Raw genomic sequence first — 54,970 nt, 5'->3', positions numbered from 1 at the left:
CGCACGGACAGGGGGCCGCGCAGCAGGCGCGCCTCCAGCGTCTCCCCCTCCACCCAGGGCGTGACGAGGTAGAGCAGGTCGTCGAAGGTGCCCAGGTGGCGCACGGGCACGAGCGCCTGGCCGTGCAGCCGCGCCAGCACCTCCGCCTCGTGCTCCAGGCGGTGGCGGGCGGTGGGCACGAAGGCGGACAGGGACGTCACCTTCACCAGCACCTGCTCCTGGGTGAGCAGGTCCAGGCCCTGCCAGGTGGAGATGCCCCGGCCCGTCTTCAGGCGCTGGCGCAGTTCATAGCGATTGCCCAGCCGCCGGCCCGGGTGTGGCTCCCCCGAGGTGTTGCCGGCCTGTTGGAAGCCTCCCGCCATTCAGTACCCTCGCGCGCCCCTACCTCGTCGCCCCGGTGTCGTGGTCGGCCGGACAGCCCTCCCCACAACCTGGGTTGCCGCCCGGGTCCCTGCCAGGGGGCAGCGCCACACGGGGGGCGTGCGACGCTCGGGTCTTGAACAGTCGACACGTCCGCGCTTCCCGGCTCCATCCCCTGCGTCCCCCCGCCCGTCCGCGGGCCAGCCGGCCGGGCAGCCCCCCGCCGCCTCGGGGGTTTCCACGAGGCCCCGGCGTGGCGGTCCCCGGAGGCAGCAGCGAGCGTGCTACCGGCCAGCAGTGTTGCTGGAGGGGAAACGGAATGCCGCGCCGCGTTCAACAGGCGTGCTTGACTCCCCTGATGCCCCGGCGGAAAAGCCGTGCAGTTCAGGCGGTCCGTCTTCCTCCCCTCCGGCCGCCCAGGGAGCCCGGAATTGAAGCTCGCGACGCTCAAGGACGGAACCCGCGATGGGCGGCTCATCGTCGTCAAGCGGGACAACTCCGCCTATGCCCTGGCCACCAACGTGGCCTTGACGCTGCAGGCGGCACTGGATGACTGGGACGCGCGCGAGCCGCAGCTGCGCGCCCTGGCCCAGCAACTGGAAGCGGACGCGGTGCAGAGCCGCCCGCTGGACGTGAAGGCGCTGCACGCGCCGCTGCCCCGCGCCTATGAATGGGTGGACGGCAGCGCGTACATCAACCACGTCCTGCTGGTGCGCAAGGCGCGCAACGCGGAGCCGCCCGCCACGCTGCGCTCGGATCCGCTGGTGTACCAGGGTGGCTCCGGCGACTTCCTGGCGCCCACGCAGGACATCCCCCTGCGCGACGAGGCCTGGGGCCTGGACTTCGAGAGCGAGGTCTGCGTCGTGCTGGGTGACACGCCCATGGGCACGCTGGCCCAGGACGCGGGCAAGTACATCAAGCTGGTGATGATCGCCAACGACGTGTCCCTGCGGAACCTCATCCCGGAGGAGCTGGCCAAGGGCTTCGGCTTCTTCCAGAGCAAGCCCGCCACCGCGTTCGGCCCCTTCGCGCTGACGCCGGACGAGCTGGGCTCCGCGTGGCGGGACGGCCGGGTGCACCTGCGCATGCGCAGTCTGCTCAACGGCGAGCTGGTGGGCGACACCGACGCGGGCCCGGAGATGCACTTCTCCTTCCTGGACCTCATCCAGCACCTGACGCGCACGCGCGCCTTCACGGCGGGCACGGTGCTGGGCAGCGGCACGGTGTCCAACGAGGACCGCGCGCGGGGCATCTCCTGCCTCGCCGAGCGCCGGATGATCGAGACCATCGACGAGGGCAAGCCGAAGACGTCCTTCATGAAGCCGGGGGACACCATCGAAATCGAGATGCTGGACGGCGAGGGCCACAGCCCCTTCGGCCGCATCGCCCAGACGGTGGTGAAGGTCCCATGATGCAGGTGCGCCTCCACGGCTACTGGCGCTCGTCCGCGTCCTGGCGCGTGCGGATCGCGCTGAACCTCAAGGGCATCCCCTTCGAGTACCTGCCGGTGCACCTGGTGAAGGACGGCGGCCAGCAGCACCAGCCCGCCTACCGGGCCGTCAACCCGATGGGGCGCGTGCCCACGCTGGAGTGGACGGACGACGGCGGCCAGGAGCGCCGGCTGTCGGAGTCCATGGCCATCCTGGAGTACCTGGAGGAGCGCGGGGGCTCGCCTGCCCTGCTGCCCTCGGAGGCGTACCTCCGGGCGCGGACGCGGATGCTGGCGGAGATGGTGAATGCCGGCATCCAGCCCTTGCAGAACACGTCGGTGGTGCTGCGCGTCAGGGACGTGTTGAAGGGGGACGAGAAGGCCTGGGGCGCGCACTGGAACGCGCACGGGCTGACGGCCCTGGAGACAGCGGTGCAGGCCACGGTGGGGCGTTATTGTGTGGGGGACGCGGTGTCGTTCGCGGACATCCTGCTCGTGCCCCAGCTCTACGGGGCCCGCCGCTTGGGTGTAGACCTGACGCCGTACCCCACGCTGCTGCGCATTGAAGCGGCGTGCAACGAACTTCCCGCCTTCCAGGCGGCGCAGCCGGACCGGCAGCCCGACGCGCAGCCGGCGTAGTCCCCACATCTTTCTCATCACGAGGAGTCAGCGACATGGCCAAGCAGGAATCGCTGGGCATCAAGACCCTGGAGAGCATCCACTGGTACGTGCATGACCTGGAGCGCAGCCGCCAGTTCTACACGAAGGGGTTGGACTTCGCGGAAGTGGCGGTCTCCGGGCCGGAGCTGGACGCGCACGGCAAGCAGAAGTCGGCGCTGTTCCAGGCGGGGGACGTGGCGCTGGTGGTGAGCCAGCCTGTCGGGGAAGGGGGCCGGGCGTGGCGCTACCTGCGCAAGCACCCGGACGGGGTGGGGACGCTGAACTTCGAGGTGGAGGACGTGGAGAAGGCGTTCAAGCTGCTGGAGTCGCGCGGCGCCACGTTCATCACGGACATCCAGCGCTTCACGGACGACGCGGGCGGCAAGCTGTCGTTCTTCTCCATCACCACCCCGTTCGGTGACACGACGTTCCGCTTCCTGCAGCGGGACAACTACAAGTCCATCTACCCGGGCTTCCAGGTGCACGCGCAGCCCCAGGGCGGCCAGAACAAGTATGGCTTCGACCGGGTGGACCACGTCACGTCGAACTTCCAGACGATGAAGCCCATGCTCCTGTGGATGGAGCACGTGATGGGCTTCGAGAAGTTCTGGCACATCGAGTTCCACACCGACGACGTGGCGTCGCAGCAGAAGCGCGACCACGGCAGCGGCCTGAAGTCGGAAGTGATGTGGGACCCGAAGAGCGGCGTGAAGTTCGCGAACAACGAGCCCAAGTTCCCGTTCTTCAAGGCCAGCCAGATCAACATCTTCAACGAGGACCACCGCGGTGATGGCGTGCAGCACCTGGCCATCACGGTGAAGGACATCCTGACGTCCGTGAAGGACATGCGGCAGAACGCGGGCATCCAGTTCATGCCCACGCCGGGCTCGTACTACGACGCGCTTCCGGAGCGCATCCAGCGCATGGGCATCAAGAAGATCGACGAGGACATCAACGTCCTGCGCGACCTGGAGGTGCTCATCGACGGTGACAAGGAGCGCAGCTACATGCTCCAGATCTTCATGAAGGACGCGGCGAGCCTCTACAAGCAGCCGGACGCGGGCCCGTTCTTCTACGAAATCATCCAGCGCAAGGGAGACCAGGGCTTCGGCGGCGGTAACTTCCGCGCCCTGTTCGAGAGCATCGAGCGTGCGCAGAAGGCCGAAGGGCGCATCTAAGGCCCGGGGCCGGGACAGGCGTGGCCAGGGATTCGGTTCCTGGCCACCCTGGCGCTTCCTGTTGCTGCTGTGTTTGGTGGGCCTGGGCTGCCCAGGCCGCTCGTGACCCCGTGACATGAACCTCATTGAACCCATCATCCTTGCGGGCGCGGTGCTGGGGAGCGTGGCGGGCGGGGTGGTGGGCTTCATGTCGGGAATCGGGTGGGGCGTGGCCGGCTTGCTGGCGGGCGCCGTGCTGGGCGCACTCGCCTTACCTGCCCTGCTGCTTGCCCTGGCGCTGCTGTTCGGCCTGGTGACGCGGGGGGCCCGTCAGCTGCTGAGCCTGTTTCGTGGGACCCCCGGGCCGAAACGTTAGGGGCCTACCCGAGACGCCACCCCCCGAAGGCTTCCCATCCTTCGGGAGGAGCGGTCGCCCGAGCGGCATGGGGAGGTGTCCGTCTTCGTCTCAGCGCCTAGCTTGAGTTGGCTGCCTATGGCCGGACAGCGCCAACCCATGGAGCGGACGAGATGACCGGGCATCCCTGTGGAATCAGGCTCAGCGTCCTGCGCGCGCTCGCCGTCGAACGGCGACGCGGGGGCGCGAAGGTCTCCAACCTCGAATTCCCCATGGCCCCCTTCCGGTGAAGCGTGAGCGCTCCCCCTCGCATGAAAGGGATTCAGCATGGAAGCCAGGATTGTCTGGGGAATACTCGGCGGATTGGTGTTGGGGATTGCGTTCGGCCAGGTGGTCGGCAGCGCGGGGATTGTGACTGCGATCTGCATGGCGGCTGGAGCCCTGGCGGCTGGGCTCTGGCACCACCTGGAGACACGCGGCAGACGGGGCTGACGCGCTCCTCGGTGGAGGCCATGCGGACGTCTGGCTTCATTGCCGGGTCAGCACGGCGGTGCACTCGGGCTGCGGCGCCTGGGGGTTCGTGTCCACGATGTCCCGGCAGAGGAGCTTCCGCCCCGGCGGGGCACTGTCCGTGAAGTTGCAGTTCCGACTGAGGTAGGGACGCACCTCTCCTCCATCTGAGTCGAAGCGGCTGTAGATCAGACCCCAGAGCTCGCGGGCCAGGTGGCTCTCCCCGGAGGAGAGGCGGCTGCTGGGCATGCGGGGATTGACGTCGGTGGGAAGGCCCAGGCCCTCGTCCATCTCCGCGAAGGCCTCACAGGAGTCCTCTTCGGAGAACACCCGCAGCGTGCCCGTGGCGGAAGGTCCGCACGTGTTCTCCGTGACCGCGTAGGTGACGGAGTCGTAGTCGTGGTTGCAGACGTCGGGATCCGAGCACGCGACGCCCAGCAGGGACATCCCCACGAGCGCCAGGACACGACCCATTGCTCCATTCCGCATGATGGACTCCCCCGGTGCCACGCCATGGCCAGCGCGGCCGGGGGCCATCCTACCCGGCGGTGAAGGGCAGGGCAGCCACCGTGACGGTGCCAGCCCCGTCCGCGAGCGTCAGCTCCGTGCCCGGCTCCAGCGACTCACGGTGCACGTAGCCCAGCGCCACGCGCTGGCCCTTCACCGGCGAGCGCACCACGCTCGTGACCCAGCCCACCTTCTTCTCACCCCGGCGCAGCTCCGTGCCGGGCGCCACGTCCGTCTCCCCCAGGAGGAGGCCCGCGAGCTGGCGGTTCATCCGGCCGCGGAAGGTGGCCCGGGCGATGACCTCCTGCCCGATGTAGCAACCCTTGTTGTAGGAGATGGCGTGCGTGAGGTTCGCCTCCAGGGGAATGGTGGTGTCCACCATGTCCTGCCCGTAGCGCGGCACCCCCGCCTCCACCCGCAGCAGCTCCAGCGCGTCGAACCCCAGCGGCTTCAGCCCGTGCGCCGCCCCCGCCTGTGCGAGCGCTGTCCACACCGCCTCCAGCCCCGCGCGCGGCACCAGCACGTCCACGCCGGACACCCCGCCCGGCAGCGCCGTCCCCAGGAGCCACACGTCCTGGCCGGCCAGCACCGCCGGCTGGCTGGCCTGCGCCGCCAGGCCCTCGAAGGGGCGGCCCAGGACAGCCGCCAGCACCTGGGCCGTCCGGGGGCCGAGCAGCCGCAGCCAGCCGGACTCCGAGGTGCCGTCGTGCAGCTCCGCGTCCTCGGAGATGAGGTACTTGTCCAGGAACTCCCGCACCTTGGCGCCCAGGCCGGGCTCCATGTCCAGGAGCAGGTCGCCCTCCCGCTTGAGGATGCGCGCGTCGCCCACCATGGCGCCCTTCACCGTGATGAAGGCGGCATAGGCGGCCGAGCCCACCGGGAGGTTCTTCACCTCCTGGGTGACCATGCCGTGGAGGAAGGAGGCGCGATCCTCCCCCGTTATCCGGAGGATTTCGCGGTAGGACGCATCGTGGAGTGCCACGGCGTCACGGGCCGCGCCATACTCCGTGCCCACGTCTCCATACCCGGCCACCACTTCACGGCCGCCCACCGAAATGAAGCGGGCACCCACTTGCTCGTGAACAAAATGCAGCGACAGCGGTTCCATGCCCGTCGCTATATAGAGGCGAAGGAGCGATTGCCACGATGGATGTGAAGCAGCTTGCGGCCTTCCAGGGGTTCTCCCTGGAGAAGCTCCAGAAGCACACCGTCTTCCAGTCCGGTCGCTTCTTCCTCGACGTCTACTGTCTGGCCCCGGGCCAGGCGCAGAAGCCCCACCGGCATGCCACGTCCGACAAGGTGTACGTCGTGTTGGACGGAAGCTGCCGCTTCCGCATCGGCGATGAGGAAGCGACGCACGGCCCCGGTTCCACCCTTTTCGCCCCCGCGGGCTCCGAACACGGCGTCGTCAACGACGGCCCGGACAACGCCCGCCTCCTCGTCCTGATGACCCCGCCTCCGGAGCACGCATGAGCAAGAAGGCCTCGACCCCGGCCGCCCCCGTCCCCACCCGTGGCGCCCTGGCGCTGCTGGTCCTGGGCATCCTCACCAGCGGGCTCGCCATCTACCAGTGGATGGAGCTGCTCACGCTGCGCGCGGGCGGATCCACCAGCTGCGGCATCAGCGAACAGGTCAACTGCGAGACCGTCTGGAACTCGGACTTCGCCAGCGCCGTGCACGACACGCTCGGCATCCCCATCGCCGGCCTGGGGCTCGTGTGGGGGCTCGCCGCGGTGGGCCTCTGCGCGCTGTACCTCGCGTGGGCGAAGGCGAAGCGCTCCGTGCGCCCGGCCACCAACGGCCTGCGCCTGCTGGCCGTCGCGGGCATCGTCTCCGTCATCGTCTTCGCGGCCGTCAGCGCCCAGGTGGGCGTGATGTGCCCCACGTGCATGGGCACCTATGCGCTGGTGCTCGCCTTCGCGGGCGTCGCCTGGCGAGGCCTCCCCGGTCCCCTGATGCCCCAGGCGGGCGAGTGGGGCGATGCGCTCAAGTGGACGGTGGGCATCTCCGCCGTCGCCTTCGTCGCCATGCAGATGCCCGGCCGCGCCACCCCGCATGCGCAGAAGGCCGGCGCCTTCGTGCCGGGCTCGGCGGCCCCGGAGAAGGTCACCTACGGGGACGAGGTGGAGCCCCCGCCCGTGACGCCGCCGACGCTGGAGGCCTACCTGGCGAGCCTGCCCCAGGAGCAGAAGCAGTCCCTGTCCAACGCGCTCGCGGTGTACCGGGCCGGAACGCCGCAGCCCGCCGCCTACCCCGCGCGCCACATCTACGGTCCGGAGGACGCGCCCGTGAAGGTGGTGGAGTGGACCGACAGCAAGTGCCCCCACTGCAAGACGCTGGTGGAGGAGCTGGCGTACATCAAGCGCGCCTCGCCCGAGGGCAAGCTGTCCGTGGAGGCCCGCCACTTCCCGCTGGATGGCGCGTGCAACCCGGCCATCCCGCGCCGGGGCCCGGACGCGCCCAGCGTGCGGTGTGAGGCCGCCAAGGCGCAGGTGTGCCTGGAGGGCGCGAAGGACTTCTGGAAGCTGCGCGAGCGGCTGTTCGCCGCCCAGGCCTTCCTGAGCACGGACAAGGTGATGGAGATCGCCACGTCCGGCTCCGTGGCGCGCCCGCAGCTGGAGGCGTGCATGAGCGACCCCCAGACGCTGGGCAAGCTGCGCCAGGACGTCGAGTACGCCATGAAGTTCGACATCCGGGGCACGCCGCTGGTGCTGTTGAACGGCCGGATGGTGCCGCCGTCCGCGCCGCTCATCTATTCGCTGGTGCTGGCCAATGGGGACGCCAACGCCGCCCCCTTCATCACGCTGCCGCCCCCGCGCGCGCCGTCCGCGCAGAGCGGTCACGAGGGCCACGCCCACCCGTAGGAGTCACCGCACGCCATGGGCAAGCGCGACAAGAAGGACGAGGCCCCGGCGTCCCCGGGGCCCTTCAACAACCCCTTCGCCGCCCTGTCCGCGCAGCGGGAGGCGCTCCCCGTGGGGCCGCCTCCGCCCGCGCCGAAGGCGAAGCCCGAACCCAGGGGCCCCGCGCGCGCCGTCGTGCGCATGGAGCGCAAGGGCCGGGGGGGCAAGGAGGTCACCGTGGTGGAGCAGCTGGGGCTGCCCGCGGCCCAGCTCGACACCTGGCTCAAGGCGCTCAAGGGCGGCCTGGGCTGCGGCGGCGTGGTGGAGGAGGACGCGCTGGTGTTGCAGGGCGACCAGCGCGAACGGCTCCCCGCGCTCCTGGAAGCGCGGGGCGTCCGCAAGGTCATCATCGGGTGAAGTGCCAGACAGGGGTGGAGGGCTGCTCCACCCCGGGACCGCCGCGCTGACTACAGCGCGGCGATGATGGCGTCGGTGAACTCGCGCGTGGTGGCGCTGCCGCCCAGGTCGCCGGTGCGCACCTTCGCGTCGCCGCCGTAGACCTTCTGGATGGCGCCCTGCATGCGGCGGGCTTCGTCCTTCAGCTCCAGCCACTCCAGCATCATCACCGCGGACATCATCAGCGCGGTGGGGTTCGCGATGCCCTTGCCCGCGATGTCCGGGGCGGTGCCGTGCACGGCCTCGAAGACGGCGGTGCGCTCACCGATGTTGGCGCCCGGCACCATGCCCAGGCCGCCGACGAGCCCCGCGCACAGGTCGCTGACGATGTCGCCGTACAGGTTCTCCGTCACCATCACGTCGAACCGGGTCGGGTCCTTCACCAACTGCATGCAGAGGTTGTCGACGATGACCTCGTCGTACGTGATTTCGGGGAACTCGCGGCCGACCTTGCGGCAGCAGTCCAGGAAGAGGCCGTCCGACAGCTTCATGATGTTCGCCTTGTGGATGGCGGACACCCGCTTGCGGCCGTTCTTCCGGGCGTAGTCGAAGGCGAAGCGCGCGATGCGCGTGGACGCCTTCTCCGTGATGATCTTCAGCGCCTCCACGACGCCCGGCACGACGATGTGCTCCAGGCCGGCGTACAGGTCCTCGGTGTTCTCACGCACGACGACGAGGTCGACGTTCTCGTAGCGCGTCTTGACGTTGGGGACGCTCTTCACCGGGCGCAGGGACGAGTACAGGTCCAGCCGCTTGCGCAGGCCGACGTTCGCGGACGGCAGGCCGCCGCCGACGACGGTGCCGGTGGGGCCCTTGAGGGCGACGCCGCTCTTGAGGACCGCTTCCACTGTTTCGTGCGGCAGGTTGGTGCCGAACTTGGCCACGACCTCCGCGCCGGCGTCCTTGAACTCGAACTCCAGGGGGACCTTGAGCGCTTCGAGGACGCGAATGGTGGCCGCCGAGACCTCGGGACCGATGCCGTCGCCGTTGATGACCGTCACAGTGCGCGTATTCGCCATGGGGCGGTTCACACCACAATTCCGGGGGGGCCGGAAGGACGAAAACAGCCACGTTTCACCCAGGGACATGGCCCCCATCAGCCGCAGGGTGTCCCAGGCCCTGCCCGTCCGGGGTGTGGGGGAAGGGCCGCCCGTGGCAGGCTGGCGCCCTGGCTCTCGCGGCGGGGTGTGAAGAAGATGAGCGGCAAGCGGTTTCCGGTCGGCCTGATGCTGGCGGGCATGTGGCTTTCGGCCTTCGTGCTCGTGGGAGGCTTCTTCCTGTTGCGCCCCATCCTCAACCCGCCGGAGCCGCCGGGTGACATCCCCAGCCCGACGCTGGCGGACCTGCTCAACGCGAGCGTGGACGAAGAGCTGCGGCAGATGAATCCCATGTGGTCTCCCGGACTGATTCCGGAGGCGGCCGCGAACGCCCGGACGTTCCTGGGCGAGCTGCGCGAGGTGGTGGTGCGTTGCGAGAAGGGGTCCTGGTCCTACGGCGACAAGTACAACGCCGTGAAGTACGACCTGCTGTTCGTGGATGGCCGGAAGCTGGAGGGCGCCGCGTCGGGCTCGCGGTGTGGCTCCAACCCGCTCATCCTCCGCGCCACCTTCCAGGACGGCCGGGTCGTCCAGGTCACGACGGATGGGCGTGAGCGCGCCTGGCCCGTGGAGCGGGCCCGGGGCCGCGTGGCGGAGTTCGGGGAGCGGGTGCTCCGCGTGGACTGGAGCCTCCACCGGGCGCGCTACTTCCCTCCCACGCCGCCAGAGCCGACGCAGGAAGACATCGCGAAGCAGTGGAAGTGAGCCGCGGTGGGCCGGCCCTCAGTGGTCGAAAGGCGACGAGGGGCGGGACTGCGTGGGGCGGCTGGTCGCCGCGCGACGCGGGCGCTTGCGCCGCTGGATGGCGTAGGGCCGGTAGAAGGTCTCCCACATCGCGGCGCGGCGGCCCCGGGGGCGCGTGCGCAGCTCGCCCAGGGGCGCCCGGATGAAGAAGGACGCGATGAAGAAGTAGGCCGCCGCCAACGTAATCAACAACAGGATCCCCATCACCATGGGCCCGGGGATCCAGGCCACGTGGGCCCGCTCCGTGAAGTCGTCGAAGTCGCGGGGCGGCCGCGGGTGGCTGTAGACCTTGAAGAACCACGTCACCAACAGGACGATGAGGATGGGGCCATACGCGCGGTTGAGCCGCGTGGCGATGGCCGACCCCAGCGACAGTTGGATCTGCGGCCGGGACATCTCCACCGCCAGCTCCCGCAGGGCGTCTGGATCCACCGGCTCGCGCCGCAGCATCGGCGCCCACCAGCCGTCCTCCAGCAGGCGCACCCGGCGGTTCCACAGGTCGTAGTAGCGGTAGCGGCGCGCCTCGATGAGCAGGAAGGACACCACCATCCAGATGCCCACCAGGAAGGTGACGTGTGAGCTCTCCGGCGTCGCGAAGCCGAAGGAGATGACGGCCGCCGTCGTGGTGAGCGCCCAGTTGGTGGTGGTGTCCAGGCGCGTGCGCCACGTGTCGGAGCGGCTCAGCTCCCCACGGAAGAGCTGTGCCATGGCCTGCTGGGAGACCACGGGCTGCTCCAGATCATTCTGCCTGCGCTCTTTCACGCTCATCCGTGCCTGGGAAGGTGGGGATGACCGGCCCCATCAGCCAGGGCTGCCCGGCAGGCTGGCCCTCGGGACCCGCCGCGGGCCCCGCCGGGTGTGTGCGAGCGGACATTCGCGTGGGGCCCCTCCGGGGGGGCCGGGTGGCTGGACGCCTGGAGCGTGCGCATCGTCCGCCCTTGAGCGTGCCTTCCGATACCGCCATCAGCGCCCTGTCCGGCCTGCTCTCCGACGAGGGCGAGCGCATCACGCGCCTGTGGGCCAAGCGCGTGCGCGCGGAGACCTACGAGGTGGAGGTCCCGGGCCGGGATCTGCGAGCGCCCCTGCACCACCTGCTGGACGAGCTTGCCCGCCTGCTCCGCGACCGGGGTGAGGACGCCATCCGGCTGTGGCCGGAGGTGGTGCGCTCGCACGGGGCCTTCCGGTACGACCAGAACTTCGAACCCGAGGACCTGACGCGCGAGTTCAAGTCGCTCCAGGAGGTGCTGCTCTACGTCTACGCGCGCCGCAACGGGGGCGTCATCGACGCGGACGTCGCGGAGCTGGTGTCGGAGCTGGTGTGGGAGGCGGACGCCTCCGCGCAGGCGTCCTACGCGCGGGTGCTCAAGACGGAGGAGGTCCGCTTCCGCGAGGCCGCGGTGATGGAGTCGGTGCTCAACCACGTGGAGGTGGGCATCCTGCTGGCGGAGACGGACGGCATGGTGTCCTTCGCCTCGCCGCCGGTGAGCCGGCTGATGGGCGTGCCCATGCGCGCGGTGGTGGGGGCGCGGGCCGCCACCTCCCTGGCGCCCGTGCTGACGCAGGTCAACGCCCGCCACCCCACGGGAGAGCCCTTCCGCGTGCAGGACATGCCGTTCCTGCGCGCGCTGCGCGAGAAGGGGCCGGTGCGCGGCGTGATGATGGTGGTGGAGCGCCCCGGCGGCAGCGACGCCACGCTGGAGATGAGCGCCACGCCGGTGTGGGAGGAGGACCAGGTCCTGGCCGGCGTCATCCAGACCTTCAGTGACCGGACCGAAGCGGCGGTGAAGACCAAGGCGCTGGAGAGCGCCCACGGCGAGGTGCGCAGGCTCCAGGGGCAGCTGCTGCGGCGCACGCGGCAGCAGGCGCTGGGACAACTGGCGAGCGGCGCCGCGCACGCGCTCAATAACTTCCTCAACGTGCTGCGGCTGCGCATCACGCTGCTGCAGCGCGAGTACAAGCCGGAGCACGTGGAGGCGCTGGACAAGACGGTGGGCCAGATTGGCGAGCTGGTGTCGCGGCTGCAGGAGTTCAGCGTGCAGCGCACCGAGGAGCGCCTGGCCAACGTGCCGGTGGACCAGACGGTGCGCGAGGCGCTGGAGCTGGCGCGGGGCGAGCTGGAGCAGCGCGAGCACCCCGTGCACACGGAGCTGGACCTGGGCTTCCCGTGGGGCGTGAAGGCGGACGCGGGCTTCTTCCGCGAGCTCATCGTCAACCTGCTGCTGTCGGCGAGGGACCGCATGGACGGCGGCGGCACGCTCCAGGTCCGCACCCGGCCGGAGGGGGAGGGGTGGCTGGCGCTGCACCTGGAGGACGGCGGGCCGCCCTACGCGGTGGAGGAGCTGGCGCGGCTGTTCGACCCGCTGCGCAGGGATCCAGGCGCGCCGCAGTTCTCGTTGTTCCTGGCGGTGGCGCGCACGCAGGTGCAGCGCTGGGGGGGCGAGCTGACGGTGGAGAACCGGCGGGACGGCTCGGGCGCGAGCTTCGTCGTGCGGCTGCCGCGCTTCAGTGACACCTCGCAGGGCGCGGCGGCGCCGCCCCCGCTGCCCCCGTCCCTGGCCCCGGGAGGCGTGCCGCGCCTGACCCGGCCCGCGCGCCGCGTGCTGGTGGTGGATGACGACCTGGACAACGCGCGGATGATGGCCGAGGTGCTGGGCGAGGAGGGCTACGACGTGCAGGTGGCGCACAGCCCGGACGTGGCGCTGCGCATCTGGGAGAAGCAGCCCTTCGACGCGGCGCTGCTGGACGCGGTGATGCCGGAGATGACCGGCTGGGAGCTGGCGCGGGAGCTGCGGCAGCGCTCGCCCCAGACGCTGCTGGCCATCGTCACCGGCGCCGACGTGCGCGGGCAGAACCGCGCGAGCCTGGCGTTGGTGGACGCGGTGTTCCGCAAGCCCATCGACGTGGGGGCCCTGGACGAGTTCCTCACGCAGACCCGGAGCGAGGAGGAGCCCGCCGAAGGGCTGGGCGCTCCGGACGCGGGCCACTAACCCCCTTCAGGGAAGTCGGGTAAGGGGCTACCGGTTACGTCATGGAGAGGTGGCGTCCATGGCGTGGCAGCCAAAGCACTGGACGGCGCAGCAGCTTGAGGAGCGGCGGCTTGCAGCCGGACAACTCCTGCGACGGGGGCACCTGTCGCAGGCGGAGGTGGCGCGCCGTGTGGGTGTCAGCGAGGCCTCCGTCAGTCGTTGGGCGCGGCGACTGCACGAGGCAGGCGGCAGTCCACGCGGGTTGAAGGCGAGGCCGCGCACGGGCCGGCCGTCGAAGTTGAGTTCGGGGGAATGGCGGCAGGTGGCGGAGCTGGTAGGGGCAGGGGCGCGCACCTGCGGTTTCCCTACCGAGCGCTGGACGCTGACGCGAGTGGCGCACCTCATCCACCGCACGTTCGCAGTGCGCTACCACCCCAACTACCTGGCCGAGCGCCTTCACCGGCTGGGTTTGAGTCCGCAGCAGCCCCGCACGCGAGCCAAGGAGCGTAACGATGCGTTGGTGGAGGCATGGCTGAAGCGCGACTGGCCCCGCATCAAAAGGGGGCTCGAAGAAGCGGGCGGGCCATTGCCTTCGTGGACGAGACAGGTAGTTCGTTTCGGGCCCGCGTAGCGTCTACCTGGGCGCCCGTCGGGCATCCGCCCACCTTGCGCCGTCGTGACAAGCGGCGCGAAGTCTCCAGCATCGTCGCCCTCGTTGCTCCGTACGGCCGCAGGCCGGCGCGCCTGTATTCGCGCCACCGAGAGGGCAGCTTCACCAGCCAGGACATCATCGCGGCCCTGCGCTACTTCCGCGGGAAGGTGGGCCGTCCTCTCACCATCGTGTGGGACGGCCTCAACCAGCACCACAGTGCCGAGACGCTCGACTTCGTCGCCCGCCACCCCGAGGACTTCCGCCTTGAGCGGCTGCCAGGCTACGCGCCAGACCTCAATCCCGAGGAGGGCTGCAACGGCGTGGTGAAGGCCGAGCTGCGCAATGCCACGCCCGACTCTGTCGTCGAGCTGCGCGCCCAGGCACGCGCTTCATTCGTGCGCCTGGGCCACCGCCACGACGTTCTCGCCGCCTTCTTCCTTCACGCTGGCTTGCGCCTTACCGGACTTCCCTGAAGGGGGTTAGAGTCCCCGCGCGTGATGCCCCTGGCGGAACTGGAGCGCCTGCGCCGCAAGGTGGAGGCGGGAGACGTGCTCAGCGACGCGGAACTGGACGCGCTGCGCGCCGAGGCCGCGCAGCGTCCCGGTGCCACGCTGCGCCTCACCGTGGCGCATGCGCTGGTCAACGCGGACGCGGAGCGTGAAGCCCTGCCGCTGATGCAGGCCCTGCGGCGCGACTTTCCCCGGGACCTCCAGGTGCGCCTGGGGCTCGCGCGCGCGCTGCTGGGCCTGGAGCGGCACCGCGACGCGGAGGCCGAGCTGCGGGAGGCCCTCGTGCTGAGTCCCGGCGACCCGGAGGCCTTGAAGGTGCTGGCCGTGCTCGCGCTGCGCCAGGGCGAGGCCGAGCGCGCCCGCGCCTACGTGGCGGAGGCGGTGGCGCGGGACCCCTTCGACGCGGAGGCGAAGCTGCTGCGCGCGGAGCTGGAGGCCGCGGACCTGCCGCCCGCTCCGAAGCCCGAGGAGCAGGTGCTGCGGCCGGAGTTCACCGCCGCGCTCACCGCCGCGCTGGGCCGCGCGGGCGTGGGTTTCCGGCGTCAGGGCAGGGACCTGCTGGTGAAGCTGGCGTCGGGCGGCGTGGGCCGCGTGGACGTGGGCTCGCTGTATGCGGCGTACCGCAAGGCACCGGGAGCCCAGGGGCTCACCGCGCACGCGGAGGCGCTGGCGGCGCGGCTGGGCGGCCTGTCCTCCGGCGTGGGGCCGGCGGGCGTGGCGCTGGACACGGTGCGGCCGGTGTTGCGGCCGGTGGGCTTCGTGGCGGGGACCCAGGGCGCGCTGTTCCGGACGGGCCCGGCGGAGCTGGAGGTCTACTACGTGCTGGAGGACGCGGAGTTCGTGCGCTACCTGCCCGCCAGCGCGCTGGCGGGCTCAGGGCTCACGCTCGAAGCGGTGGACGCGGCGGCGTGGCGCAACCTGGAGGCGCATCCCGGGGACGTGCGGCCCGTCGTCATCGACCAGGGCGAGGTGCGGCTGGCGGAGGCGTTCTCCGGCGTATGGGCCGTGACGGGCGGCGACGGACATGACGGAGCGCGGCTGCTCACGAAGTCCCAGCGGCGCTGGGTTGAAGCCGCCACGGGCGGAGGTCGCCTGCGCGTGAGCCTGGGCCTGCGCGAGGTGGCGCTGCTGTGCCGGGATTCGGACGCGGAGTCCGTGCAGGTGCTCACTTCGCTGGGACATGCACCGGACGGCGTGCCGGGGCTGTTCCTGCTGGAAGGCGATTCGCTGCGGTCGGCGTGAGACGGCAACGGGCGCGCACGCGTCCCGGCCCGAGTCAGCCCGCCGTCCCCAGGGGCAGGGTCTCCACGAAGCGCACCTCGCGGAAGCCCAGCGTGAGCAGCAGTCCCCGGAGGGAGCGCTCCGCGGACTGCCGGGCCTTGTCCTTCAATCGCGCGTCCTCCCGCACCTCGCGCTCGAAGGCGAGCCGGGCCTTCTCCAGGAGCTGCGCCGTCTGGGCGCTGTCCAGGTTGGAGTCGATGACTTCCGTCTCCCCCGGCCGCAGCGCCACCGTCACCACCATGGGGGGCAGCAGCACGTCCACGCGCGTGCCGGTGGCGTGCAGGTGGCTTGCGTCGAAGCGCTGGAAGTCGAAGCCCAGGTGGGCGTCCGCGAAGACGATGGCGCGCCCGTGCGGGTTCTTCAGCGTGTAGCTGGCCCAGAGCAGCACGTCCTTCCACAGGGCGTCGGTGGCCTGGGGCTCCGGCGTGAAGACGACCTTCTTGTAGAGGGCCACGTCCAGCGTCTCCAGCCGCGCCACCTCCCGCATCTGCTCCACCACCACGGCCGTGTCCGGCTGCCGGAAGGACGCCGGACGCAAGAGCAGCCACGCGACCAGCGCGCCCAGGGCGGCGGCGGCGAGGACGGAGAGGACTCGCGAGAGGTTCGCCATGCCCCCAGTCTACCCGCTTCCTTCGGAGGGGCGTCCTGGGGCAGCGTGCCGGTCAGGGCTCCTGGCGGGTTGCTGGAGCCCGCAGGCCAGGGAGGCCGGGTGGACCTGACGGACGCGGAGGTGGAGGCGCTGGGCTCGCACGGCTACTTCGTGCGCGACGCCTTCCTGGGTGAGACCCGCGCCCTCGCGGTGCGGGACGCCGCGCTGGCTCGCGTGCACGCAGGGACGCTCCGGCCCGCGGGCATCCGGCGCGGCGCGGACCACGCGCTCGACACCTCCGTGCGCGGGGACCACATCGAATGGGTGCTGCCCGGCGCGGACGCTGCGCTGGAAGCGCTGTGGGGCCCCTTCCGCGCGCTGGGCGAAGCGGTGTCCTCCCGCGCGTACCTGGGCCTGGGCCGCTTCGACGTGCAGCTTGCCTGCTACCCCGGCGGCGGTGCGCACTACGCCCGCCACCGGGATGCGTTCCCGGGCCAGTCCAACCGGCGCCTCACCGCCATCTGGTACGCCAACGCCGGCTGGACGCCCGCGGACGGCGGCATGCTGCGCCTCCACCCGGAGGACACCGGCGCCCCGCTGGACGTGGCGCCCGTGCTGGACCGGCTGGTGGTGTTCCTGAGCGAGAGGCTGGAGCACGAGGTGCTGCCCGCGCACGCGCGGCGCCTGGCCCTCACCGCGTGGTTCTACGGACGGGGGCCGTAGCCCGCGTCGAACGAAGGACCCGGGCCCGCGTCGTATGAAGGACCCGGACCCGCGTCGTAGGCGGAGCCTCCGTCCGAACCGTACCTGCCCTCCAGCACGCCGATGATGTGGATGCTCCCGGTGCCGGAGTTCGGGCAGTTCTCCGGGATGCGCATCAGGGTGATCTGCACCGGCGACACCGGTCCGGTGTAGACGTTCACGTACGTGGAGCCGGCGTACACAGCCCTCCCCGCCGCGTTGTAGGCCGTCACGCCCACCCTCCGGTCGAGCCCCGAGGGGACGTTGCTCACCCCGCCCTCGATGTAGCCGTTCCCGACATACAGGGCCACCGGTCCAATGGTGGGGAAGTCGTCGCCCCACACGTGCGCCTGCGCGGACACGACGCCGCACGCATCGCCGCTCAAGGAGATGCGCATCTCCACGGCTTCGGTGCCCTGCGGCTCCTGCTCGCTCCCCTCGGGCTCGCAGGCCGTTCCCAACAGCGCACAGCTCAATCCCAACACGACTCCCCAGCCGGCTCGCTTCATCGTCCCTCCCTGGTGGCGCATGGACCGCGCCTTCTCCAGACACGCTCGCCCGCCCGCTTGGGACATCCCTTTCTTCAAGACGCTCCGGCGCCCCCGCGCGGCAACAGCCCTGCTGGATGACGACCCGTGCCCGCCTGCCCTCCGGCCAGACTGGGTTTTCACGCCCTATTCCAGGCGGGACGGCGGCGCCGGGAGCGCCCGCACCGCCTGTTCCCCGGCCAGGGAGTGCCTACGTTGCCCAACAGTCATCTTCGTACGGGGGTTCAAGATCATGTTCCAGAACAGGACGAAGCGTCATTGGGTGATGGGGTTGGCCATGGGGGCGTCGATGGTGTTCCTCGCGGGCTGCGGCGGCTCGAAGGCCGCCCGTGTGGATGACGCGATGATGGCGCGGGTCCCCGAGGATCAGCTGGGAGACGTGCGTGAGGCGCAGCTCGCCCGCACGAAGGCCGCCGACAACGTGACGCGCGCGGAGGTGGCCGTGCGTGACGCGGAGCGCGCCGCGGAGGTCGCCCGCCGCAACGGGGACGCCGCGAAGAGCCGCGTGGACGCGGAGAAGGCCGGCGTGAGCGCCGCGGAGGCCACGGGCCAGTCCAGCCCCATCGCGCAGGCCAGATCCAAGCTCCAGGGCGCCGAGGCGGGACGCGCCGCGGCCGAGGCCCAGGTCGCCTGGCATGACCGGCAGATTGAGACGCGCAAGGCGGAGAAGAACCTGCGCGACGCCGAGCTGAACGTGGCGGACGCGGAGCTGAACCTGGCCCAGTTCAAGGCCTTGGAGAGCACCGGCGACGTCCGCGCCAAGGACATGTCGGAGGCCAACTTCATGTCCGCGGTGGCGGAGGCCAAGCGCGACGTGGAGGACTCGCGCCGCCGCGTGGACGAGCAGAAGCGCGTGGAGAAGGACGCCCGCGCCCAGTGGGAGCGCCTGCGCTCGGAGACCCCGCAGGCCTTCGGCGGCAGCGGCTCCGCGGACTGACGCTCGCGCCCTTGCGCGTGACGTCCTGAAGCGCTGAGAAGAGCAACAGGCCCCTCGCGCCTTCCGGGTGCGAGGGGCCTGTCTGTCTTGAAGCGCTACTCCACCCGCAGCGTGGCGGTGTCCACCAGGTCGCGCTGGAGGGTGAGCCACAGGCTCTTGCCCGCGGTGTCCACCGACGCGAAGTAGTCCGTGTCCGCCGTGAGGGCCAGGCCGTTGAGCGTCACCGACTTCGGTGCGCTGGTGGCGGTGTAGCCGTGCACCACCACCATCGGGTGCACGAGGGGGCGGCCCCCGATGTCGAACTTCAGCGTCGCGCGGTTGGAGGCCGCGTCCGCTTCCCAGGTGGCATAGACGGGGTTGTAGCCCGCGACGTCATACGCCACCGTGTCGGTGCGCCCCACGCCGCCCGGGCCGCGCGTGCGCACGGTGCCTTCGGTGGCGGTGAGCTTCACGCCCTGCCACGTCTCCACCTCCGACGCGAGCGACAGCACCGGGTTGGACGCGTGCGTGCCCAGCACCATGAAGACCGAATAGCTCTGGTACGGGTGGCCGGAGAGCATCGCGTCGTCCCCCATCCGGGGGTACTGCGTCCTGCCCACCGCGCCGAAGTTGCTGCCCCACGCGAGGCGGTGGGAGTTGGTGACGGAGGGCAGCTCGTACTGGTTGAGCTGGTAGGGCCAGTTGTAGGCCACGGGCATGGGGCCGGCCTCGTGGCGCGTGTTCCACTCCGGATACAGCCAATAGCCGCCCGCGGGCTTCTGCTGCCACGTCTGGGTCTGCACGACGCCCATCTCCGCGTCCGGCGCCGCGGTCCACATGCGCGTGTAGGGCACCACGTTGGGCTCGCGGTAGTCCCAGCCGCTGTTCATCGTCACCGGCGAGTTCAGCGTGACGAAGCGGTGCTTGTCGCCCCAGCCCAGGCCGGCGATGTCCGTGTTGGCGTTGTCGTCGAAGGCCAGGTCGCCGTAGGGCGAGCGCACGTCGGCTTCAATCTGGTCCGCCGGGAAGCCGGAGGCGTCGTGGGTGATGGCGTAGAGCGGGTGGTCGCGGCCGGTGGCGAACAGGTACTGCACCGTCACCTGCACCACGTTCCCATCCAGCGACAGCGGCCACTTCAGCTCATGCAGCGCGTGGTGCGCGCCCTTGAAGAGGACGCGCCCGGTGCCGCGCACGTCCTGGGTCCAGGCACCCCACGTCTTGCCCTCCTTCAGGTGGCTGGTCACCACGCCCCAGCCGGGCACCTGCGCGCTCTGCCCGTCGCAGGTGCGCTGGGCCCCGGCGACCTCATACGTGTAGCGGCGGATGTAGCCGCCATTCCATCCGGCGGGATCCGCCGCGTCGTTGCGCACCAGCGACACCGAACGCACGCGGCAATCGCTATCGCGCCAGACGTAGCGGTCCGTCTTGAAGTCGTTCAGGTCCTTGGCGCACTGCAACCGCACCGGCGCGCACGCACCGCTGGCCGGGTCGGTGGAGGGCACGTCCGTCGCGCAGGCCTCCGCGACGTCACCGGGAACCTCGTCACCCGGGCGCACCTCCTTGCCGCCACAGGACGACAGCGCCATTGCGAAGAGGGCCACGGCGCCGCGTGCGAAGGGAGGGGAGGTCTTCATTCCGGAGGTCATGGTCGGTCCCTTGGAGGAGTGCCTGGGCCTCCTGCCACCCTCACCCCGGGTGATGCAAGTCTCCACTCCGAGCCCCTGCCCGTTTCATTGCGCACCTCAGCGAGCAGGCAGACGGGCTCCCGACGGCACGACGGGGAAGCCCTGGAGCGTCAGGAGCATGCGCATCCTTGGGGAATGGTGGATGCGTGGCGGCGTGCGGCGGTGGGGTTGCTGGGCCTCGTGTCGCTGCCCGCGCTCGCGGCGGACGGGGTGCAGGGGCGGGTGCAGGAGTTCTTCCTCGGCGACGGGGCCGCGCCCTCGCAGAAGCGACAGGTCCAACTGGGCACGGGCCTGGATTGGACGCGACAGGAGGGCACGACGCGCTTCGAACTGCCGGTGTTCGCCGAGTATGGAATCAGTGACCGCGTGCAGGTGGAGGCGGCGGTGGCGCTGACGACGCCGGAGGATCCGCGCGGGCTGGACGCCGCGGAGGCCGGCGTGGGCTGGGCGCTCGTCAATGATGGACGGCGCGGCTTCACGCTCAGCGTGGGCCTGGACCTGCTGGCCACGCGCGACCGGGTGGATGAGCGCTTCCGTCCGGGCTTCGAACCGTACCTGCTGGCGTATCAGGACGTGGGGCCCCTGGGCTTCAACCTCCAGCTCAAGGCGGAGGCGCTTCCCGGTGTGCGCGGGCTGGGCGGGGAGCTCCATCCGGACTTCGCGGCCGGCGCGGTGCTGGAGCTGGGGCCGCTGCGGCCCACGGTGGAGGCGGCGTGGTGTGACGAGGACGGCACCTCCACGGTGGTGCTGGCGCCGGGCCTGCTGGCGCATCCGGTGCAATCGCTGGAGCTGGGCGTGGCGGTGCCGTGGCATCTCCACGCGGGCGGAGCGCGCGACGTGGGCGTGATGGGGATGCTCATCTGGCAGGGCGGTGGGACGTAGCGGCGGGCCGCCCATGCCTCGCGCCCCGCCTGGCTTCGCGGGGCGTCAGAGTGACGGGGTGAGCAGCACGACGGAGTAGCCCACCGCGGTGCGCGTCCCCGGGTTCTCGTATGAGTGCTTCTGGTCGCCCCGGAAGACGACGACGTCGCCCACTTCGAGCACGAAGCGCTCGCCGCTGGCCACCAGCGCGAGCGTGCCGGACTCACAGGCCAGGTACTCGCGGGTGCCGGGCGTGTGGGGCACGCCGGTGATGCGCGCTTGCGGCGGCAGCTCCAGCCGGTCGAACTCCATGCCGGGGAGCGGGTCGGGCAGGAGCTTGCGCAGGAAGGCGGCGCCACGCTGGCGCGTCGGCAGGCTGTCGCGGCGGTAGTGCCGGGCGCTCGCCTTGGGACGGGCCAGCAATTCCTCCAGCGACACCTGGAGCGCTCCCGCCACCCGGTGCAGCACGGAGAGGGTGGGGTTGGCCGCGCCGGATTCCATGTGCGCCCAGGTGGCCCGGGGCACGCCGGCCAGCTTCGCGAGCTGCACCTGCGTGGCCCCACGCGTCTCACGCAGGGTCCGCAGGTTGCGCGCCAGTCGGCCGGCAAGGTCCTCGTCGCTCATGCGCCGGCATTCTGCCAACCCATTGGCGGTGTTGCCATCCCGTCGGAGCAGCCACACCGCGCTGCTCCAGGCCCCCGCGCCGTCACTGGACGGTGGCGCCGGGCTCCAGCTCCACCTTCACCCAGCCCGGCTTGCGCAAGTCGAAGTTGCGGTAGGCGTCGATGGCGGAGGCCATGGACTTCACGTGGCTCAGGATGGCGGTGGGGTCCACGGTGCCGGAGCGCACCAGCTCCAGCAGGCGCGGGATGTACTTGCGGTGGTTGCAGTTGCCCATGCGCAGGGTGAGGTTCTTGTTCATCGCGTCGCCAATGGGGAACGCGTTCATCGTCTGCGGGTACACGCCGATGATGGACAGCGTCCCGGCCTTGGCCAGCGACTGCACCGCCCACTGCGCGGCCTGCGACGGCCCGTCGCCCGGCACCCAGTTGTCGCCGTCCGGCTTCGTCTTGGGGGCGACCATGGCCACCTCGCGCTTGAACTCGGGCTTCTCCGCCTTGGCCTTCTTCGCGGCGGGGCCGTGGTGCGCGTGCATGGCGTCCACGCCCACCGCGTCGATGGCGCGGTCCACGCCGATGCCCGCGGTGAAGCGCTTGAGCGTCTCCACGGGGTCTTCCTCCTCGAAGTTGATGACCTCCGCGCCCTGCATGCGCGCCAGCTCCAGCCGGTCCTCGTGGCAGTCGATGGCGAACACGCGGCCGGCGCCCATCAGCTTCGCGCTCACGATGGCGAACAGGCCCACGGGGCCGCAGCCGTACACGGCCACGGTGTCACCGGGTTTGATCTCCGCCATCTCCGCGCCGAAGTAGCCGGTGGGGAAGATGTCGGAGACGAGGATGGCCTGGTCGTCGGTGACGCCGTCGGGCACCTTCACCATGGTGACGTGCGCGAACGGGATGCGCGCCTTCTCCGACTGGAGGCCGTCGAAGGGGCCCGTCATGCCGGGGCCGCCGAAGAAGGCGGTGCCCGCGGCGGGGCCGTTGGGGTTGGCGTCGTTGCACTGGGAATAGTAGCCGGCCCGGCAGTAGGAGCAGTTGCCGCACGCGATGGTGGAGCAGATGACCACGCGGTCGCCCACGTTGAAGTTGCGCACGTCCTCGCCCAGCTCCTCGATGACGCCCACGCCTTCATGGCCCAGCACGGTGCCGGGCTTCATGCCGGCCATGGTGCCGCGAATCATGTGCAGGTCGGTGCCGCAGATGGCGCTGGCCGTGAGCCGGACGACGGCGTCCGTGGGGTCCTTGAGCTTCGGCTCCGGGACGTCGTCCAGCCGGATGTCGCCAATGCCATGGAATACGACGGCCTTCATGGTGCGCTCCTTGCCCGCCCGGGGCCTTGAATGACGAAACAGCCCCCGGTGCGCGCCGCGCACGGGACCTGTTGTCACTGGAGGTGGCCACGGCGATGTGGCCGGGCAAAACCCGCCCAGCTCCCCTCTCTGGGGGACAGGCAGGGAAGAGGGAGCCCTAGCGCCCGGCCGAGTGCACCTGGAAGGCGAGCCGCTTGCCGAAGACCTTGCGGAAGGGGAGCACCTCCCGCTCCGCGTTCCACAGCTCCAGGTCCAGCGGCTGCTTCGCGTGCAGGTGCAGCGTCACGATGTCGCGGCCGTGCGTGACCTTGAAGTCGCGGATGGGCTGGTGGTGGCTGTGGTCCAGCGCGTTCGCCAGCCGCAGCAGCGTGGCCAGCTTGCGCACGCGGCGCGCTTCGGACGGGGTGAGGCCCGCCATGCCGGAGTGGGACAGCTCCGGCTGCGAGCGCCGGTGGTAGCGGGCGACGCGCGCGATGATCTCCCGCTCGCGGTCCGCGAGCCCGGGGATGTCCGCGTTGTGGATGAGGTAGTACGTGTGCCGGTGGTGACGCTCGTGGCTGACCGCCGTGCCGATGTCGTGCAGCAGCGCGGCGACCTCCAGGTGGGGGCGCACGGAGAGGGGCAGCTGGTGCAGCGCGGCCAGCCCGTCGAAGAGGGCCAGGGACATGCGGGCCACCTGGCGTGCGTGCTTCTCGTCGAAGAAGAAGCGCTGCCCGATGGCGAGCGCCGCGTCCGCGAGGCTGTGGTCGTCGCGCGTCTCGTCCTGGCGGTAGAGCAGGTCCACCAGCAGGCCGTCGCGCAGGCCCCGGTTGACGACGTTGATGGACTCCACGCCCAGGTGGCGCGCGACGCCCTCCAGGATGACGGCGCCGGCGACGATGATGTCCGCGCGGCGCGGGTCGAAGCGCTTGCGGCGGCGCTCCGGCGGCATCGCGGCCAGCGTCTCCACGGACTGGGTGAGCTGGCGCACGGTGGCGTTGCCGCCGTTGTCGTTGACGGCGTAGCCCACCACGGCCTGGATGGTGCCGGAGGAGCCCAGCGCCACGCGGGGCAGCGGCGGGAGCTGTTCGGGCAGCGTCTTGTGGAGCACCTCGTTGACGAAGCCGCGCATCAGCCGCAGCTGCTTGGGCGTCACCTTGCGGGAGGTGTCGAACACCTCCGTCAGGCGCACGGAGCCCAGCGAGAGGCTCCACAGGTCGTCGGGCTTCTCCCCGGTGGCGATGGCCACCTCCGTGCTGCCCCCGCCGATGTCCACGAGCAGGGAGCGGGCGTTGAGGGGCTTCCTGTGCAGCACGCCCAGGCAGATGAGGCGGGCCTCCTCCTTGCCGCTGACGACCTCCAGGTCCAGGCCCGCTTCCTCGTGCACGCGGCGCACGATGTCCTGGCGGTTGCGCGCCTCGCGCAGGGCGCTGGTGGCGACGGCGCGCACCTGGGCCTTGTGGCGGCGGCAGAGCGCGGCGTAGCGGCGCAGGGTGGACAGGAGGCGGTCGGCGGTCTCCGGGGACATCTCGCCGGTGGTGAAGACGCCCTCGCCGGGGCGGATGGGGTCGCGCTCCTGGTGGAGGGTTTCGAGCGAGCCGTCGACGTCGGGCCGGGCCAGCTCCAGGCGCACGGCGTTGGTGCCCACATCGATGGCGGCGAGGACGGGAGGCGGCGTGGGGCGGGCGGAAGGGGCCATGGGCTCGCGGGCTGAACGCTCGGGCGGGGCGCGGTCCTTCCGGGCCGCGCCCCCTCCGGGTGGGGGGCGTTCCTAGCGTAGCCGTGTGACGGCCGTATGGCGCTTGCGAAGAAGCGGGGAGGGGAGCGCTTCCTGCGCGCGAGGCGTCAGGAGGGAGAGGCGATGCCGGTGGAGCTGTCGGCCCGGATCCGGCGCGAGCGCTCGCGCAGGTCGCGCCAGGCGGCTTCGTACTCCTCGCGGGCCTCCTTCCAGGCCGCACCGCGCGCGCGGCCCAGGTGCAGCAGCAGGCTGCGGGTGTTCAGGAGATCGCGCTTCATGAAATCAATCTCCTGGCGGGTGAGGAGCGAGTCCTCGGCGGTGGTGCGTGCATGGGCGGCCTCCCACTGGTCCATCTGGGCGCCCAGGTTGCGCAGCTCGGCTTCACGCTCACGGCGGTAGGCCGTGCGCAGCTGGTCCCACTGGAGGCCGGCGCGGTCGAGGTGATCCATGAACCGGGTGCGGGCCTTCTCCGCGGCGGTCTTCACCCGGTGCCAGTCCTGCTGCTCCGCGTGGCGCAGGGCCTGGACCTCGCGTTGGAAGTCGTCGCTGCGCTCCTTGGCGCCGGTGATGAGGTCCAGCTCGTCCTCGCTCTCCGCGAGGTCCGACTGCGCTTCGAGCTCCTGGAAGCGCGCGGTCGCTTCACGCTGTTCGGCTTCCATCTTCTGGATGTAGGCGTCCCGTTCCGTCATGTCATTCCCCCATGGCAGATTCGACGGACACAGCATGGGAATGCGCGCCCGGGGGTGCACGGACAGGGGGAACAGGAGACGGAGCGCTCAGTCGAGGAAGCGGCGCTGCCAGCTTCGCCGGTCGGTGATGAGGGGACTCTGCTCCGCGGCAGGGCCAGGGGGCGTCTGGAAGAGCCAGGGCTCCAGGACGCGGGCGAGCTCCCGGCAGGCGGGGAGTGTCTGGCCTTGTTCGGTGTCACCGGCCTCCGGTGCCGGGCCCAGGGTGACGACGGCGCGCTCAGGGCCCAGCGCCTGCACGGTGGTGTCCGGGGAACGAAGACGGGCGCGAAGGGCTTCGGCGCCTCCCAGCTCCGCGAGCACGGGCGGCCCCAGGAAGGTCATCCAGGAGGGGCCTCGGACGCGGGTTCCCAGTTCCATGGCCAGGGTGCTGAGTGTGGACACATCCATTCCTGGATGACGCAGGCTCCGCGCAGCGATCTCATCGCGGATGCCCAGGACGTCGAGCTGGCATTGAAAGGAAGGTCCTGCCTGACCGGAGGAGAAGGGAAGGTCCATTGCCAGGGCCAGCGCCAACTCACGCACGCTGTCCGGACCCCGCTCGTCCATGAACTCGGAGGGGAGCCAGAAGCCCAGGGAGCTGATCACCGACGGGCTGTAGACCCGCGCGGGGTTGCCAAGGTCCTTGCCGTGGTACTCGAAGCGATAGCGCATCGCTCCGCTCTCAGCGTCGCTCAGCACCACGTTGGAAAAGCCCTCGGCGTGCAGTTCATGTCGCGCGGCGCGCCACCCCTTGTCATCCAGCGCCGCCCACTCACCTTCCTCGGTGGCGTACCAGCCCAGGGCATCCCTGCCCACGGTCTCCAGATAGAGGTCCAGGGCCTTCTGGACGACATGCGGCAGCCGTGAGTGCGGTTGGGGCATGTGGAAGTGGATGCGCAATCCCTCGCGGATGAGCAGGGTTCCATTTTGTGAGTACACCCGGATCCGGGGAAGGTGTTGGCTCATGGTGAAACGACTCCCATCCGGGGCATGACACGCAAGGGACCTTCGAGGAGGCGCAGGGCCTCCCTGTAGAGCTGGTCCTGATACTCACCCTCGTAGGGGTGTCCTCGGGGATACCTGCGCCATGGGGGCGCTGTCTCCCCATTCACGCACGGGAATTTGAAGTCATAGACGGACTGGGCTTGAAGCGGGTTGCCCTCGTGGATGACGACGTCGGGAACGAGGGTGCCCTTGAGCTCGGCGCCGCGCCCCTGACGAAGCAGGGCATTCACTTCCTCCTGCGTGAGGTGGGTCGTTCTGGGAGTCCCCCGGTCGTACCGGTACGTGGGCTCCAGGCTGAACCTCCCTGGAATCACGGCGTCGAGCCGCTGCCGTGCGCACTCCAATGCGAACTGGTGCATGGAGGTTCCCCATTTCATGGCCCGTGTCACGGCTTCTCCGCGAGAGTTGAATTCGACCACCTCGCTGCACTCCTCCCGCGTCGGGCTCTTGCCTCCGTGCTGTTGAACCAGGACCTCCGAGCGGGCGTCGTCCGCGCACTGCTTCAGCACCTCCTCCACCGCCCGCCGGGTGTCCTCGTCCAGCATCGCCCGGGCCCCCGCAACCACCACGGCCACCTGCACCGCGCGAGGCACCGGGATCACCGCATCTGCCCCCGCGCACAGCGAAGGGGAGTGCCGACAGCCGTTCGTCGCGCTGTCCGCGGTCTGCGCGAGGCTCGCCGAGCCTCTTCGCGGGCCCGCGCAGGCGCCCAGCCCCACCGCCACCAGCACCCACCACCCTCCCCGAAGTCCCAGCACCCTGTCTCCCAGTCCGTGTCCGCCCGGCCCATCCTGCCAGCCCGGCCAGGGCAGGTAGGCCCCCTGGCGTGAGACAGCGACACCGCGTCTTTCCATCACACCTGTGCGATTGCACCCGGCCGGAGGGGCCCATCGACGCATGGGGCGTGAGTCGCTACCCTTCGGCCCCGTGAGCGTCGCCGAGCCGAAGACCGAGAAAGCCGTTCGTCACCGCAAGATTGGTGCCTGCCGTGTGCTGGGAGAGCTGGGCCGGGGCGGCATGGCGCTCGTGTACCGCGGGCTGCATGAGCTGCTTCAGCGCGAGGTGGCCATCAAGGAGCTGCTGCCCGAAGGCCAGCGCGACAAGGAGGCCCTGTCGCGCTTCCGCCGCGAGGCCCTGGCGCTGGCCGCCTTCCGCCACCAGAACATCGTCACCCTCTACGACCTGGTGGAGAAGAACGACAGCCTCTTCATGGTGATGGAGTACGTGGACGGCCCCACCCTCCACGCCCTCATCAAGGACGGCCCGCTGCCCCCGGACGTGGCCGCCGTCATCGGCGCGCGCATCGCCAGCGCGCTGGACCACGCGCACTTCCGCCGCATCATCCACCGCGACCTCAAGCCCGCGAACGTCATGCTCACCAAGTCCGGCGAGGTGAAGCTCATGGACTTCGGCATCGCCAAGGACGTGGGCCTCGAAGCCCTCACCCAGCAGGGCATGGCCGTGGGCACGCCGTCGTACATGTCCCCGGAGCAGGTGACGGGCGCCGCCATCGACGCGCGCACGGACATCTTCTCCCTGGGCGTCCTCCTCTATGAGGCCCTCTCCGGCACCCGCCCCTTCGTGGGCAAGACGGCCGGCGAGGTGTTCGCCCGCATCCGCGACGGCAAGTTCGCGCCCCTGCACAAGGTGGCCCCCAACGTCCCCGCGCCGCTCGCGCGCATCGTGAAGCGCGCCCTGGCCGTGAAGCCGGAGGCCCGCTTCCCGGACGCCGCCGCCATGCGCCGCGAGCTGGACCTGTTCCTCGCCCGCGAGGTGCGCGTGTCCCACCCCGCGCTGCTCGTGGCCTTCCTGCGCTTCCGCGAGAAGCTCACGGAGACGGAGGCCCTGGCCCACCTCACCCAGCAGGAGCTGGGCGTGCTGGACGTCTTCGCCGCGCCGAAGCCCGCCAGGCATGGCCCCGGCAAGTGGCGGCTGGCCGCGCTCGCCGGGGGCACGGTCGCCGCAGGCGCCGGCCTCTACCTCTCCCAGGCCTGGTGGATGCCGCTGCTGGAGCAGCTCACCCGCTGAAGGCCGGGGCGAAGGAGGCGCGCGCCTACTTCCGCTTGTCGTGCGTGACGGTGACGATGGTGCCGATGCCGCCGCGCACGAAGAAGTCGCCCACCACGGTGAGCTTGCGCGGCTGGATGGCCTTCACGATGTCGTCCGCGATGGTGTTGGTCACCTTCTCGTGGAAGGCGCCCTCGTTGCGGTACGACCACATGTAGAGCTTCAGGCTCTTCAGCTCCACGCAGAGCTGATCCGGCACGTACTTGATGGTGAAGCGCGCGAAGTCCGGCTGGCCCGTCAGCGGGCACAGGCAGGTGAACTCCGGAACGTCGAAGGCGATCTCGTAGTCGCGCTCGGGAGCGGGATTGGGGAAGGTCTGGACTTCCTTGGACGGCTGAGAGGACATGGCGGTGTCGTCTAGCACACGTCCGCCGGCTGTCACCGCCCTGTGAAGCGTTGCCTCCCTGGCTGCCCGGCGCTGGCTCTGTTCGGGTTCCAACGCGGCGGGGCCCCGGAGGCCAGCAGATCGCCCGGGGGTGGTTTGCGATCATGCGCGGGGATTCATATCTCCCCAAGGCGACCCCTGCCGCACCCCCATCCATGCTGCCACCCAACGACGTCGAGGATGTCCTCTCGTGCCTGCCCCAAGCGCTGCTGCGCGTGGGACCCGACCTTCGCGTCCAGTGGTGCGAGGAGGGCTTCGCGGCCAAGACGGGCGTGGCGCTTCCACCCGGCGGCACGCTCCTGGACGCCCTGGAGCACGGCCGCAGCCTGGATGCCCTGGAGCGCGCCATCCGCGAGGGCCGGCCCCACACGGGACACGTCATCACCCGCGCGCTCCGGCAGGTGCGCGTGCAGGTGAAGCCCACCCGCACGGGCGGTCAGTCCGGGGCGTGGCTGGTGATGGAGCCCTCCGGCGTGGACGACGAGGGTGCCTTTTCACAGGCCGTGCGGGAGATTGCCCGCGCGGTGGGTGAGTCGCTGGAGGTCGAACGCGTCTGCTCGGCCGCCGTGGTGTCCCTGGTGAGGTGTGCCCAGGTGCGACGCGCGGAGGTGTTCCTCTACGAGGAGGACGACGCGACGCTGCGGCGCATGGCCGTGTCGGACCTGGAGGGACACGACACGCCCGGGGATGCCTTCGACCCCACCGAGGACCCCTACCGGCAGGCCCTGGCCCTGCGTCAGCCGCAGCTGGGCATCCAGCGGGGCTACGGGGACGCGGTGGGTTCGGTGTTCGCGGCGGTGCCCTTGTGCGCGCCGCGCCGCACGGTGGGCCTGCTGCTCATTTATAAGGAGCAGGGCGCTTCGTTCTCCGTGCGGGAGCTGGAGATGTGGAGCGCGGCGGCCAGCCAGCTCGCGGTGGCGGTGGAGAACGCGCGCCTGCTGCGCGAGGCCCAGGCGGCCCTGCGCGTGCGCGAGGAGTTCATGTCCATCGCGTCGCACGAGCTGAAGACGCCGCTCACGCCGCTGAAGCTGGGCCTGTACACCATGGAGCGCCGCATCGCCGCGGGGCAGCCGGTGGAGCTGGCCAGCGTGCTCAAGTCGAAGCGGCAGGTGGACCGGCTCGCGGGGCTGGTGGAGGACCTGCTGGACGCGAGCCGCCTGGAGCTGGGGCGGCTGGCGCTGAGCTCCGCGCCCCTGGAAGTGGGGCAGCTGGTGGCGGAGGTGGTGGACCACTTCCGCCATGCCTTCGAGCGCCCCTTCACGGTGGAGGTGCCTCCGGACGGCGTCTGGATGCTGGGCGACCGGGACCGGCTGGAGCAGGTGCTGGTGAACCTGCTGGAGAACGCGCACAAGTACAGCCCGGCGGGAGCGCCCATCGCGGTGCGGGTGGAGCGCGCGGCGGACGCGGCGCGCATCCAGGTGCAGGACCACGGCATCGGGATTCCGGGCGCGGACCAGGGGCAGGTGTTCCAGCGCTTCTACCGGGCGCGCAACGTGTCGCACCGCAACTTCGGCGGGCTGGGGCTGGGGCTGTTCATCAGCCACTCCATCGTGAAGATGCACGGCGGCTCGCTGGTGCTGTGCAGCCGCGAGGGCGAGGGCTCCACCTTCACGCTGGACCTGCCGCGCATGGCGGCGCACGAGGTGCGCAAGCTGCCGCGCCGCGTGCTGGTGCTGGATGAAGACCGGGGCCAGGAGGCCTCGGCGGAGCGCACGCTCCGGGCGGAGGGCTTCGAGGTGTTCACCGTGCAGAGCGGCGCGGAGGCCCTGCGCAAGGCGACGCACCTGCCCGTGGACCTCATCGTGCTGTCGACGAGCGCCACGCAGTCCCAGGTGGGCTCGTTCCTGGAGACGTTCGCCACGCTGCCCCGCGCGCGGCCGGTGCCCATCCTGCTGGCGGGGGACACGCGGCCGTGGTGGGCGCAGGAGAACACCGCGCTGTGCTCCCGGCCCTACCGCGCGGACGAGCTGCTCGCGGGCGTGCGCAACATGCTGACCCGGGAGCGGCGCCGGTGCGTGTCGCACGCGGAGCCAGAGGCCGCGCTCGCGTCGTAGGCCGCGCCCGCTCAGGCGGCGTGGAGCACGCGGAAGTCCGTGGGCCGCAGGCCCGCCCGGTCCAGCGCCTCACGGGAACGCGGATGGAGGAAGGTGGCCAGCTCCACCTCGCGCTGCGCCGCGTAGCGGCTGGTGACGACCTCCGGCAGGTGGCCGGGATGGCACATCCACTCCGTGACGCCCTCGCCGGGGAGCGCCGCCACGGCCGCCGCGAAGCGCTCCTGCGTCCAGTACGCCGCTTCCCCGGACTCCCCCACGAAGTGATCATTCGTGGCCACGCCCCGGGCCCGGAGCGCGGCGCGCATGCTCGCGTCAATGGACCGCACCGGCAGGCCCGCGCGCCGGGCGACCCGCGCCAGTCCCTCCAGCACCTGGGGGTGACGGTGCAGGTGCTTGTGCACGTCCAGGTGCGTGGCGGGTCGGCCCAGCAGCCGCTCCGCCCGGCCCAATTGCGCGAGGGCCTCCGCCTCCACCACGTTCGCCGGGAGCGCGTCCACCTTCGCTCCGACGAAGCCTCCGTCCATGGAGCGCCACTCGCGCGGGAAGCCAGGGCCGACGGGCGGACCCCGGTCCAGGTTCAGGTGCAACCCGATGGCGAGCCCTCCGGCCTGCCGCGCGGCCTCCTCCGACCACGGCGTGTTCACCAGCAGCGTGGCGGAGGAGACGACGCCCTCGCGCAGGGCCTTCAGGAGGCCCCGGGTGATGCCCGGGTCGTAGCCCAGGTCGTCGGCGTTGAGGATGAGGGCGCGGGGCGGCGTGGCGTACTCCCTCAGGGCCGGGGGCGGGCCTGGAAGAAGCGCCACATCTCCTGCGTGGCGTTCACGTCCGCCGTGTCTTCATTGTAGGCCGTCTGTCCGGGCCAGGAGTGCTTGCCGCCCAGGACGGTGCACAGGACCGCGGAGGCGCTCTCCGGCGTGCAGCCGGTGGCGGCCACGCAGGTGGCGTTGCCCTGCTGATACGTCTGTTGGTCCGGGCCGGTGCAGCCATTGCGCTCGGCGAAGCGGCGCACGGACTCGGCCGCGGACGGGTAGGGCCTGCCGGCGGGGATGTTGTTGCCGCCGCCGTAGAGGATGGTCGGGTCGTCGGAGCCGTGGAAGTGGAGCACGGGGACGGGCCGCGACGGAGCGCAGTCCGCCAGTCCCTGCATGCCCGCGACGGGCGCGATGGCGGCGAAGCGCTGGGCGCGCTCACACGCCAGCCGGTAGGAGAAGAAGCCGCCATTGGAGAAGCCGCTGGCGAAGACGCGGCGCGGATCCGTGCACACGCGCGTGTCCAGGTCCGCGAGCAGCGCGTCCACGAAGCCCACGTCGTCCACGTTGGCGACCTGCGACGGGCCGCAGCACGCGACGCCATTCCAGCCCCGGCTGTCCGGCTCCCCCTGCCCGAAGATCTCCGGGAAGTTGAGGCCGCGCGGGTACACGGAGATGAAGCCCTCGGTGTCGCCCAGCGTGGAGAAGGCGCTCAGCGCCTCCTGCTCCACCTCGTTGGAGCCGAAGCCGTGGAAGCTGAACACCACGGGCGTGGGCTTCGTGGCGTCGTAGCCGGTGGGAACGTGGACGCGGTAGGCGCGCGTGCGGCCGTCGTGTTCGACCGTCCAGTCGTAGGTGCCCGCGGCCACGGTGAGGCCCGCGCAGGCGGTGCGGTCGGCGGGGGCCACGTCTCCCTCCGTGGGGCCCGGCCCCTGGGTCCCCGCGTCGGGCGAGGGAGCAGGCCCCTCATCCGAGGTGGAGTCGCACGCGGCGGTGGTCATCAGCAGGCTGGACGCGACGAGGGCGAGGAGGCGAAGGCGCATGGGTGGGGATTTAAGTCCCCGCACCGCACTGCGCCGCGAGTGCCGACCCCTGGTCGGGGAACCTTTCCGCCAGCGCACGTTTCGCCTCGGCCACCGCCGCCGCGTCGCCCGCATGGGCGTGCAACTGACAGCGCGCGGCCAGGGCCCGGGGGTCGTCGGGCGCCAGGCGCTCCGCTTCCCGGTACTCGCGCTCGGCACCGCGAAGGTCGCCCTGCCGGAAGAGGACGGCCCCCAGGTACGAATGCGCCACCGCGAGCGTGGGGGCCTTCTTGAGCGAGCGCCTGAGCAGGGAGGCCGCGTCGTCCAGCTTCTCCTGGCGGAAGCGCACGAAGCCCAGCTCCGCCAGCGCCGCGGCGTCGTCGTGCTGCCGTGTCCAGGCGGACAGCACGGCGGCGGCCTCGTCCAGCCGGCCGCCCTGCGACAGCAATTGTCCGTAGCGGGGCGCGACCTTGGCGGAGCCCGGCGACTGCGCATACGCCTTCGCGAGCGCGGTCAGCGCCCCCGGCACGTCGCCCTGGAGGGCGCGCAGGTCGGCCAGGGCCAGCGGCGCGCGGATGTCCCTGGGCGCGAGCAGGGTGGCCTCGTCGATGGCGCGCTCGGCGCGCTTGCCCATGCGCAGCTCGGTGGCGGCACGCGCCGCGAGCAGGTGGGCCTCGGCCTCCTTCGGGAAGCGCGCGGTGTACGCCTCCGCCAGGGCCAGCGCCTGGGGGTGGGCGCCCGCGTCGAGCAGCAGGGCGCTCGCGCGGGCCAGCTCCCTGGCGGTGGCGCGCGGGTCCCTGGCCAGCCCCTCCAGCGCGGAGGCCTTCGCTTCCGGCGTCGCTGCGGCCTCCGCGGCGGCGAGCCGCTCGGTGGGAGGAGCCTCCGGACGCCGCAGGTACCAGGTCGCGCCCGCGCCCAGCCCGCCCAGGGCGAGCACGCTCGCGAGGATGGCGACGCCCCTGCGCGGCCGGGCGGCCCGGGGAGCGCCGTCCTTCGTGGAGGGCCGGGCGTTCGCCGCGCCCTGCTTGTCATCATGCGCGGGCAGGGACTCCGCGACGGCGGCTTCGCCCGGCGGCGGGGGCGCGGCGCCCTGTACCGGGGGCAAAATCTCCGTTCCCCCCGACGTCACGGGCCATGAACCCGCCCCGGCCATGCCCGAGGGGGACACCGGGCGCTCCTGCGCCGTGGGCCAGTGCGCGCCCGGGGGCATCACCACCGCAGGGGGGCCGTCCGTGCCCGAGTTCGATGGATCCGCCAGCCTCGCGCGGCGCAGGGCCAGGCGCTTGGGGTCGCGGTCGGGCGGGAACAGCGTGTCCAGGTACGCGGCCACCTGCGCGGGCGTGGCGACCTCCGCGGGGCCGCCAATCAACTCGATGGCGCCAATGAAGGTCTGGAGGCTGTCGAAGCGCGCCGCCGGGTCCCTGGCGAGCGCCATGAGGCACACCGCCTCCAGCGCCTGCGGCACGGACGGGTCGAACGCCGTGGGGGGCTTGGGCCGTCCCTCCGCGATGCGCGACAGCACCTCGTCGGACGACATGCCGGTGAAGGGCCGCCGGCCACAGAGCTGCTCGTAGAGCATCACCCCCGCGGCGAACAGGTCCGCGCGGTGGTCCACGCTGCGGCCGGCGATCATCTCCGGCGACATGTAGAAGAACTTGCCCTTCAGCGTCCCCGGCTCCGTGCCGGACCCCAGCGCGTCCGCCTTCGCGATGCCGAAGTCGATGACCTTCACCGCGCCGTCCACGCCGACGTGGATGTTGTCCGGCGTGAAGTCGCGGTGGACGATCTTCAGCGGCCGGCCCGTCTCGTCCTCGGCGCGGTGCGCGGCGTCCAGCCCCCGGCACGCATCCACCAGCACGCGCAGGGTGATGCCCAGCGGCACCCGGTGCCCCAGCTCCGCGGCCTCCCGCCGCAGCTCCGCGAACGAGCAGCCCTCCAGCAGCTCCATGGCGATGAAGGGCTCCCCGCCCTCCATGCCCAGCTCCAGGATGGACACCACGTTGGGGTGCCGCACCTGCGCGGTGATGCGCGCCTCGTTGAGGAACATCTGCACGATGCGCCGGTCCGTGACCATGTGCGGCATCAGCTTCTTCACCGCCACCGCCGGGCCGCGCTGCCCGTCCGGCGCGATGGGGCGCGCCAGATACACCTCGGCCATGCCGCCGGTCGCGATGCGCGAGCTCAAGCGGTAGTGACCTGCCCAGGAAACGCCGGATTCCGACACCAAGGTGGCCACAGTCTACGGGCCCGCGCCCCTGGGGCCCAAGGTCCTCCGGGGCCGCCTGCCTGGCTGTTCCTCCCTCGGGGACCCCTGGGCCCGGGCTGTTTCACATGCTCCAGGCCTGTCGCACGGCCCATGCGCACCGTATTGGCGGGGCCGGGACGACAGGTGTGGGTGCAAGGAGGGTCTTACCCGGTGACCGGGGGCGGGGGTGCGGTGCTAACCTGTCGCGCTCGAAGTGGGACCCCTAAGGGGAGGGGGCCGCCGTCACGAACCTCGCGCACCGTCGCGCATGCAGGGAGGGATGTTGGGCACCGTCCTCAAGGGTGGTTACGTCGTCGAACTGGAACCCGCCTCCGTCGAGCGGGTGGACCTGCGCATCGAAGGCGAGCGCATCGTGGCGCGCGGCGAGGACCTGACGCCCGGCCCCGACGACGAGGTGGTGGCGCTGTCCGGCAAGCTCGTCTTCCCGGGCCTCGTCAACGCGCACCACCGGCTGGCGAGCGTGCTGGCCCGCGGACTGGTGCGGCCAACGCCGGAGACGTACCAGGGGCAGCTGGAGCAGCTGCGCTGGCCCTTCGAGAACGCGCTCGACCTGGACGCCGTGCAGGTGGCGGCCACGGCCGGAGGGCTCGAATCCATCCAGTGTGGCACCACCACCCTGTTCGACCTGCACTCCTCGCCCAAGGCGGTGACGGGCTCGCTGCTGCGCGTGGCGCGCGGGCTCCATGAGGTGGGCGTGCGCGGCGTGCTGGCCTACGCGGTGACGGACCGCATGGGCGCGGTGGGCCGCGAGGAAGGCCTGGAGGAGACGGTCAGCTTCGCGCGTAAGGCCCGGGGTCGCTTCCGGGGCCAGGTGGGCGCGGGGCCCGTCTTCACGCTGGGCGACGACGCGCTCCAGGGCCTGGGCGAGGCGCTCAACACCACCAACACCGGGCTGCACTTCCCGCTGGCGGAGGACCCGCTGGACGAGCGGCTGTCCACCGAGCGGCACGGCAACCCGCCCGTCACGCGCCTGCTCAACGGAAATCTCCTGTCGCCCCGCGCGATGGCGGCGCACGCGGGCCACCTGGAGTGGGCGGACCTGGCGCAGGTGCTGGCCACGGGGACGTGGCTGGTGCACACGCCGCGCTCCAACCAGGGGCTGGAGGTCGGCTACGCGCCGGCGCTGAAGTTCGGGGCCCGGGCGTCGCTGGGCTCCGACGGCGCGTCGCCGGACCTGTTCGCGGAGGCGCAGGCGGCGTACCTGCGCTCGCGTGAGGCGGGGCAGCCCATCGACGTGCTGCGCTACCTGGCCAACGGCCACCGGCTGGCGTCGCAGGTGTTCGAGGCGGCCATCGGCCCCATGCGCGAGGGCGCGCTCGCGGACCTGCTGGTGCTGGACTACCTGTCGCCCACGCCGCTGACGGCGGAGACGCTGGCGTGGCACGTCGTCCACGGGCTGGGCAGCCGGCACGTGGAGGCGGTGATGGTGGACGGCGTGTGGCGCGTCTGGGCGCGAAGGCCCCTGTCGGTGAACCCCACCGTGGTGGCCGAGCAGTCGCGCGAGGCCGCGGCGGCCGTCTGGGCGCGGCTGACGCCGTAGCGGGGAGCAGGCTTGTTCCGGGCACCGGGGGCCGTTAAGTCCCCGGCATGCTCATTCCCCTGCTCGTCGTCGGACTGGTCAGCGCAGCGATTCCCCAGGTGGGCGACACCGCCCCGGACTTCACGGTGAAGGACACCGTGGGCACGTCGTACACGCTGTCGGAGATGGTGAAGACGGGGCCCGTCATCGTGGCCTTCTTCCCCAAGGCGTTCACCGGTGGCTGCACGAAGGAGCTGACCGCGTACCGCGACCGCTACAAGGACATCGAGAAGGTGCAGGGCCAGGTGCTGGCCTTCTCCACCGACGACGCGGAGACGCTGGCGCGCTTCAAGGCGGAGCTGAAGGCGCCCTTCGCGTTCATCCCCGATCCAGAGGGCAAGGTCGTCGCCGCGTACGACGTGAAGATGCCGGTGGTGACGGTGTCCAAGCGCTACACGTTCGTCGTGGGCGAGGACCGCAAGGTGCTCAAGGTGGACGAGGGCAAGGACGCCATCGACCCCACGGGCGCCATCGTCGCGTGCCCGCTGCGCAAGGGCGCCGCGTCCAAGCCCGCGCAGGCGCCCGCGGGGAACACGCCTCCCTTCAAGCCCGCGCCGCCGACGAAGTAGTCACCGCGTCGTGGCGCAGGGGCTTCGCGCGATGCCGGCGAAGCCGCCGCCGTGGCGTGACGCGGATGGCTTCGCGCAATGTCGATGAAGCCGCCGCCGTGGCGTGACGCAGGGGCTCCTCGCCTTGGAGGGAGGGGCCACGGTCCACTCGCGGACGTCCGGACGCCCCGCGTGGGCTTCAGGGCCTCCGGCCGTTGAGGAATTCACGCGGCCCCGGGGGCACCGCCTTGTTCATGGGTGTTCGGAAGCGATAGCCCTGGGGCTGCCGCGCGCGGGCCGTCCGCCGGGGTTGGGGGCGTGAAGGAGGCCCGTGGGAATGGACATCGTCTTCCTGGGGCCTCCGTGCGAGGCGTTCGCTGACGGAGCGCGGGGCTCGCCCACGCGGCAGCTCGCGCAGGCGCTGCGACGCCGGGGCCATCCGGTCCTCCTGCTGGAGCAGGCGCTGTCGGGCTCGTCGTGGCTGGAGGGCGAGCCTGCTCGCGCGCCATACCTGGACGTGGCGGACCTGCACGCGCGCTTCCGCTCCCGCGTGCGCCGGGCGGACCTGGTGCTGGTGGACGCGGACGTGCCCCGGGGCGCGGAGGTGGGCCGCTGGGCGCAGGACACCGCGCGCGGGCTCACCGTCTGCTGGGACCGCGACACGCCCCGGACGCTGCGGCACGCGCGCTCCCGGGAGGACGCGGCGCGGATGACGCCGGAGCTGCTCGCGGGCTACCCCCTCCTCCTGTGCTCCAGTGGGGGCCCGGTGCCGGAGCGTCTGGAGCGCGAGTGGGGCGTGGCCCGGGCGCGCGTGTTCCCGCCCGGCGTGCCGCAGGAGCACTTCGCGCCGCGAGCGCGGGAGCCTCGGTGGGACCTGGGGCACCTGGGGCCGTCCTCGGCGGAGCGCCGGACGCTGCTGGGGCGGTTGCTGCTCGACGCCGCGCGCGACTGGCCCGAAGGGCGGTTCGTGCTCGCCGGAGGGATGTCCGTGGTGGACGCGGCCTGGCCCGCCAACGTGACGCGGCAGGCGGCTCCTCCGTCACGGGAGCACCCGGACTTCCACGCGGCACAGCGCTTCACGCTGGCCCTCTCCCGCGCGGAGCACACGCCGGGCCCCCACCTGTTCGAGGCCGCCGCGTGCGGCGCGGCGCTGGTGTGCGAACCCTGGCCGGGATTGGAGGACCTCTTCTCGCTGGGGGAGGAGGTCCTCGTGGCGCGCACGGCGAAGGACGTGCTGCTGTACCTGCGCGAGATGCCGGAAGCGGACCGGCTCCAACTGGGCGCGCGCGCCCGTGAGCGGGTGCTGGCCGAGCACACCGTGGACCAACGGGCCCTGGCGCTGGAGCGGTACGCGGACGAGGCCGTGCGGGGCGCCTCCGTCGGCGCACCCGTCAGGGACACGGACCCGCTCGAACGCTCGCTGAGCTGAAGCGAGGCCCGCGCCGGGGGAGGTGCCTCACTCCGCTTCAGGTGCCCGCATCAGCTCCCTGGGCGGGAACACGAACTGCGCGGCGCCGGCCACGAGCGGCGAGTCATCCCGCTGGAGCCCGGCGAGCGTCTCAAGCCGCTCCGGCGTCCAGCCCCGCCCCTCCTTCGCGTCGCGCACCAGGCACTGGACCGCCAGCCGCCGCGCCTCCGGGCTGGGACTGCTCCCCAGCCGCGCACCCACGGCCTCCATCGACTCCACCGGCAGCTGGGCCAGCGCCACCTGGGCCGCCGTCAGTCCATCCGCGTGCAGCCAGCCCTCCTGACCCAGGGCCTCCAGGTGGCTCGCGAACTCCAACGGCTCCAGGGCAATGGCCGCGCAGCGCACGCGAAGCGCCGCCAGGCGCGGGTCCTTCGTGAGGACGACCTCGGCCAGCATCCGCACCGCGCGCAGGGGCACGGGGCGCATTCGCTCCCGCGGCTGGAGCAGTGAGTCCAGCGCGACGCTCAGCGCCCGTCGGTCGTCCACCACCGCTCCCAGCATCCGGGCCATCAGCGGCAGGTCCTGTTCGTCGGCGCGGTGGACGAGCGCCGCCATCGCCGCGCGCACCTCGTCATCGAAGGGGGACGCCAGTCGCGCGCCGCACGCGGCCAGGAAGCCCCGCTCCCGGTCCCGCACCTGGAGGAACGCCGCGCGCCGCAAGAGGTCGATGCGCGCGTCGGGCTCCGGGCGCGCCAGCACCTTCGCCAGCAGCGCGGACAGCCGCGCGTCCAGGGCCTCCGTGAGCCGGTCCGCGGGGATGTCCCCCACGCGCGAGGCCATGATGGCGTCGTCGCCCGTGACGGCCCGCTCGAACACGGCCCACGTGGGCTCGCGGTCCAGGTGGTCCCACAGCCCGCGCAGCAGCGCGATGCGCACGTCGCGGTGCAGGGGCAGGGCGTCCAGCTCCAACAGCCGTTCGTAGGCCGCGTCCGAGCGCAGCTCGCCCAGCAGCCGCACCACCTCCTTGGCGACGGTGACCTTCGCGAGCGGCACCTCCGCGAGCAGCGCCAGCACCCGCGCGGGGGGCATGCCGTTGAACGCCCGGCGCAGGCCGTAGATGGCGATGCGCGCGCGCGCATCCCCCAGGCACTCAATCAGCGTGGGCACCCCCTGGCCCTGGTCGCACCGGGCCAGCACCCGCAGGGCCCGCTCCTGCACCGCGGGCCGCTTGTCGTCCGCCAGCGCCTGGAGCGGGTCCATGGGCGCCCAGTCCAGCGCGGCCAGCCGCGTCACCGCCGCCAGCAGCGTGGGCGTGTCCCGCTCCGGGTCCTCGCACAGCTTGGAGAGCGCGCGCGAATACGTCCGGTTCTGCTCCGCCGTCCACCGGTAGAAGCCCGAGTCGAAGGGGAGGATCCAATGCGTCGCGCCCGTGGCGAACTGCCCGGTGATGGCCGGCGCGCCCAGGTACGGCCCCAGCAGGTCCTGCCGCCGCCGGTGCAGGTACTCGCGCACCACGGGGATGGCGATGGCGCTCTCGTCCCGCTTGAGCAGCGTGGGGAGCACCCGGTCGAAGTCCTTCCACGCGCGGTAGCGCAGGATCCACAGCGCGTTCCCGGACGGCTTGCCCAGCCGCAGCGCCACCCGCTCCAGCTCCGCCACCAGCTCCCGGTGCAGGGGCACGTCGCGCTTCTCGTGGTGCGCCACCGCGACCACCTCGTCGTCCCAGCCCCGGTCCCTCCAGCGCCGCAGCGCGCCCGCGAGCGTCGCCTCGAAGCGGGGCCGGTCCTCCTTCGACAGCCACTGGGTCAGCGCCACCGACAGCCGCCCATCCGGCGTCACGTCCCGCACGGAGACCAGCCACTCCGACAGGCCGGGCACCAGCGCCGCGCGCTTGCCCAGGCTCTGCGCCAGTTGGAGCAGGGGCCAGCCGCGCTCGCGCTCCGCCCAGGCCTTCGCCAGTGACAACAGATGGGGGGCGGCCCGGCGCACCTCGTCGTCCTTCAGCCGGTGGCCCAGCCCCGCGTCATTCAGGCTGCCGCGCTCCTTGATGAACGTGCCCAGCCACGGCGCGCCCCACTCGGGGTTCGCGCCGAAGGCCCGCACGAGCAGCGCCTCCGCCGCCCCGGCCGTCGCCGACGACAGGTCCGCCGCGTCCAGGGCGTCCCGCAGGATGCGGCCCAGGGCCTCGGTGTGCTCGGCGCGCCACATCCGCCGGGGCCACCCCTTCAGGGCCTGCAACATCGACCCGCGCACCGGGTCCTGTTCGTTCTTCCGGGCCAGCACCAGCGCCAGCGCGGGCGCCACCCCCGCGGGCTCGTCCGGACGCAGTCCGGGCAGGGCCAGCACCGCGCCCAGCGCCAGGCCGCGCATGCCCGCGTCGGGGTGCCCCATCGCGCCCCGGAGCACGCCCAGCGCCTCGTCCCAGGGCAAGAGCCGCGCGTAGACGACGCGCGACTCGGCCCGGGTGCCCAGCGCGACCACTTCGTGCAGGTGCCGCCGCGCCTCGCGCTCGCGCAGGTCCACGGGCAGGCGCTCCAGGTAGCCCACGGGGATGACGCCGTCGTGGTTGCGCATCGCCGCGCTCCAGCGCTGGAAGACGCGCTCGCGCACGCCCGCGTCCTGGATGAGGGCCATCAGCTCCGTGCCCCAATGGGGCGAGCCGTCCACCGCCGCGCACCAGGCGTCGGTGAGGGTCCGGTGCAGGGGCTGCGCCACCTTCTTCAGCACGTCCTTCGCGGTGCCCAGCAGGTTCGGGTCGCGCTGGATGAGCCACGTCAGGGTCTCCGCGTCCAGCGAGCCCACGTCCTTCGCGAACAGCAGGTGCGGAAGGGGGATGTTGGGATGCTGGCGCAGGAGGGCGACCGTGCGCGCGGGACGGTGCCGCACCAGCCACCGCAGCGCGCCCAGGTTCGCGGGAATGCCACGCGCCAGCATCAGCTCCAGCAACGCTTCCGCCGCGTCGGGCACCTGCTCCGCCAGGCGCTCCAGGCCCCAGTCCACGTACTGCCGCGTCACCGGGTCCGCCTCGCCCTGCACCGCGCGCATCCACCCGAGGAGCAACTCGCCTAGCACCTCCGGGGCGAACCGCGCGAGCCGCGCCCAGAACCGGTGGCTGGGCCGCTCCAGCGCGCGCGCCAGGTGCCGGCGCAGGCCCTGCTCCGACGCCAGGGGCACCGCGTCCGCGAACGCCGCGCTGTCCCCCTGCTCCGCCAGCCCGTCCAGGTACGCGTCGATGACCGCGTGCCGCTTGCGCAGCACCAACTGGCGCAGCAGGGACTGCTCCCGGCGCATGCCGTGCGCCATGCGCAGCGCCTCCAGGGCCTGGGCGTCGTCACAGGCGAGCGGCACCAGCTCGAACGCCAGCGCGCGCACCCGGAACGAGTCGTCCGCCGTGGCCTTCAGCACCGCCACGCCGTCGCGCCGGGTGAACTGGGCCGCCAGGGCCAGGCGCCTCTCGGAAGCGTCCCCCCGGGCCAGGGCGTCCAGCAGCGCCTGGTCCCGCGGCTCCGTGCGGGCCGTCCGTCCCAGCGCCACCATCTGGCGCACCCGGGCGTCATGGGAGGTGGACGTCAGCTCGGCGCGCAGCGTGGACAGGGCGGTGTCGGACATGGCGCCCAAGGATGCCCGCTCCCTGGGATTCCTGACAGGCCCCGCGCTTTCGACGCAGGGCCGGACCGCCGGTTCAGTGCGTCGCTTCGGAGGTGCTGACGGGCGCGTTGCCGCTGGCGTGCTCACGGGCGTGCTGCGCGAAGAGGAAGCGGCGCACCGCGGCCCGCGTGAGCAGCCCGCATGGGGCCAGCCCCAGCACGGGCGCCACCGGCAGCGCGTCCACGTCCTCCTGGTCCATCGTTTGGAGGGCGTGCGCCAGGTCCGTGTCCGGCGCCAGCGCGGGCAGCTTGCGCGCCAGGTCGCTGGCCACGAGCAGCGGGTACATGGATTCGTCCCGCCACACCTCGCGCAGCTGCTCCACCTGCACGGTGCCGTAGAGGTTGCCCAGGGCGTCCAGCACCGGCAGCGTGCCCGCCTCGGACGTGAGCAGCTGGTCCGTCAGCTCGCGCAGCGGCGTGCCCGCGGGCACCGCCGGCACCTGCGTCATCAGGGCGCGCACCTGGGTGCCCGTGAGCAGGTCCTCGTCGCTCACCACCTTGGTGGAGGTGCGCTCGATGAGGTAGTGGCACAGCGCGGACGCGATGGTGCACGTCACCATCAGCGGCAGGATGATGTCGTGGCTGCCGCTCAGCTCGTACAGCATCATCATGCCGGTGAGCGGGCCGCGCGTGAGCGCCGCCACCGCGCCGCCCATGCCCACGATGGCGTACGCGCCGCTGGGCCCGGTGGCCAGCGGGAAGACGTAGTGCACCAGCGTGCCGAACGCGCCGCCCGCCATGGCGCCAATGAGCGCGGCCGGGAAGAACGTGCCGCCGGACCCGCCCGAACCGATGGTGATGGACGTGGCGACGAGCTTCAGCACGCACGCCGTCACCAGGAAGAGGAAGGGCAGCTGGCCGGCCGCCGCCAGGTTGATGTAGTCGTGCCCGCTGCCCCACACCGTGGGGCTCAGGAACACGAGCACGCCCGTCACCAGGCCGCCCAGCGCCGCGCGCACCGGCAGGGGCCTGCGGCCCAGCCACGGGGACAGCTTCCCGCCCCCGCCGCCCTGGAAGAAGTGCTCCACGCCGTGCAGCATCTTCACGAACGCGAACGCCAGCAGCCCGCACGCGATGCCCAGCGCCGCGTAGGCGAACACCTCCGCGCCGCTGACCAGCTCGTAGTTGACCCGGTTGAGCATGGGCGCTTCATCCAGCACGCCCCGGCTCACCAGCGTGCCCGCCACGCTCGCCAGGATGATGGGGGAGAAGACGCGCAGCTCGAACTCGCGCAGGATGATCTCCATCGCGAACACCGCGCCCGCGATGGGCGCGTTGAAGGACGCGGAGATGCCCGCCCCCGCGCCGCACGCCAGCAGGATGGACAGCTCCCGGCGGCTGAAGCCCAGCACGCGCCCCACGCTGGAGGCGAACGCCGCGCCGCCATAGACGATGGGGCCCTCGCGGCCCGCGGAGCCGCCGCTCCCGATGGTGATGGCCGACGCGATGAGCTTGAGCAGCCCCCGGTCCGCCGGCACCACGTTGGCGCCGCTCTTCACCGCGCGCACCACCTCCGGCAGGCCGTGGCCGTGCGTCTCCGGCCGGTCGCGCAGCAGCCGGCCCACTGCGAGCCCGCCCAGCGTGGGCGCCAGCAGCACCAGCCACCAGGGCAGGTGCGGCAGCGCCGCGGGCAGGTTGTGCGCGTGGCCGAACACCGCGTTGATGGCCGCCAGCCCCACCAGCGGGTAGTACAGCGACAGGCCGCCCAGCGTCAGCAGCGCCAGCAGCCGCAGGCGCCGCTTCACCTCGTCGCGCGGCCCCCCCGGTTCGATGACGCGCGCGAGCAGCAGCGCGCCCAGCGCCAGCGGCACGCCCACCAGCGCGTACTCCAGGTGCCAGCGCGCGGAGGACAGCGACTCCATCAGCGTGCGCAGGCGCTGCGGCTTCAGCGTCGCCGCCAGCTCCGCGGCGCTGAACGTGATGCCGCTCATCACGCCAATGAGGTTGGAGAAGATGCCCGCGGCCAGGCCGCTGTACAGCCCCACCACCGCGCCCGCGATGGGCAGCACCGACGGCGTCGGCAGGCGGATGCGGTTGGACGCACCCAGCAGGAAGTAGATGAGGCGGGAGAGGCCCTGCTTCGCCCACGCCACCAGCGCGGGGCCGCGCTGCGGTGAAGCAGGCGGAGGTTCGTCACTGTTGTTCATTTGGAGCCCCTACTAAGCGGGGGCGCCGGGGGGAATTCAAGCCCATTCAAGCGCCACGATGACGCCTGCACTCCACCCCACACATCGTCCGAGCGGTGCCCGGCCGCCTGCCCCCCGGCATGCTAGGACGGCGCCGTTCCCCCACCTCAAGGAGGCATCGCACATGCTCAAGCAGGGAGACGTGGCGCCGGAGTTCACCGTGAAGGACCACACGGGCAAGGCGCACAGCCTGTCGGACTACCGGGGCAAGAACGTGGTGCTCTGGTTCTACCCGAAGGCGGACACACCGGGCTGCACCGCCGAGGGCTGCTCCTTCCGCGACCACAAGGCCCAGTACGAGCAGAAGGGCACGGTCATCCTGGGCATCAGCTTCGACACGCCGGAGGAGAACCAGGCCTTCGCGAAGAAGTTCGACTTCAACTTCCCCCTGCTGTGCGACGTGGACCGCAAGGTGGGGCTGGCCTACGGGGCCGCGGATGACGCCTCCGCCGCGAACGCGCGCCGGGTGGGCGTCGTCATTGGCCCGGATGGCAGGGTGAAGGAGTGGCACGCGAAGGTGGACGCGCGCGCCTTCCCGCAGGAAGCGCTGTCGCGGCTCCAGTAGCACCCAGGCCTCGCGCCCTGGAGGTCCTCAGGGCGCGTAGGTGCGGGACGGCAGGCGCGAGCGGATGAACACCGCCACGCCCGCCAGGGCCACCCACGGCAGCAGGTGGCTCAGCATCAGGTGGTCCGCGGTGCCGTCGGGGCAGTGCACGTGCAGCACCAGCAGGCCCACGCCCGCCGAGGACAGCCCCGCCGCCAGCGCCCGCACGGGCTGGTAGGCGGAGCGGCACAGGAGCACCAGCGCCAGCGCGAGCGGCACCACCGACAGCGCCACCTCCGTGCCCATGCACCCCAGGGCGCCGGTGATGACGGGCCGCACCTGGGCCCCGGAGCGCCCCAGCAGCTGCGCCAGCGCCACCACGCCCGCCCCCAGCGCCACCCAGCCCAGGGGCCAGCTGCGTCGGGCGGGCGCGAACCCCAGCATCGCCCCGCCGCCGACGGCCGTGACGATGAGCAGCGCCACGCCCGCGACCTCAAGAGAAGGGGCGGAGTTGAGCAGCAGCCCGTGCCGGCCCACCACGGCGAGGCCCACCGCGCCCACGCCCAGGTAGGTGGCCAGCAGCACCAGCACGTCCCGCCACCACGGCGTGGGCCGGGGCGCCGCGGCCAGCTCCGTCAGCGACCTGCGCCGCGTCTCCTCCAGCTTCACTTCATTGAAGGGGATGGCCGGGGGCGCCCGCACGGCCGGGGGCGGCGCCAGGGCCTGGAAGCCGCCCAGCAGCGCGCGGCAGTCCTCGCAGCCGGCCACGTGGGAGGTCAGCTCCGGCGGCAGCGGGCCCTCCAGGTGGTCCATGACGCGTTCGCATTCGGGCGTCATTCCGCCGTCTCCTGATGAAGGGGGGCGAGCAGCTCGCGCAGCCGCGCATAGCCCCGGTGGGCGCGGACCTTCACCGCGCTCTCGGTGAGGCCCAGGACCTCGGCGATCTCCGCGAAGCCCATGCCTTCGAAGCGGTGCATGAGGATGGGCAGCCGCTGGCCCTCCGGAAGCTGCTCCAGCGCGCGGTGCACGGTGCGCTCCAGGCCCGCGTCGCGGGGCTCCGGGGTGTCCGCCACGGCGGTGAGGGGCAATTCCCCCTCCGGCGTCAGGTCCTCCGGCCGGCGGTGGCGGCGCGCATGGTCCCGCGCGGCGTTGGTGGCGATGGCGTACAGCCACGGCCGCACGCGGGCCCCCGGCTGGTAGCGCCCACGGGCACGCACCAGGGACAGGAACGTGAGCTGGGCCAGGTCCTCCGCGGCGCTGGGGCTGCCCGTCAGGCGCGCCAGGTAGCCCTGGATGGGGCGCGCGTAGCGCTGGAAGAGCCCGTCGAACGCGGGCGCATCCCCCTGGCAGAACCGCTCCATCAACACCTCATCCGAGTCCCCGGCGCTCTCTGGCGTTGCCGGCATGGCACCGGTACGCACGGGCGCGTCGGAAGGTTTCACGGCGGGGGAGGGCGGCTTCACGGGAGGGGGCGGACTCTAGCCCCGGAGGCGCGAAGGACGGCAATCCGCGCCCCCCGGGGTCAGGTCGTCAGGTCGGTCAGGTCGCGGCGGACGGCCGCAGCTGGGACAGCCAGGCCTCGAAGGCGGGCTGGCCGTGCAGGGTCACCAGGTCCTCGTCGGACGCGGCGTAGTCCGCGTCCTGGAAGCCCAGGGCCTGCGCGCGCTGGAGCAGGCGCACCGCGTCCGTCCCGTTGCCCGCGCGGGCGAAGGCGCACGCCGCGTCGTAGGCGATGCCCGGGTCCTTCGCGTGCTGCAGCGCGGCCTCGCCCACCGCCGCGGCCTCCGAATAGGCGCCCCGGATGAAGAGCGCCCGCTCCGCGCACCGGAACGCGGCCGCCGGGTCCACGCCGGGCAGCCGCAGCGCCTCCGACACCTGGCCCAGGCGGATGAGCGCGCCCGCGTATTCGTGCATCACGGTGCGGTCCTGCGACTCGCCCCACGCCTGCTTCCAGTAGCCCACCGCCCGGGCATCGTCGCCCACCAGCGAGAAGGCCGCCGCCACCGCGTGCATCTCCACCGGCTGGCCCTGCACCTGGGAGAAGTGGTCCAGCGCGGGCCGGCCCTGGCCCTGCTTCAGCGCCACCCAGCCCAGCAGGTAGTGCGTCCGGCTGGTGAGGCTCGCGGACAGGCCCTCGCCCTCCAGCAGCTGCTGGCCCAGCCGCCACGCGTCGTCCAGCCGGTCCTCGCGCAGGGCCTGCTGGGCCTCGCGCAGCCCCAGGGCCTTCGGGCCTTCGGCTTCCTTGTCCTCGCTGCGGGCGCGCATCACGTCCGCCAGCACGCGGAACGCCTGGAAGCCGAACATGGCGAAGAGGACGCCCATGAACAGGGCCCCGCTCTTGATGCTGAGCAGCACCAGGCCCACGCACAGGCCCAGGGCCAGGACGTGGGACACGATGAAGCCCCTGCGGCCGAACATCCGCGTGGCGAGCGCCGTGCTGATGTGGCCGCCATCCAGCGGGGGCACGGGCAGCAGGTTCAGCACCGCCCACACCATGTTCGCGAAGAAGAAGTTGCTCAGGAAGAAGTCCGCCATCTCCCAGCGGCCCCGGATCTGCAGCAGCACCGCCCAGCACAGGACGCCCAGCGTGAGCCCCGCCAGCGGGCCCGCGAAGCTGCTCACCACGTCCTTGTGCCAGGGCAGGGGCGTGTCCGTGTTGGGCCGGGTGACGCCCCCCATGAAGACCAGGTCCACGCTCGGCTGGTAGCCGAAGTAGCGGAAGGCCACCGCGTGCCCCAGCTCATGGATGAGCACGGACACGAAGACGATGAACATCCACGACAGGATGTAGGCGGCCACCGCGCCGCCGTAGCCCGGTGCGCCGGGGTCGGACAGCCGGTCCCCCAGCCACCCGGCGCTCGAACCCCTGCCCGGCACCGGCAGGGACTGGTAGGCGAGCACCGCGGAGAACAGCAGGTGACTCATGTGGACGTGGACGGGGACGCTCCCGAGCCTGAAACGGAACATGGGAAGGGACCTTAATCGTTGACCCCCACCCGCGCAGGGCCGTTCTCACCCCTCGCGTGTGCTTCTGTTCCCGGGCCGCCGGGTCTATAGGGTGTCGCCGCCATGCCGAAGCTGGGTCCCTACACGCTCCCCAACCCCTACATCCTCGCGCCCATGGCGGGGGTGAGCGAGCGCCCCTTTCGCGTCATCGCCTTCCGGTTGGGCGCCGCCCTGTGCCCCACGGAGCTCGTCAGCGCCCAGGGCCTGATGCGCCAGAACCAGCGCACGCTCAAGTACCTGCGCTACGACGCCCAGGTGGAGAAGCCCTACTCGCTCCAGATTTTTGGCGGCGAACCGGAGGCCATGGCGCTGGCGGCGAAGGTGGGCCAGGAGGCGGGGGCGCGAATCATCGACATCAACATGGGCTGCCCGGTGAAGAAGGTGGTGCGCAACGGCGCCGGCAGCGGCCTGCTGTGCGACGTGCCCCGCGCCGCCGCCGTCGTCCGCGCCATCCGCGACGCCACCGGCCTGCCCGTCACCTGCAAGATCCGCTCGGGCTGGGACGCCCAGACGCTCAACTACCTCCAGGTGGCGGAGGCCCTCCAGGAGGCCGGCTGCGCGGGGCTCGCCATCCACCCGCGCACGCGCGCCCAGGGCTACTCGGGCCAGGCGGACTGGTCCCACATCGCGGACCTGAAGCGCCACTTCCCGGAGCTGCCCATCATCGGCAACGGGGACGTGAAGACGGTGGCGGACGCCCACCGGATGCTGGACACCACTGGCTGCGACTTCGTGATGATTGGCCGGGGCGCCCTGGGCAACCCGTGGCTCTTCCGCGAGCTGACGGGCGGACCCGCGGCCACGCCGGAGGAGCGCTGCCAGCTGGTGCTGGAGCACGCCCAGGCGCACGCGGAGTTCTTCGGGGACCCCGTGGGCGCGGTGCGCTCCTTCCGCCGGCACCTGGCGTGGTACGCGCACGGCCTGAAGGGCGCGGCCCACTTCCGCTCGGAGGTGAACCAGCTGGACTCGCCCCAGGCGGTGGAGGACAGCGTCCGGCGCTTCTTCGCGGGCGCGGACACGGACCCCACGGCTCCCCTGGAGGAGCCGGAGGTGGACTACCGGGCCGCGCTGGGCTGAGCGTCGCCCGTGCCTGAAGCCCCGGACGGCGGCACCAGCACGCGGCCGGTGGCCACGGCGCGGAAGTAGTCGCAGGCCGGGGTGGGGCGGCGCTCCAGCGTGTCGAAGTCGACGTGGTACAGGCCGAAGCGCGGGCCCCAGCCCTCCAGCCACTCGAAGTTGTCCAGCAGGCTCCAATAGAGGTAGCCCTGGACGTCCACGCCCGTCGCGCGCGCCTCCAGCACCTGCTTGAGGTGCGCGTGGATGTATTCCGGCCGGACCGTCCCCTGGCGGTCGTCGATGCCGTTCTCCGTCACCCACACCGGCTTGCCGTAGCGCTTCACCTCCTGGAGCAGCTGGCCGAAGCCCTCCGGGCGCTGCTCCCAGCCGATGTCGGTGAGCCCGCGCTGCTGGGGGTCCCGGTACTTGAAGTCCATGAAGGGCGGGCGCGGCATGAAGCGCAGGTGCGCGCGCGTGTAGTAGTTGACCCCCACGAACTCCACCGAGTCGCGCGCCTCCGGGATGCGCACGTCCGTGGAGGCCACGCCCGGCATGAAGACGCGCAGGTGGCCGGTGGACAGCGCCTCGTGGAAGGCGTGGTTGTAGGCCGGGGCCGCCAGCCTCACCAGCGAGCGGTCCAGCGGATGCCACCAGCGGTCCGGCGCGAACGACAGCATGTTCTGGGAGATGCCCAGCTCCACCCGGCCCAGGCGCTGACCCAGCTCCTCGCGCGCGATGGCGTGCGCGCGCACCAGGTTCCCGAGCGCCGCCATCGTCTTCGCCCCATCCGTGATGCCCGGCGGCATCAGGCCCTGGAGGTAGCCGCCCAACAAAAGCACCATCGGTTCGTTGAAGGAGATGACGAGCGCGTCCAGCCCCTCCAACAGGGGCGCGCAGCGGCGCACGTACTGGCGGAAGGCCTCCAGGCTCTCCGGGAGGTGCCAGGGCGTGGCCGCGTGGAACCACGTGGGGTGGGTGAAGTGATGCAGCGTCACCACCGGCCGCAGGCCGTGCGCGCCCAGGCGCAGGAGCCGCTCGCGGTATCCCTCCAGCGCCTGTCCGTCGAACCGGCCGCGCTCGGGCTCGATGCGCGCCCACTCCAGCGACAGGCGGAACGCGGTGGCCCCCACCGCCTTCGCCAGGGCGTAGTCCTCCTCGTAGCGGTGCCAGTGGTCCACCGCGCGCCCGCAGCGGACGTGGGGCTCCTTCAACTTCCCCCGCCGCTCCCAGTCGGACCAGTCGTTCTCGATGCCGCCCTCCACCTGGTACGCGGACGTGGCGACGCCGAAGGTGAAGGACGCGGGGAAGGTCAGCGGGGCGGTTCGCATGCGGGCGCGCACCGTAGGTCGCCGCTTCGACGACGGGAAGCGACGCGAGGACCGCGCGCGGATGCGCGGCAGCGGACACTCCGACCTGTAGCACGGGCCCGCGAAATGCGTCCGGAGCCGGAAATTGGCCTCCGCGCGCGACGCGCTCCACCCCCCGGAGTGACCGCCACGAACGGTTGGAAGCGCCCGACGCCTAGAAATCGGCCTCGCCGCGCACTGCAATACATCACCATGCGTTGACACACTGGCATGTCGCCCGTACCATTCAGTTCAAGCACTCACGTTCAGTCCAAAGTGGGTGCAGGGCTCGCGTCACCGCGGGCCTCAACTCTGAACGGAGGATTCCGATGGCCGCGAAGAAGAAGACCGCGAAGAAGGCGCCCGCGAAGAAGACGACGGCGAAGAAGGCCGCGACGAAGAAGACGGCCCGCAAGACGGCCGCTGCTCCCCGCAAGGCGGCCGCCAAGAAGGGCGCCGCGAAGAAGACGACCGCGAAGAAGGCGGCCAAGCGGGCTCCCGCGAAGCGCAAGAGCGCCAAGACGGCGCCGGCGGCTCCTGAAGCCCCTCAGTCCTGAAGTACGGCGTCATGATGGACGTCGGTTGACGTCCAGTGAACGGCTCGGCGAAACCCGCCGGGCCGTTTTGCTTTTTGCGGGCTGGGGTCCCCCCGTCCCGCGCCCTTCCGGGAGGGGCCATGTCGCTGCGTCCGGTGGAGTTCGAAGAGGTGGTCGCGGAGGTGGCGTCCCGGCTGGTGGGCGCGGTGGCCCAGAAGGCGTGGTGCCCGCTGCCCCGCCTGGCGTACGTGGAGCTGCGGGTCCCCGGCAGATCGGTGGTCCTGTGCCTGTGCGCGGAAGGGGAGCTGTCCCGCCTGTCCGTGGCGGAGGACCGCTTCCCCACGCCGGGCGAACCCGCCCCCTTCCAGCGCTGGCTGCGCCAGGAGCTCACCGGCTTCAAGCTGCTGGGCGCGCGCTACCTGGAGCCCCACCGCGCGGTGGTGCTGGAGTTCGAGCGCGAGGCCGTGCGCCGCCGGCTGGTGCTGGAGCTGGGGTCGCCCGGAGGGCTGCTCCTCCTGAGCGACAACCAGCGGGTGCTGATGCTCTCCGGAGAGGGCTTCGGCTCCCGGCGCAATCTCTACGCGGGCGCCGCGTGGACGCCGCCGGAGCCCGTGTCCGACGAAGCCCTGACGAAGGGCCGCGCGCAGCCCTCGCGCCTGGAGCCCCAGGAGGGGGATGTCCTCCCGAAGCTGCAGGCCGCGGAGCGGGTGCTCGGGCAGAAGGACCGCACCAGCCGCGTGGACGCCATCCGCCGCCGGCTCGCGCAGCCGTACCGGGCCCGGCTGAAGCGCTCCTCCCGGACGCTGGAGAAGGTGCGGGCGGAGGCGGCGCGCGGCCCGGAGGCGGAGAAGCACCGCGAGGTGGGGGAGCTGCTCGCGCAGAACCTGCACCGGCTCAAGCGGGGCGCCACGCAGGTGTCGCTCACCGCCTATACGGAGTCCGGCGTGGAGGAGGTCCAGGTGAAGCTGGACCCGAAGCGCACCCCCAAGGAGGAGACGGACTGGCACTTCCACCAGTACCGGCGCCTCTTGCGCGGCGTGGAGACGGCGCGCCACCGCGAGGCGGAGCTGGCGCGCGAGGTGGCGCACGCGCAGGTGGCGCTCCAGCAGATTGAGGCGATGGACGGGCCCGCGCTGCTCGCGCAGGTGGAGGTCCTCCAGGTGTCGGCCGGGGAGGAGGGCCCGAAGGAGGGCCTGCCCTTCAAGGAGTACGTGGGCCACGGCGGCGCGCGCATCTGGGTGGGGCGGGGCGCGGCGGACAACGACGCGCTCACCTTCAAGGTGGCCAGGCCCTGGCACCTGTGGCTGCACGCGCGCGGCCTCCCGGGCAGCCACGTCGTGGTGCCGCTGGAGAAGAACGGGGACGTGGCCCAGGAGGTGCTGCTGGACGCGGCGCACCTGGCGCTGCACCACTCGGGGGCCAAGGGCGAGCCGCGCGGCGAGGTCAGCTACATGCCGGTGAAGTTCGTGCGCAAGCTCAAGGGCGCTTCTGCCGGGCAGGTGACGTACTCGCGGGAGAAGACCTTCGTGGTGCGCATCGAACCGGAGCGGCTGGAGCGGCTGCTCAAGTCGCGCCACGGCGAGCAGCCCCCCCTGCCCTGAGGTGCAGGCCCCGCGTCCGCCGGTCCACGGGCCCGCGGGGCCACCGCAACGGCCGGGGTGGGGCCCGACCCGAGGTGTCATGCGCGGCGTGTGGGCGTGGTCGACGGGCAGACGGGCGTCCACCCCCCGGCCTTGAGTCCGGGGAAGTGCCGGGTACGATGCCCCCCGCGTGACGCCCGAAGCCTTCCGCCAGATGTCCCTGTTCCCGCGTGGCTCGAACGCGGAGCGCGCCGCCGTGCCCGCCTCCTCGCGTGCGTCGGAGGGCCCCGCACCCCTGCCGCCGCGCAACCGCGTCGTGGAGGAGGCGCCGCGCGTCCTGTCCTCGACGACGACGCGCGAGGAGCTGTGGTCGCGCGCGGAGTCGCTCGCGTGGCGCCTGAGCGCGAACCTGGGCATGCCGGTGCGGCTGGCCGTGACGGACAACCGCTCCACCATGGTGTCCTTCCGCCGGGGCTCGCAGGTGCTCCAGCTGCGGCTGCACCACATGTTCCTGGACGCGCCGGAGTCGGTGGTGCGCGCGGTGGCGGACTACGCGGGCCGGGGACACCGGGCCGCGGGCGGGCTCCTGGACGAGTACATCCGGGGTCAGCAGCCGCTCATCCGCCAGCTGCGCCGCGAATCCGACGCGGAGCTCAACCCGCTCGGTCGCTGCTTCGACCTCCGGGCGCTCTACAACGGCGTCAACGAAATCTATTTCCAGAATGGCATCCAGGCGCGCATCGGCTGGGGCCGCATGCCGCCGCGTCGCCGCCGCAAGTCCATCCGCCTGGGCGTCTACGACCACCAGACGCGGGAGATCCGCATCCACCCCGCGCTCGACAGGCCGGAGGTGCCCGCCTTCTTCGTGGAGTTCATCGTCTTCCACGAGATGCTCCACCAGCTCTTCCCCAGCAGCGGCCGCACGGGCCGGCGCGTGCACCATCCGCGCGCCTTCCGCGAGCGCGAGCGGACGTATCCGCACTACGGCGCCGCGCTGCGTTGGGAGCGGGAGAATCTGGGCACGCTGCTGCGCGGTTGAACTCCTGCCAGGCGGCCTGGACATTTACTGGTTTACCTGACCGAGCACGTCTTGAGCGTGCTTGACCGAAACGCGGTGGGGCCGGATGTTCGCGCTCCTATGCGACGAGCAAAGATTGTCTGCACCCTCGGTCCCGCCAGTCAGACCCCGGAGATGTTGGAAGCGCTGCTGGAGGCCGGCATGGACGTGGCCCGGCTCAACTTCTCCCACGGCAGCCACGAGCAGCATCAGGCGAACATCGACATGCTGCGCGCGGCCTCGCTGAAGGTCCGCAAGGCGGTGGGCATCCTCGGCGACCTGCAGGGCCCGAAGATCCGCACCGGCCGCTTCGTCACCGGCAGCACGGAGCTGAAGCACGGCGCCACCTTCCACATCACCACCGATGAGACGGTGAAGGGCACGGACGAAATCGTGTCCACCACGTACCCGCACCTGGCGGCGGACGTGAACCCGGGCGACCGCATCCTCCTGGACGACGGCCTCCTGGAGCTGCGCGTCGTGGAGACGGACAAGAAGCAGCTCATCAAGACGGAGGTCATCCACGGCGGCACGCTGAAGAACAACAAGGGCATCAACCTGCCCGGCGTGGCCGTGCGCGCGGACGCGCTCACCCCCAAGGACCGCGAGGACCTCATCTTCGGCCTCAAGGCGGGCGTGGACTACATCGCGCTGTCCTTTGTGCGCCAGCCGTCGGACCTGGACGCCGCCCGTCAGGCCATGGCGGAGGTGGGCCGCACGGTGCCCATCATCTCCAAGCTGGAGAAGCCGGAGGCCATCGCGCGCCTGGACGCCATCCTGGACAAGACGGACGGCGTGATGGTGGCCCGAGGCGACCTGGGCGTGGAGATTCCCCCGGAAGAAGTCCCGGCCGTCCAGAAGGACATCATCCGGCGCTCCAACCTGCGCGGCCTGCCCGTCATCGTGGCCACGCAGATGCTCAACTCGATGATCGACAACCCGCGCCCCACGCGCGCGGAGGCCAGCGACGTGGCCAACGCCGTGTATGACGGCGCGGACGCGCTGATGCTGTCGGGCGAGACGGCGAGCGGCAAGTTCCCCACGGACTCCGTGCAGATGATGGAGCGCATCATCCTGGCGGCCGAGTCCTCCGTGCGCGCGCAGTACCTGCCGCGCACCATCGAAGCGCCGCTGGGCCTTCCCCTGCACTTCCCGGACGTCATCGCGCGCGTGGCGTGCGAGGCGGCGAAGGCGAGCGGCGCCACGCTCATCGCGGCCTTCACCCTGTCGGGCGTGACGGCGCGGCTGCTCGCGCACTACCGGCCCACGGTGCCCATCGTCGCGTTCAGCCCGAACCAGGAGGTGCGCCGCCGCCTGTCGCTGCTCTGGGGCGTGGTGCCGCGCGTGCTGGAGCCCATCCAGGAGACGGAGACCATGCTCCGCCGCGTGGAGGAGGAGCTCGTCTCCCGTGGCCTCGCGCGCCGGGGCGACCGCATCGTGGTGGTGTTCGGAGCGCCGGTGGGACAGCCCGGGAAGATCAACAGCCTCCGGCTGCACACCATCAGCGCCTGAGTCTGGCTTCTACGCCGGGCTCTTCTTGAGGGCCCGGCGGGGAATCTCCGCCCCGACGAAGATGGAGAACAGCTCCGCGTCCAGCTGCCCGGAGCTCGCCTCCTTCTTGAGGATGTCGAGCGCGAGCAGGTGCGGCACGGCCTTCTTGTAGGGCCGGTCGCTCGCGGTGAGCGCGT

At 71.8% G+C, this 54,970-nt stretch carries 51 protein-coding genes (2 of these 51 only partly in view); 26 read left to right on the top strand and 25 right to left on the bottom strand.

Translation table 11 applies throughout. The annotated features are described in order from the left end of the window. Window positions 1-362: the beginning of an ATP-binding protein gene (locus tag OV207_RS18955; protein ID WP_267556553.1), read on the bottom strand. It extends 4,597 nt beyond the left edge of the window; only the first 362 of its 4,959 coding nucleotides appear in the window; the start codon lies at window positions 360-362; the stop codon falls past the left edge of the window. Window positions 363-791: 429 nt separating this feature from the next. Between OV207_RS18955 and OV207_RS18950 the strand changes: the two genes are divergently transcribed. The 4 genes from OV207_RS18950 to OV207_RS18935 all read left to right on the top strand — a co-directional run bounded on the left by OV207_RS18950 (window position 792) and on the right by OV207_RS18935 (window position 3,982). Further along, window positions 792-1,772 (top strand): fumarylacetoacetate hydrolase family protein, encoded by a 981-nt coding sequence (locus OV207_RS18950; RefSeq protein ID WP_193350077.1) that lies wholly within the window; start codon window positions 792-794, stop codon window positions 1,770-1,772. Beyond that, the gene (gene maiA / locus OV207_RS18945) at window positions 1,769-2,428 is read left to right on the top strand and encodes a maleylacetoacetate isomerase (RefSeq protein ID WP_267556551.1); all 660 of its coding nucleotides are present in this window, start codon (window positions 1,769-1,771) and stop codon (window positions 2,426-2,428) included. Before OV207_RS18950 ends, maiA begins: the two co-directional genes overlap by 4 nt. 35 nt (window positions 2,429-2,463) lie before the next feature. Further along, window positions 2,464-3,627 (top strand): 4-hydroxyphenylpyruvate dioxygenase, encoded by a 1,164-nt coding sequence (hppD, locus tag OV207_RS18940; protein WP_193350073.1) that lies wholly within the window; start codon window positions 2,464-2,466, stop codon window positions 3,625-3,627. A gap of 115 nt (window positions 3,628-3,742) precedes the next feature. Continuing rightward, a complete protein-coding gene (locus tag OV207_RS18935; RefSeq protein WP_193350071.1) occupies window positions 3,743-3,982 on the top strand; it encodes a hypothetical protein in 240 nt (79 codons plus the stop codon). A gap of 507 nt (window positions 3,983-4,489) precedes the next feature. Here OV207_RS18935 and OV207_RS18930 read toward each other — a convergent pair. After that, a complete protein-coding gene (locus OV207_RS18930) occupies window positions 4,490-4,945 on the bottom strand; it encodes a hypothetical protein (RefSeq protein WP_193350069.1) in 456 nt (151 codons plus the stop codon). Between the two features lie 64 nt (window positions 4,946-5,009). Further along, the gene (locus OV207_RS18925; protein WP_267556550.1) at window positions 5,010-6,086 is read right to left on the bottom strand and encodes a YgfZ/GcvT domain-containing protein; all 1,077 of its coding nucleotides are present in this window, start codon (window positions 6,084-6,086) and stop codon (window positions 5,010-5,012) included. Between the two features lie 38 nt (window positions 6,087-6,124). On the opposite strand from OV207_RS18925, the gene OV207_RS18920 reads away from it, so the two are divergent. The 3 genes from OV207_RS18920 to OV207_RS18910 are packed head-to-tail and all read left to right on the top strand — an operon-like array spanning window position 6,125 to window position 8,238. Further along, window positions 6,125-6,451, top strand: coding sequence for a cupin domain-containing protein (locus OV207_RS18920; RefSeq protein WP_193350066.1), 327 nt, complete (start codon window positions 6,125-6,127; stop codon window positions 6,449-6,451). Beyond that, window positions 6,448-7,842, top strand: a complete 1,395-nt coding sequence (locus OV207_RS18915) for a thioredoxin domain-containing protein (protein ID WP_267556549.1) — start codon at window positions 6,448-6,450, stop codon at window positions 7,840-7,842. Before OV207_RS18920 ends, OV207_RS18915 begins: the two co-directional genes overlap by 4 nt. 15 nt (window positions 7,843-7,857) lie before the next feature. Beyond that, window positions 7,858-8,238, top strand: a complete 381-nt coding sequence (locus OV207_RS18910; protein WP_193350064.1) for a translation initiation factor — start codon at window positions 7,858-7,860, stop codon at window positions 8,236-8,238. 50 nt (window positions 8,239-8,288) lie between these two features. Here the strand turns inward: OV207_RS18910 and OV207_RS18905 are convergent, their stop codons facing one another. Continuing rightward, window positions 8,289-9,296 carry an isocitrate/isopropylmalate dehydrogenase family protein gene (locus OV207_RS18905; protein ID WP_267556548.1) on the bottom strand — a complete coding sequence of 336 codons (1,008 nt, stop codon included), beginning with the start codon at window positions 9,294-9,296 and terminating at the stop codon, window positions 8,289-8,291. A gap of 177 nt (window positions 9,297-9,473) precedes the next feature. On the opposite strand from OV207_RS18905, the gene OV207_RS18900 reads away from it, so the two are divergent. Then, window positions 9,474-10,079, top strand: coding sequence for a hypothetical protein (locus OV207_RS18900; RefSeq protein WP_267556547.1), 606 nt, complete (start codon window positions 9,474-9,476; stop codon window positions 10,077-10,079). Window positions 10,080-10,097: 18 nt separating this feature from the next. On the opposite strand, the gene OV207_RS18895 is transcribed toward OV207_RS18900, so the two are convergent. After that, window positions 10,098-10,886, bottom strand: coding sequence for a DUF2270 domain-containing protein (locus tag OV207_RS18895; RefSeq protein ID WP_267556546.1), 789 nt, complete (start codon window positions 10,884-10,886; stop codon window positions 10,098-10,100). Between the two features lie 176 nt (window positions 10,887-11,062). Between OV207_RS18895 and OV207_RS18890 the strand changes: the two genes are divergently transcribed. From OV207_RS18890 to OV207_RS18875, 4 genes are read left to right on the top strand one after another with little or no spacing between them, the layout of a single operon-like run. Then, window positions 11,063-13,105 carry a hybrid sensor histidine kinase/response regulator gene (locus OV207_RS18890; protein WP_267556545.1) on the top strand — a complete coding sequence of 681 codons (2,043 nt, stop codon included), beginning with the start codon at window positions 11,063-11,065 and terminating at the stop codon, window positions 13,103-13,105. 58 nt (window positions 13,106-13,163) lie between these two features. Then, the gene (locus tag OV207_RS18885) at window positions 13,164-13,715 is read left to right on the top strand and encodes a winged helix-turn-helix domain-containing protein (RefSeq protein ID WP_267553615.1); all 552 of its coding nucleotides are present in this window, start codon (window positions 13,164-13,166) and stop codon (window positions 13,713-13,715) included. Then, the gene (locus OV207_RS18880; RefSeq protein WP_267553613.1) at window positions 13,613-14,209 is read left to right on the top strand and encodes a transposase; all 597 of its coding nucleotides are present in this window, start codon (window positions 13,613-13,615) and stop codon (window positions 14,207-14,209) included. The genes OV207_RS18885 and OV207_RS18880 overlap by 103 nt, the downstream gene beginning before the upstream one ends. Window positions 14,210-14,233: 24 nt before the next feature. Beyond that, a complete protein-coding gene (locus tag OV207_RS18875; protein ID WP_267556646.1) occupies window positions 14,234-15,487 on the top strand; it encodes a tetratricopeptide repeat protein in 1,254 nt (417 codons plus the stop codon). Window positions 15,488-15,521: 34 nt separating this feature from the next. Here the strand turns inward: OV207_RS18875 and OV207_RS18870 are convergent, their stop codons facing one another. Beyond that, complete coding sequence (locus tag OV207_RS18870; protein ID WP_267556544.1) at window positions 15,522-16,136, bottom strand: DUF4230 domain-containing protein; 615 nt, start codon at window positions 16,134-16,136, stop codon at window positions 15,522-15,524. Window positions 16,137-16,205: 69 nt separating this feature from the next. Here OV207_RS18870 and OV207_RS18865 point away from each other — a divergent pair, with 69 nt between their 5' ends. Beyond that, window positions 16,206-16,838 (top strand): 2OG-Fe(II) oxygenase, encoded by a 633-nt coding sequence (locus OV207_RS18865; RefSeq protein WP_267556543.1) that lies wholly within the window; start codon window positions 16,206-16,208, stop codon window positions 16,836-16,838. Here the strand turns inward: OV207_RS18865 and OV207_RS18860 are convergent. Further along, window positions 16,820-17,365, bottom strand: coding sequence for a hypothetical protein (locus tag OV207_RS18860; RefSeq protein WP_267556542.1), 546 nt, complete (start codon window positions 17,363-17,365; stop codon window positions 16,820-16,822). The two genes, OV207_RS18865 and OV207_RS18860, sit on opposite strands and share 19 nt — an antisense overlap. Before the next feature lie 271 nt (window positions 17,366-17,636). On the opposite strand from OV207_RS18860, the gene OV207_RS18855 reads away from it, so the two are divergent. Continuing rightward, on the top strand, window positions 17,637-18,341 hold the full coding sequence (locus tag OV207_RS18855; protein ID WP_267556541.1) for a hypothetical protein: 705 nt from the start codon (window positions 17,637-17,639) through the stop codon (window positions 18,339-18,341). Between the two features lie 95 nt (window positions 18,342-18,436). Here OV207_RS18855 and OV207_RS18850 read toward each other — a convergent pair whose 3' ends face one another. Next, complete coding sequence (locus tag OV207_RS18850; RefSeq protein ID WP_267556540.1) at window positions 18,437-19,954, bottom strand: hypothetical protein; 1,518 nt, start codon at window positions 19,952-19,954, stop codon at window positions 18,437-18,439. A gap of 186 nt (window positions 19,955-20,140) precedes the next feature. Here OV207_RS18850 and OV207_RS18845 point away from each other — a divergent pair, with 186 nt between their 5' ends. Continuing rightward, the gene (locus OV207_RS18845; protein ID WP_267556539.1) at window positions 20,141-20,887 is read left to right on the top strand and encodes a hypothetical protein; all 747 of its coding nucleotides are present in this window, start codon (window positions 20,141-20,143) and stop codon (window positions 20,885-20,887) included. Between the two features lie 45 nt (window positions 20,888-20,932). Here the strand turns inward: OV207_RS18845 and OV207_RS18840 are convergent, their stop codons facing one another. The 6 genes from OV207_RS18840 to OV207_RS18815 all read right to left on the bottom strand — a co-directional run bounded on the left by OV207_RS18840 (window position 20,933) and on the right by OV207_RS18815 (window position 27,004). Further along, window positions 20,933-21,490 carry a helix-turn-helix domain-containing protein gene (locus OV207_RS18840; RefSeq protein ID WP_193429044.1) on the bottom strand — a complete coding sequence of 186 codons (558 nt, stop codon included), beginning with the start codon at window positions 21,488-21,490 and terminating at the stop codon, window positions 20,933-20,935. Between the two features lie 82 nt (window positions 21,491-21,572). Continuing rightward, window positions 21,573-22,796 carry a zinc-dependent alcohol dehydrogenase gene (locus OV207_RS18835; protein WP_267556538.1) on the bottom strand — a complete coding sequence of 408 codons (1,224 nt, stop codon included), beginning with the start codon at window positions 22,794-22,796 and terminating at the stop codon, window positions 21,573-21,575. A gap of 157 nt (window positions 22,797-22,953) precedes the next feature. Next, window positions 22,954-24,474, bottom strand: a complete 1,521-nt coding sequence (locus OV207_RS18830) for a Ppx/GppA phosphatase family protein (RefSeq protein ID WP_267556537.1) — start codon at window positions 24,472-24,474, stop codon at window positions 22,954-22,956. 146 nt (window positions 24,475-24,620) lie between these two features. After that, the gene (locus OV207_RS18825) at window positions 24,621-25,202 is read right to left on the bottom strand and encodes a hypothetical protein (protein ID WP_193429041.1); all 582 of its coding nucleotides are present in this window, start codon (window positions 25,200-25,202) and stop codon (window positions 24,621-24,623) included. An 87-nt stretch (window positions 25,203-25,289) separates the two neighbouring features. Then, a complete protein-coding gene (locus tag OV207_RS18820; RefSeq protein ID WP_267556536.1) occupies window positions 25,290-26,207 on the bottom strand; it encodes a DUF3396 domain-containing protein in 918 nt (305 codons plus the stop codon). After that, window positions 26,204-27,004, bottom strand: a complete 801-nt coding sequence (locus tag OV207_RS18815; protein WP_267556535.1) for a hypothetical protein — start codon at window positions 27,002-27,004, stop codon at window positions 26,204-26,206. The genes OV207_RS18820 and OV207_RS18815 overlap by 4 nt, the downstream gene beginning before the upstream one ends. A 259-nt stretch (window positions 27,005-27,263) precedes the next feature. Between OV207_RS18815 and OV207_RS18810 the strand changes: the two genes are divergently transcribed. Then, entirely contained in the window at window positions 27,264-28,274 is a 1,011-nt protein-coding gene (locus OV207_RS18810; RefSeq protein ID WP_420715241.1) for a serine/threonine-protein kinase, read from the top strand. A 25-nt stretch (window positions 28,275-28,299) separates the two neighbouring features. Here OV207_RS18810 and queF read toward each other — a convergent pair whose 3' ends face one another. Further along, window positions 28,300-28,659 carry a preQ(1) synthase gene (queF, locus tag OV207_RS18805; protein ID WP_193429038.1) on the bottom strand — a complete coding sequence of 120 codons (360 nt, stop codon included), beginning with the start codon at window positions 28,657-28,659 and terminating at the stop codon, window positions 28,300-28,302. A gap of 194 nt (window positions 28,660-28,853) precedes the next feature. Here queF and OV207_RS18800 point away from each other — a divergent pair, with 194 nt between their 5' ends. Then, window positions 28,854-30,752 carry an ATP-binding protein gene (locus tag OV207_RS18800; RefSeq protein ID WP_193429037.1) on the top strand — a complete coding sequence of 633 codons (1,899 nt, stop codon included), beginning with the start codon at window positions 28,854-28,856 and terminating at the stop codon, window positions 30,750-30,752. 11 nt (window positions 30,753-30,763) lie between these two features. On the opposite strand, the gene OV207_RS18795 is transcribed toward OV207_RS18800, so the two are convergent. Genes OV207_RS18795 through OV207_RS18785 form a run of 3 tightly spaced genes read right to left on the bottom strand, consistent with a single transcriptional unit; the run spans window position 30,764 to window position 34,681 of the window. Then, window positions 30,764-31,555 (bottom strand): carbohydrate deacetylase, encoded by a 792-nt coding sequence (locus OV207_RS18795; protein WP_267556533.1) that lies wholly within the window; start codon window positions 31,553-31,555, stop codon window positions 30,764-30,766. Beyond that, window positions 31,522-32,544 (bottom strand): alpha/beta hydrolase family esterase, encoded by a 1,023-nt coding sequence (locus OV207_RS18790; RefSeq protein ID WP_267556532.1) that lies wholly within the window; start codon window positions 32,542-32,544, stop codon window positions 31,522-31,524. The genes OV207_RS18795 and OV207_RS18790 overlap by 34 nt, the downstream gene beginning before the upstream one ends. Before the next feature lie 10 nt (window positions 32,545-32,554). Then, a complete protein-coding gene (locus OV207_RS18785) occupies window positions 32,555-34,681 on the bottom strand; it encodes a protein kinase domain-containing protein (protein WP_420715240.1) in 2,127 nt (708 codons plus the stop codon). A gap of 370 nt (window positions 34,682-35,051) precedes the next feature. Here OV207_RS18785 and OV207_RS18780 point away from each other — a divergent pair, with 370 nt between their 5' ends. From OV207_RS18780 to OV207_RS18770, 3 genes are all read left to right on the top strand, one after another. After that, window positions 35,052-36,329: an amidohydrolase family protein gene (locus tag OV207_RS18780; protein WP_267556645.1), complete on the top strand. Its 1,278-nt coding sequence runs from the start codon at window positions 35,052-35,054 to the stop codon at window positions 36,327-36,329. A gap of 47 nt (window positions 36,330-36,376) precedes the next feature. After that, the gene (locus OV207_RS18775) at window positions 36,377-36,937 is read left to right on the top strand and encodes a peroxiredoxin (protein ID WP_267556530.1); all 561 of its coding nucleotides are present in this window, start codon (window positions 36,377-36,379) and stop codon (window positions 36,935-36,937) included. A 316-nt stretch (window positions 36,938-37,253) separates the two neighbouring features. Continuing rightward, window positions 37,254-38,345, top strand: a complete 1,092-nt coding sequence (locus OV207_RS18770) for a CgeB family protein (RefSeq protein WP_267556529.1) — start codon at window positions 37,254-37,256, stop codon at window positions 38,343-38,345. Window positions 38,346-38,372: 27 nt separating this feature from the next. On the opposite strand, the gene OV207_RS18765 is transcribed toward OV207_RS18770, so the two are convergent. After that, window positions 38,373-41,933, bottom strand: coding sequence for a hypothetical protein (locus OV207_RS18765; RefSeq protein WP_267556528.1), 3,561 nt, complete (start codon window positions 41,931-41,933; stop codon window positions 38,373-38,375). A gap of 73 nt (window positions 41,934-42,006) precedes the next feature. Further along, window positions 42,007-44,118: a chloride channel protein gene (locus tag OV207_RS18760; protein WP_193429032.1), complete on the bottom strand. Its 2,112-nt coding sequence runs from the start codon at window positions 44,116-44,118 to the stop codon at window positions 42,007-42,009. Window positions 44,119-44,281: 163 nt separating this feature from the next. On the opposite strand from OV207_RS18760, the gene OV207_RS18755 reads away from it, so the two are divergent. Then, window positions 44,282-44,722, top strand: a complete 441-nt coding sequence (locus OV207_RS18755; RefSeq protein ID WP_193429031.1) for a peroxiredoxin — start codon at window positions 44,282-44,284, stop codon at window positions 44,720-44,722. A gap of 27 nt (window positions 44,723-44,749) precedes the next feature. Here the strand turns inward: OV207_RS18755 and OV207_RS18750 are convergent, their stop codons facing one another. The 3 genes from OV207_RS18750 to OV207_RS18740 form a co-directional block, all read right to left on the bottom strand. Then, window positions 44,750-45,538, bottom strand: a complete 789-nt coding sequence (locus OV207_RS18750) for a DUF1109 domain-containing protein (protein ID WP_267556527.1) — start codon at window positions 45,536-45,538, stop codon at window positions 44,750-44,752. Continuing rightward, window positions 45,535-46,107 (bottom strand): RNA polymerase sigma factor, encoded by a 573-nt coding sequence (locus OV207_RS18745; protein ID WP_267556526.1) that lies wholly within the window; start codon window positions 46,105-46,107, stop codon window positions 45,535-45,537. Before OV207_RS18745 ends, OV207_RS18750 begins: the two co-directional genes overlap by 4 nt. 133 nt (window positions 46,108-46,240) lie before the next feature. Continuing rightward, on the bottom strand, window positions 46,241-47,668 hold the full coding sequence (locus tag OV207_RS18740; RefSeq protein WP_267556525.1) for a site-2 protease family protein: 1,428 nt from the start codon (window positions 47,666-47,668) through the stop codon (window positions 46,241-46,243). A gap of 102 nt (window positions 47,669-47,770) precedes the next feature. Here OV207_RS18740 and dusB point away from each other — a divergent pair, with 102 nt between their 5' ends. Continuing rightward, entirely contained in the window at window positions 47,771-48,784 is a 1,014-nt protein-coding gene (gene dusB / locus OV207_RS18735) for a tRNA dihydrouridine synthase DusB (RefSeq protein ID WP_267556524.1), read from the top strand. Here dusB and OV207_RS18730 read toward each other — a convergent pair. Then, window positions 48,763-50,091 (bottom strand): glycoside hydrolase family 1 protein, encoded by a 1,329-nt coding sequence (locus OV207_RS18730; protein ID WP_267556523.1) that lies wholly within the window; start codon window positions 50,089-50,091, stop codon window positions 48,763-48,765. The genes dusB and OV207_RS18730 overlap by 22 nt on opposite strands. 347 nt (window positions 50,092-50,438) lie before the next feature. Here OV207_RS18730 and OV207_RS18725 point away from each other — a divergent pair, with 347 nt between their 5' ends. From OV207_RS18725 to pyk, 4 genes are all read left to right on the top strand, one after another. Further along, a complete protein-coding gene (locus OV207_RS18725) occupies window positions 50,439-50,666 on the top strand; it encodes a hypothetical protein (RefSeq protein WP_193429026.1) in 228 nt (75 codons plus the stop codon). A gap of 119 nt (window positions 50,667-50,785) precedes the next feature. Next, window positions 50,786-52,246 carry an NFACT RNA binding domain-containing protein gene (locus OV207_RS18720; protein ID WP_267556522.1) on the top strand — a complete coding sequence of 487 codons (1,461 nt, stop codon included), beginning with the start codon at window positions 50,786-50,788 and terminating at the stop codon, window positions 52,244-52,246. Window positions 52,247-52,439: 193 nt separating this feature from the next. Then, a complete protein-coding gene (locus OV207_RS18715) occupies window positions 52,440-53,264 on the top strand; it encodes a hypothetical protein (RefSeq protein WP_193429059.1) in 825 nt (274 codons plus the stop codon). Window positions 53,265-53,363: 99 nt separating this feature from the next. Further along, on the top strand, window positions 53,364-54,794 hold the full coding sequence (gene pyk, locus OV207_RS18710) for a pyruvate kinase (RefSeq protein WP_193429024.1): 1,431 nt from the start codon (window positions 53,364-53,366) through the stop codon (window positions 54,792-54,794). Window positions 54,795-54,803: 9 nt separating this feature from the next. On the opposite strand, the gene OV207_RS18705 is transcribed toward pyk, so the two are convergent. Then, window positions 54,804-54,970, bottom strand: partial view of an HD family phosphohydrolase gene (locus tag OV207_RS18705; RefSeq protein ID WP_267556521.1) — the end only. Its footprint extends 1,348 nt past the window's final position; 167 of the gene's 1,515 nt are visible here — the last part of the coding sequence; the start codon falls outside the window, past its right edge; its stop codon occupies window positions 54,804-54,806.

Origin of the sequence: Corallococcus sp. BB11-1 (genome assembly GCF_026626625.1) — a bacterium.
Lineage (GTDB): Bacteria > Myxococcota > Myxococcia > Myxococcales > Myxococcaceae > Corallococcus > Corallococcus soli.
The sequence above is the reverse complement of the archived record's forward strand: the minus strand, read 5'-3'. Positions and strand labels throughout refer to the sequence as shown.

Excerpts from the sequence above, each read along its gene's own strand:
- maiA (WP_267556551.1), top strand. The coding sequence starts at position 1,769 with ATGATGCAGGTGCGCCTCCACGGCTACTGGCGCTCGTCCGCGTCCTGG.
- hppD (WP_193350073.1), top strand. The coding sequence starts at position 2,464 with ATGGCCAAGCAGGAATCGCTGGGCATCAAGACCCTGGAGAGCATCCAC.
- OV207_RS18935 (WP_193350071.1), top strand. The coding sequence starts at position 3,743 with ATGAACCTCATTGAACCCATCATCCTTGCGGGCGCGGTGCTGGGGAGC.
- OV207_RS18930 (WP_193350069.1), bottom strand. The coding sequence starts at position 4,945 with ATGGGTCGTGTCCTGGCGCTCGTGGGGATGTCCCTGCTGGGCGTCGCG.
- OV207_RS18925 (WP_267556550.1), bottom strand. The coding sequence starts at position 6,086 with ATGGAACCGCTGTCGCTGCATTTTGTTCACGAGCAAGTGGGTGCCCGC.
- OV207_RS18920 (WP_193350066.1), top strand. The coding sequence starts at position 6,125 with ATGGATGTGAAGCAGCTTGCGGCCTTCCAGGGGTTCTCCCTGGAGAAG.
- OV207_RS18915 (WP_267556549.1), top strand. The coding sequence starts at position 6,448 with ATGAGCAAGAAGGCCTCGACCCCGGCCGCCCCCGTCCCCACCCGTGGC.
- OV207_RS18910 (WP_193350064.1), top strand. The coding sequence starts at position 7,858 with ATGGGCAAGCGCGACAAGAAGGACGAGGCCCCGGCGTCCCCGGGGCCC.
- OV207_RS18905 (WP_267556548.1), bottom strand. The coding sequence starts at position 9,296 with ATGGCGAATACGCGCACTGTGACGGTCATCAACGGCGACGGCATCGGT.
- OV207_RS18900 (WP_267556547.1), top strand. The coding sequence starts at position 9,474 with ATGAGCGGCAAGCGGTTTCCGGTCGGCCTGATGCTGGCGGGCATGTGG.
- OV207_RS18895 (WP_267556546.1), bottom strand. The coding sequence starts at position 10,886 with ATGAGCGTGAAAGAGCGCAGGCAGAATGATCTGGAGCAGCCCGTGGTC.
- OV207_RS18885 (WP_267553615.1), top strand. The coding sequence starts at position 13,164 with ATGGCGTGGCAGCCAAAGCACTGGACGGCGCAGCAGCTTGAGGAGCGG.
- OV207_RS18880 (WP_267553613.1), top strand. The coding sequence starts at position 13,613 with ATGGCTGAAGCGCGACTGGCCCCGCATCAAAAGGGGGCTCGAAGAAGC.
- OV207_RS18875 (WP_267556646.1), top strand. The coding sequence starts at position 14,234 with ATGCCCCTGGCGGAACTGGAGCGCCTGCGCCGCAAGGTGGAGGCGGGA.
- OV207_RS18870 (WP_267556544.1), bottom strand. The coding sequence starts at position 16,136 with ATGGCGAACCTCTCGCGAGTCCTCTCCGTCCTCGCCGCCGCCGCCCTG.
- OV207_RS18860 (WP_267556542.1), bottom strand. The coding sequence starts at position 17,365 with ATGAAGCGAGCCGGCTGGGGAGTCGTGTTGGGATTGAGCTGTGCGCTG.
- OV207_RS18855 (WP_267556541.1), top strand. The coding sequence starts at position 17,637 with ATGTTCCAGAACAGGACGAAGCGTCATTGGGTGATGGGGTTGGCCATG.
- OV207_RS18850 (WP_267556540.1), bottom strand. The coding sequence starts at position 19,954 with ATGAAGACCTCCCCTCCCTTCGCACGCGGCGCCGTGGCCCTCTTCGCA.
- OV207_RS18845 (WP_267556539.1), top strand. The coding sequence starts at position 20,141 with ATGGTGGATGCGTGGCGGCGTGCGGCGGTGGGGTTGCTGGGCCTCGTG.
- OV207_RS18840 (WP_193429044.1), bottom strand. The coding sequence starts at position 21,490 with ATGAGCGACGAGGACCTTGCCGGCCGACTGGCGCGCAACCTGCGGACC.
- OV207_RS18835 (WP_267556538.1), bottom strand. The coding sequence starts at position 22,796 with ATGAAGGCCGTCGTATTCCATGGCATTGGCGACATCCGGCTGGACGAC.
- OV207_RS18830 (WP_267556537.1), bottom strand. The coding sequence starts at position 24,474 with ATGGCCCCTTCCGCCCGCCCCACGCCGCCTCCCGTCCTCGCCGCCATC.
- OV207_RS18825 (WP_193429041.1), bottom strand. The coding sequence starts at position 25,202 with ATGACGGAACGGGACGCCTACATCCAGAAGATGGAAGCCGAACAGCGT.
- OV207_RS18820 (WP_267556536.1), bottom strand. The coding sequence starts at position 26,207 with ATGAGCCAACACCTTCCCCGGATCCGGGTGTACTCACAAAATGGAACC.
- OV207_RS18810 (WP_420715241.1), top strand. The coding sequence starts at position 27,264 with ATGGCGCTCGTGTACCGCGGGCTGCATGAGCTGCTTCAGCGCGAGGTG.
- queF (WP_193429038.1), bottom strand. The coding sequence starts at position 28,659 with ATGTCCTCTCAGCCGTCCAAGGAAGTCCAGACCTTCCCCAATCCCGCT.
- OV207_RS18800 (WP_193429037.1), top strand. The coding sequence starts at position 28,854 with ATGCTGCCACCCAACGACGTCGAGGATGTCCTCTCGTGCCTGCCCCAA.
- OV207_RS18790 (WP_267556532.1), bottom strand. The coding sequence starts at position 32,544 with ATGCGCCTTCGCCTCCTCGCCCTCGTCGCGTCCAGCCTGCTGATGACC.
- OV207_RS18785 (WP_420715240.1), bottom strand. The coding sequence starts at position 34,681 with ATGGCCGAGGTGTATCTGGCGCGCCCCATCGCGCCGGACGGGCAGCGC.
- OV207_RS18775 (WP_267556530.1), top strand. The coding sequence starts at position 36,377 with ATGCTCATTCCCCTGCTCGTCGTCGGACTGGTCAGCGCAGCGATTCCC.
- OV207_RS18770 (WP_267556529.1), top strand. The coding sequence starts at position 37,254 with ATGGACATCGTCTTCCTGGGGCCTCCGTGCGAGGCGTTCGCTGACGGA.
- OV207_RS18765 (WP_267556528.1), bottom strand. The coding sequence starts at position 41,933 with ATGTCCGACACCGCCCTGTCCACGCTGCGCGCCGAGCTGACGTCCACC.
- OV207_RS18760 (WP_193429032.1), bottom strand. The coding sequence starts at position 44,118 with ATGAACAACAGTGACGAACCTCCGCCTGCTTCACCGCAGCGCGGCCCC.
- OV207_RS18755 (WP_193429031.1), top strand. The coding sequence starts at position 44,282 with ATGCTCAAGCAGGGAGACGTGGCGCCGGAGTTCACCGTGAAGGACCAC.
- OV207_RS18750 (WP_267556527.1), bottom strand. The coding sequence starts at position 45,538 with ATGACGCCCGAATGCGAACGCGTCATGGACCACCTGGAGGGCCCGCTG.
- OV207_RS18745 (WP_267556526.1), bottom strand. The coding sequence starts at position 46,107 with ATGCCGGCAACGCCAGAGAGCGCCGGGGACTCGGATGAGGTGTTGATG.
- OV207_RS18740 (WP_267556525.1), bottom strand. The coding sequence starts at position 47,668 with ATGTTCCGTTTCAGGCTCGGGAGCGTCCCCGTCCACGTCCACATGAGT.
- dusB (WP_267556524.1), top strand. The coding sequence starts at position 47,771 with ATGCCGAAGCTGGGTCCCTACACGCTCCCCAACCCCTACATCCTCGCG.
- OV207_RS18730 (WP_267556523.1), bottom strand. The coding sequence starts at position 50,091 with ATGCGAACCGCCCCGCTGACCTTCCCCGCGTCCTTCACCTTCGGCGTC.
- OV207_RS18725 (WP_193429026.1), top strand. The coding sequence starts at position 50,439 with ATGGCCGCGAAGAAGAAGACCGCGAAGAAGGCGCCCGCGAAGAAGACG.
- OV207_RS18720 (WP_267556522.1), top strand. The coding sequence starts at position 50,786 with ATGTCGCTGCGTCCGGTGGAGTTCGAAGAGGTGGTCGCGGAGGTGGCG.
- OV207_RS18715 (WP_193429059.1), top strand. The coding sequence starts at position 52,440 with ATGTCCCTGTTCCCGCGTGGCTCGAACGCGGAGCGCGCCGCCGTGCCC.
- pyk (WP_193429024.1), top strand. The coding sequence starts at position 53,364 with ATGCGACGAGCAAAGATTGTCTGCACCCTCGGTCCCGCCAGTCAGACC.